The organism is Advenella alkanexedens (genome assembly GCF_019132845.1).
Classification (GTDB): domain Bacteria; phylum Pseudomonadota; class Gammaproteobacteria; order Burkholderiales; family Burkholderiaceae_B; genus Advenella; species Advenella alkanexedens.
Genome location: NZ_JAHSPR010000006.1, coordinates 115,344 through 159,742, shown reverse-complemented (window position 1 = coordinate 159,742; position 44,399 = coordinate 115,344). Strand labels below are relative to the sequence as shown.

At 51.3% G+C, this 44,399-nt stretch carries 40 protein-coding genes, 1 pseudogene and 2 riboswitches (1 of these 43 only partly in view); of the genes and pseudogenes, 20 read left to right on the top strand and 21 right to left on the bottom strand.

Annotation, left to right across the window (positions count from 1 at the left end; all coding sequences use genetic code 11):
* Positions 1-274 precede the first annotated feature (274 nt).
* Both KU392_RS09770 and KU392_RS09765 read right to left on the bottom strand, forming a co-directional pair.
* Entirely contained in the window at positions 275-1,909 is a 1,635-nt protein-coding gene (locus tag KU392_RS09770) for a rhodanese-like domain-containing protein (RefSeq protein WP_169293694.1), read from the bottom strand.
* 44 nt (positions 1,910-1,953) lie between these two features.
* On the bottom strand, positions 1,954-2,541 hold the full coding sequence (locus tag KU392_RS09765; protein ID WP_169293695.1) for a cysteine dioxygenase family protein: 588 nt from the start codon (positions 2,539-2,541) through the stop codon (positions 1,954-1,956).
* Between the two features lie 144 nt (positions 2,542-2,685).
* Between KU392_RS09765 and KU392_RS09760 the strand changes: the two genes are divergently transcribed.
* Positions 2,686-3,543, top strand: a complete 858-nt coding sequence (locus tag KU392_RS09760; RefSeq protein WP_169293696.1) for a LysR substrate-binding domain-containing protein — start codon at positions 2,686-2,688, stop codon at positions 3,541-3,543.
* A 69-nt stretch (positions 3,544-3,612) separates the two neighbouring features.
* Here KU392_RS09760 and KU392_RS09755 read toward each other — a convergent pair whose 3' ends face one another.
* From KU392_RS09755 to folB, 7 genes are all read right to left on the bottom strand, one after another.
* Positions 3,613-4,737, bottom strand: a complete 1,125-nt coding sequence (locus KU392_RS09755; protein ID WP_169293697.1) for an ABC transporter permease — start codon at positions 4,735-4,737, stop codon at positions 3,613-3,615.
* 2 nt (positions 4,738-4,739) lie between these two features.
* Positions 4,740-7,484, bottom strand: a complete 2,745-nt coding sequence (gene rbbA, locus KU392_RS09750; protein ID WP_217735182.1) for a ribosome-associated ATPase/putative transporter RbbA — start codon at positions 7,482-7,484, stop codon at positions 4,740-4,742.
* 7 nt (positions 7,485-7,491) lie between these two features.
* Complete coding sequence (locus KU392_RS09745) at positions 7,492-8,565, bottom strand: HlyD family secretion protein (protein WP_217735181.1); 1,074 nt, start codon at positions 8,563-8,565, stop codon at positions 7,492-7,494.
* 90 nt (positions 8,566-8,655) lie between these two features.
* On the bottom strand, positions 8,656-8,826 hold the full coding sequence (locus tag KU392_RS09740; RefSeq protein WP_169293700.1) for a hypothetical protein: 171 nt from the start codon (positions 8,824-8,826) through the stop codon (positions 8,656-8,658).
* Between the two features lie 246 nt (positions 8,827-9,072).
* A complete protein-coding gene (gene queF / locus KU392_RS09735) occupies positions 9,073-9,903 on the bottom strand; it encodes an NADPH-dependent 7-cyano-7-deazaguanine reductase QueF (protein ID WP_169293701.1) in 831 nt (276 codons plus the stop codon).
* Between the two features lie 13 nt (positions 9,904-9,916).
* Positions 9,917-10,864 carry a tRNA 2-thiocytidine(32) synthetase TtcA gene (gene ttcA / locus KU392_RS09730; protein WP_217735180.1) on the bottom strand — a complete coding sequence of 316 codons (948 nt, stop codon included), beginning with the start codon at positions 10,862-10,864 and terminating at the stop codon, positions 9,917-9,919.
* Positions 10,865-10,866: 2 nt separating this feature from the next.
* Entirely contained in the window at positions 10,867-11,226 is a 360-nt protein-coding gene (gene folB, locus KU392_RS09725) for a dihydroneopterin aldolase (protein WP_169293703.1), read from the bottom strand.
* A 157-nt stretch (positions 11,227-11,383) separates the two neighbouring features.
* On the opposite strand from folB, the gene KU392_RS09720 reads away from it, so the two are divergent.
* Positions 11,384-12,346, top strand: a complete 963-nt coding sequence (locus KU392_RS09720; protein WP_217735179.1) for an NAD(P)/FAD-dependent oxidoreductase — start codon at positions 11,384-11,386, stop codon at positions 12,344-12,346.
* On the opposite strand, the gene KU392_RS09715 is transcribed toward KU392_RS09720, so the two are convergent.
* Together KU392_RS09715 and KU392_RS09710 are read right to left on the bottom strand one after the other, a co-directional pair.
* Positions 12,343-13,221, bottom strand: coding sequence for an ABC transporter substrate-binding protein (locus KU392_RS09715; RefSeq protein ID WP_169293705.1), 879 nt, complete (start codon positions 13,219-13,221; stop codon positions 12,343-12,345). The genes KU392_RS09720 and KU392_RS09715 overlap by 4 nt on opposite strands.
* A 75-nt stretch (positions 13,222-13,296) precedes the next feature.
* Positions 13,297-15,180 carry a TonB-dependent receptor domain-containing protein gene (locus tag KU392_RS09710; RefSeq protein WP_169293706.1) on the bottom strand — a complete coding sequence of 628 codons (1,884 nt, stop codon included), beginning with the start codon at positions 15,178-15,180 and terminating at the stop codon, positions 13,297-13,299.
* Positions 15,181-15,224: 44 nt separating this feature from the next.
* Positions 15,225-15,407: riboswitch (cobalamin riboswitch) on the bottom strand.
* Between the two features lie 61 nt (positions 15,408-15,468).
* On the opposite strand from KU392_RS09710, the gene metH reads away from it, so the two are divergent.
* The 3 genes from metH (at position 15,469) to KU392_RS09695 (ending at position 20,979) form a co-directional block, all read left to right on the top strand.
* Positions 15,469-19,248, top strand: a complete 3,780-nt coding sequence (gene metH, locus KU392_RS09705; RefSeq protein WP_217735178.1) for a methionine synthase — start codon at positions 15,469-15,471, stop codon at positions 19,246-19,248.
* 8 nt (positions 19,249-19,256) lie between these two features.
* A complete protein-coding gene (locus KU392_RS09700) occupies positions 19,257-20,054 on the top strand; it encodes a helix-turn-helix transcriptional regulator (protein WP_169293708.1) in 798 nt (265 codons plus the stop codon).
* 286 nt (positions 20,055-20,340) lie between these two features.
* Positions 20,341-20,979 (top strand): YiaD family glycine zipper/OmpA-like lipoprotein, encoded by a 639-nt coding sequence (locus KU392_RS09695; RefSeq protein WP_169293709.1) that lies wholly within the window; start codon positions 20,341-20,343, stop codon positions 20,977-20,979.
* Between the two features lie 86 nt (positions 20,980-21,065).
* On the opposite strand, the gene KU392_RS09690 is transcribed toward KU392_RS09695, so the two are convergent.
* Positions 21,066-22,586 carry a CoA-acylating methylmalonate-semialdehyde dehydrogenase gene (locus tag KU392_RS09690; protein ID WP_217735177.1) on the bottom strand — a complete coding sequence of 507 codons (1,521 nt, stop codon included), beginning with the start codon at positions 22,584-22,586 and terminating at the stop codon, positions 21,066-21,068.
* A gap of 112 nt (positions 22,587-22,698) precedes the next feature.
* Between KU392_RS09690 and KU392_RS09685 the strand changes: the two genes are divergently transcribed.
* Both KU392_RS09685 and clcA read left to right on the top strand, forming a co-directional pair.
* Entirely contained in the window at positions 22,699-23,631 is a 933-nt protein-coding gene (locus KU392_RS09685; RefSeq protein WP_169293712.1) for a LysR family transcriptional regulator, read from the top strand.
* A 90-nt stretch (positions 23,632-23,721) separates the two neighbouring features.
* On the top strand, positions 23,722-25,059 hold the full coding sequence (clcA, locus tag KU392_RS09680; RefSeq protein WP_217735176.1) for a H(+)/Cl(-) exchange transporter ClcA: 1,338 nt from the start codon (positions 23,722-23,724) through the stop codon (positions 25,057-25,059).
* Between the two features lie 25 nt (positions 25,060-25,084).
* Here the strand turns inward: clcA and KU392_RS09675 are convergent, their stop codons facing one another.
* Both KU392_RS09675 and KU392_RS09670 read right to left on the bottom strand, forming a co-directional pair.
* Positions 25,085-25,861 carry an NRDE family protein gene (locus KU392_RS09675; protein WP_169293714.1) on the bottom strand — a complete coding sequence of 259 codons (777 nt, stop codon included), beginning with the start codon at positions 25,859-25,861 and terminating at the stop codon, positions 25,085-25,087.
* Positions 25,862-25,880: 19 nt separating this feature from the next.
* Positions 25,881-27,572: a SulP family inorganic anion transporter gene (locus KU392_RS09670; RefSeq protein ID WP_246587421.1), complete on the bottom strand. Its 1,692-nt coding sequence runs from the start codon at positions 27,570-27,572 to the stop codon at positions 25,881-25,883.
* A gap of 237 nt (positions 27,573-27,809) precedes the next feature.
* On the opposite strand from KU392_RS09670, the gene KU392_RS09665 reads away from it, so the two are divergent.
* The 6 genes from KU392_RS09665 (at position 27,810) to tenA (ending at position 33,451) form a co-directional block, all read left to right on the top strand.
* Positions 27,810-28,748 carry a phosphate acetyltransferase gene (locus tag KU392_RS09665; RefSeq protein WP_169293717.1) on the top strand — a complete coding sequence of 313 codons (939 nt, stop codon included), beginning with the start codon at positions 27,810-27,812 and terminating at the stop codon, positions 28,746-28,748.
* A 17-nt stretch (positions 28,749-28,765) separates the two neighbouring features.
* Positions 28,766-29,962 (top strand): acetate/propionate family kinase, encoded by a 1,197-nt coding sequence (locus KU392_RS09660; protein WP_217735174.1) that lies wholly within the window; start codon positions 28,766-28,768, stop codon positions 29,960-29,962.
* A 36-nt stretch (positions 29,963-29,998) separates the two neighbouring features.
* A riboswitch (TPP riboswitch) is annotated at positions 29,999-30,099 on the top strand.
* 100 nt (positions 30,100-30,199) lie between these two features.
* Positions 30,200-30,949: an ABC transporter ATP-binding protein gene (locus tag KU392_RS09655; RefSeq protein ID WP_217735173.1), complete on the top strand. Its 750-nt coding sequence runs from the start codon at positions 30,200-30,202 to the stop codon at positions 30,947-30,949.
* On the top strand, positions 30,946-31,698 hold the full coding sequence (locus KU392_RS09650) for an ABC transporter permease (RefSeq protein ID WP_217735172.1): 753 nt from the start codon (positions 30,946-30,948) through the stop codon (positions 31,696-31,698). Before KU392_RS09655 ends, KU392_RS09650 begins: the two co-directional genes overlap by 4 nt.
* A gap of 64 nt (positions 31,699-31,762) precedes the next feature.
* A complete protein-coding gene (locus KU392_RS09645; protein ID WP_169293725.1) occupies positions 31,763-32,719 on the top strand; it encodes an ABC transporter substrate-binding protein in 957 nt (318 codons plus the stop codon).
* Positions 32,720-32,788: 69 nt separating this feature from the next.
* The gene (gene tenA / locus KU392_RS09640; protein WP_217735171.1) at positions 32,789-33,451 is read left to right on the top strand and encodes a thiaminase II; all 663 of its coding nucleotides are present in this window, start codon (positions 32,789-32,791) and stop codon (positions 33,449-33,451) included.
* Between the two features lie 123 nt (positions 33,452-33,574).
* Here the strand turns inward: tenA and KU392_RS09635 are convergent, their stop codons facing one another.
* The gene (locus KU392_RS09635; RefSeq protein WP_217735170.1) at positions 33,575-33,736 is read right to left on the bottom strand and encodes a hypothetical protein; all 162 of its coding nucleotides are present in this window, start codon (positions 33,734-33,736) and stop codon (positions 33,575-33,577) included.
* A 599-nt stretch (positions 33,737-34,335) separates the two neighbouring features.
* On the opposite strand from KU392_RS09635, the gene KU392_RS09630 reads away from it, so the two are divergent.
* The 4 genes and pseudogenes from KU392_RS09630 to KU392_RS09615 form a co-directional block, all read left to right on the top strand.
* Entirely contained in the window at positions 34,336-34,998 is a 663-nt protein-coding gene (locus KU392_RS09630) for a CDP-alcohol phosphatidyltransferase family protein (RefSeq protein ID WP_217735169.1), read from the top strand.
* Complete coding sequence (locus KU392_RS09625) at positions 34,995-35,606, top strand: lysophospholipid acyltransferase family protein (RefSeq protein ID WP_217735168.1); 612 nt, start codon at positions 34,995-34,997, stop codon at positions 35,604-35,606. Before KU392_RS09630 ends, KU392_RS09625 begins: the two co-directional genes overlap by 4 nt.
* Before the next feature lie 23 nt (positions 35,607-35,629).
* Positions 35,630-36,589 (top strand): phosphatidate cytidylyltransferase, encoded by a 960-nt coding sequence (locus KU392_RS09620; RefSeq protein WP_246587413.1) that lies wholly within the window; start codon positions 35,630-35,632, stop codon positions 36,587-36,589.
* Positions 36,590-36,837: 248 nt separating this feature from the next.
* A pseudogene (locus KU392_RS09615) lies at positions 36,838-37,254 on the top strand (RNA-guided endonuclease InsQ/TnpB family protein); the annotation flags it as partial.
* 97 nt (positions 37,255-37,351) lie between these two features.
* Here the strand turns inward: KU392_RS09615 and panD are convergent.
* Both panD and KU392_RS09605 read right to left on the bottom strand, forming a co-directional pair.
* Positions 37,352-37,735 (bottom strand): aspartate 1-decarboxylase, encoded by a 384-nt coding sequence (gene panD / locus KU392_RS09610; RefSeq protein WP_217735167.1) that lies wholly within the window; start codon positions 37,733-37,735, stop codon positions 37,352-37,354.
* A gap of 316 nt (positions 37,736-38,051) precedes the next feature.
* Positions 38,052-38,765: a TerC family protein gene (locus tag KU392_RS09605; RefSeq protein WP_169293733.1), complete on the bottom strand. Its 714-nt coding sequence runs from the start codon at positions 38,763-38,765 to the stop codon at positions 38,052-38,054.
* Between the two features lie 431 nt (positions 38,766-39,196).
* On the opposite strand from KU392_RS09605, the gene KU392_RS09600 reads away from it, so the two are divergent.
* Together KU392_RS09600 and thiM are read left to right on the top strand one after the other, a co-directional pair.
* Positions 39,197-39,796 (top strand): class I SAM-dependent methyltransferase, encoded by a 600-nt coding sequence (locus KU392_RS09600; RefSeq protein WP_217735166.1) that lies wholly within the window; start codon positions 39,197-39,199, stop codon positions 39,794-39,796.
* Positions 39,797-39,891: 95 nt separating this feature from the next.
* A complete protein-coding gene (gene thiM, locus KU392_RS09595) occupies positions 39,892-40,725 on the top strand; it encodes a hydroxyethylthiazole kinase (protein ID WP_169293735.1) in 834 nt (277 codons plus the stop codon).
* Between the two features lie 64 nt (positions 40,726-40,789).
* Here the strand turns inward: thiM and KU392_RS09590 are convergent, their stop codons facing one another.
* Both KU392_RS09590 and KU392_RS09585 read right to left on the bottom strand, forming a co-directional pair.
* Positions 40,790-41,272 (bottom strand): redoxin domain-containing protein, encoded by a 483-nt coding sequence (locus tag KU392_RS09590; protein WP_169293736.1) that lies wholly within the window; start codon positions 41,270-41,272, stop codon positions 40,790-40,792.
* A gap of 13 nt (positions 41,273-41,285) precedes the next feature.
* A complete protein-coding gene (locus tag KU392_RS09585; RefSeq protein ID WP_169293737.1) occupies positions 41,286-41,942 on the bottom strand; it encodes a protoglobin domain-containing protein in 657 nt (218 codons plus the stop codon).
* 83 nt (positions 41,943-42,025) lie between these two features.
* On the opposite strand from KU392_RS09585, the gene KU392_RS09580 reads away from it, so the two are divergent.
* Positions 42,026-42,955 carry an AraC family transcriptional regulator gene (locus KU392_RS09580; RefSeq protein WP_217735165.1) on the top strand — a complete coding sequence of 310 codons (930 nt, stop codon included), beginning with the start codon at positions 42,026-42,028 and terminating at the stop codon, positions 42,953-42,955.
* Between the two features lie 14 nt (positions 42,956-42,969).
* On the opposite strand, the gene KU392_RS09575 is transcribed toward KU392_RS09580, so the two are convergent.
* Positions 42,970-43,596, bottom strand: a complete 627-nt coding sequence (locus tag KU392_RS09575) for a P-loop nucleotide/nucleoside kinase family protein (RefSeq protein WP_217735164.1) — start codon at positions 43,594-43,596, stop codon at positions 42,970-42,972.
* Between the two features lie 111 nt (positions 43,597-43,707).
* A protein-coding gene (locus tag KU392_RS09570) for a class I SAM-dependent methyltransferase (RefSeq protein WP_217735163.1) crosses the window boundary here: on the bottom strand, positions 43,708-44,399 show its 3' portion. It continues 610 nt past the right edge of the window; the window shows 692 of its 1,302 coding nt (coding positions 611-1,302); its start codon lies off the right edge, out of view — the gene reads right to left on this strand; it ends in the stop codon at positions 43,708-43,710.

Genomic DNA, 44,399 nt, shown 5'->3' with positions numbered 1-44,399 from the left:
CCCGAACAGGACAGTGAAACGCCTTCGCGCCGATGATAGTGGATGGACATCCGTGAAAGTAGGTCATCGTCAGGCTCTTTATTACGAAAAACCCCTTCAGCACTACTGAAGGGGTTTTTTTATTGCCCGCTCGATTCGTGGGCCGCTTTGCTGCCATGGAGCGCGTCAAAGGATAGGCCCATGCGTTACCACGGAGCATGGGAACGAGGAGGAAGGCGCTAATGGCAGGCATAAAAATTGTGGAGGGGTGGCAGGCAAAGCCTGACGGGGTGGTTTACCCCACCGTAACTTTGAAGGTTTGCTGTTTGCTGTTTGCTGGCAATGATAATAAACGAAAAGTATCTCTTTCTTCTTCATCAATTTGCAATACAAGATTGGTTTCCCATTCCAGATATTTTCTGGCAGCCTCTTTGTTGCCGTGATGTCTGTCATGTACAAAAAACAGGAAATCAATACATTCCGCATCGGGTGGGTTGTTGCTTTGTTTTTCCAGGCTTAGGCCAGCCACCTCAAAAACAGAAGGGTCAAATATTGTCTGCTGAATATTCTGATACCCTGCATTGACCATATCAGTGGCCAATAATGCCGTTATATCATCGCCCGTACCCAGTAACAGGACAGGCGTTTGTTTATCAAGCGGAACATGTTTGAACAAGGTGGGACGAATGACCCACTGCGCTTGCTTTAAATGAACAGAACGGAACTGCATACTGGATCTGCTGTCCAGGATACTTGCTTGAGGATACTGTTTGATGAAGTTAATGGTTTCCTGGGGAGAAAGTGTTTGGGGATGTACCAAGGCAAGGGCTTCATCCATTGGTACCGCTAATGTTGCCAATTTATCGGTTTCTGGCAATAGATAGACCTCCCAGCCCAGCTGTTTGAGCCAGCTGGCGATAACAGGTGCCCTGACCTGGTCAAAATCGGCTAAAACGATGCGGGCCTTCCTGACGCCAATATATTCGTCGGTTGCCTGAATCAACTGCCCTCCTGGGGCATGCCGTATAGCGGATGATAACCGGCTTTCCTCAAATTCCTGGGCGGTACGCACATCAAACAGGTATGTTGTGCGATTTGTTTCTTCTTGCCAGATTTTTAATTGCTGGCATGAAATGCTTTGTAGCTCGAATTGTTGGATCAGATGATGTGCGCTTTGTCTGGCTTCGGCAAGTAATTCCGGGTTGATTTTTTCCGGATAAAGCCTGTTTGACTGGTGCTCCAGTTCATAGCCTGACAAATACCACCCCTGGGTGCCGTTTTCAAGTGCATAAATGGGGTTGGGAATGCCAAGATTGATCAGGGTCTGGGCACCGATAATGCTGCGTGTACGCCCCGCACAATTGATGATGATGGTTGTTGAGGGATCAGGGGCGATTTGACGGGCGCGCAGGGCAAGCTCTCCGTTAGGACAGCAGATGGATCCCGGTATGTTCATTTTCCGGTATTCCGGTATGGGTCGGCCATCCAGGATTACCAGGCTTGCCGGTGCGGATTGTATCCGTTCATGCAATTGCCTGGCGCTGATATGCGGCGTTTGGTAAATGTGTTCTGCCAGTTCTCCAAACGTTTTACTGGGTAAATTGACCCCGGCAAAGGTGGCGTATCCAGCTGCTTGCCAAGCCTGGATGCCTCCTTGCAGGATATGAACATGCGTATAGCCCAGTCGTTGTAAAGCCCTGGCAGCAGCCTTCACGACTGCTTCACCGGTATGGTCTGCGTAAATAACAATACGCGTGTTTTTACGAGGGACAAGTCTCCCGACGCGAAGTTCAAGCACACTATAGGGTAAAGAAACAGCAAAGAAAAGGTGGTTCTCGCCGTATTGGCCGTGTTCACGGATATCCAGTACGGCGATTTCATGTTCATCATGAATCCAGCTTTTCAGCAGTTTGGCATCGATTGTTTTCATTGTTTAAATAGCGGTGAGGCTGGACGTGAATGGAGCTGTCGGGTTCAGTTGCCCTGACGGGTTTTGACACCGATATCCATGATTTTGCAGGTATTGTTTTCCACATCAAAGGCCAGTCTTTCGGTAAGTGTTTCCAGTGCCTTGCCATACATATGCAGGTGGCGGATCTGGCTGTCTTCAATGCGAACGGCATGAATGTCGTCAGGCATTAAGGCGATTCCTTCACCGGGACCTATGCTTTTAATGGCAGTTTGAACGAGCGTTGCTTTTCCGCTAATGCTGCCATCATCGGTACGGTCGTACAAATAGTTGCTTTCGGTGCCTTCTACGGCAGCAATACAGGCCCACGTTGTATGGTTATGCGGCACGATTTTTTTGCCAGGCTTCATCACATTTAGATACAGGGCAAAGCTGTTGTCAGGTTCTGAATGAATTAAATAGCGGGCTTGCAACTCTTCGCCTTCGGGTGCGGGATAGTCTGCTTCTGACCACCAGTCTTTATGGGCGGCCAGTTTGATCAGGCCTTCACGCACGGATTCCAGGCCTTGACGATTGGGTTCCGGTGTTGTTTGCTGTTTGGCCAGTGTGATAAAAGCGTTGATGGCATTTTGTTTGCCATTGTTGTTGTTCATGAGCGGTTCTCCTGTGATTTTTATAAAGTATAGTAATTTCCCCGTACATTGACTAATTAAAATTCTTGGTTAATATATTAGCTATCCTAATGGATACAATCCTGTATTTTCTTTTATTAATGATTTTTCATATTACTATTCCCTATGAATAACCTGGATCTGGGTTTATTGCGCACGCTGGTTACTGTCGAAAAAACTAATACATTTTCCGGTGCGGCAGCCGTATTGTTCAAGACACAATCGGCCATCAGCCAGCAAATGCAAAGACTGGAATCCCAGATCGGGTATCCGTTATTTGAGAAACGGGGCAGGCACCGGGAACTGACGGCTCAAGGCAAACAACTGGCCATGTATGCGCGGCGTTTACTGGCGATCAATGATGAGGTCTTGCGCACACTGGGGCAGCAGCAAGTGGAAGGGCATATCCGTTTTGGCGCGACCTTTGATGTGGCGGATACGATTTTGCCAATCGTGCTTACCCATATAGCGCGTCATGCACCTAAAGTGAAGCTGGATATCCAGGTTGACCGCAGTCCCGCCTTGATGGACTTGCTGGCCTCCGGTGATATAGACATGACCATTTCCACACGCGATGCACCGGGATTGAGCAGTTTTGTGGTGCGTACCTCTCCAACGGTGTGGATATGCGCGGCGGATTTTCCTTTTAGCCGGGGCGCTACTTTGCCTTTGATTCTGGCGGATGAACCCAGTATTTTCCGGCGACTTGCATTAACTGCACTTGCGCAAAGCCAGACGCAATGGCGTATTAACTATCTGGCCCCCTCTTTGGCGGGGATCAAGGCGGCTGTTCGGGCCGGGTTGGGTGTAACGGCCCGCAGTGTCGAGTTTCTGGGGCCTGATATGAGGGTTTTGGCCGAGTCGGAGGGTTTGCCGGCATTACCTTTGGTGACGTACCGTTTGTTGACGCGCAAAGACACGATCAATCCATTGGTTTTGCATATTTTTGAAATGTTGCGGACCCAGTTTGAAAATACAGTCTGAGTCCGGTCGCGTTGTGGCGGGTCTGAACAAGTCATCTGCCACCGTCATCAGGTCAAGGGCAAGATAACTTCAGGACATTTGGCTAAGCATTTTCCGGAAATGGTTAAGCGAGAACAGGAACAGGACCAGACCAATAATAAACAATGACAGGAATTGGGGCCATACGACCTGAAAGTCTGCACCACGATAAAGAATGGCCTGACCCAGTGAGACAAAGTGCGTGGTAGGCGCCAGTAGCATGATGTCCTGGACAAACTGCGGCATGCTTTCCCGGGGTGTACTGGCACCTGAAAGCATTTGTAAGGGCAGCAGTACCAGCACCATTAATAGCCCGAACTGCGGCATATTGCGAGAGAGTGTGGCCATGAATATGCCCATTGAGGTGGTGGCAAACAGGTGCAGGGAGGCACCGGCAAGAAACAGCAGGATTGAGCCCTCAATGGGGACGCTGAGCCAGTCCTGGACAACGATCTGAAGTGAAAAGGCGGATGCGACCAGTACAACCAGGCCCATTGACCAGATTTTGGAGAGCATGATTTCGGCTGGTGTCACAGGCATGACCAGAAGGTGTTCGATGGTGCCATGTTCACGTTCACGGATAAGTGCGGCACCGGTCAGGATGATGGAAAGCATGGTGATGCTGTTGATGATTTCCATTAAAGAACCAAACCAGGAGCGCTCAAGCGTTGGATTAAAACGCATCCGTATGGCCAAATCAACCATGGGAGTTTCAGTGGCTTTATAGCCTTGGACAAATTCGTTGACTTCGCTGTTGACAATTTGCTGGATATAACTGCTCCCGGTAAAGGCTTGTGACATTCGGGTGGCATCCACATTCAACTGGATTTCCGGTTGTTTACCGGCCAGCACGTCTTTTTGGAAATCAGGGGGGATATTAAGGGCGAAGGTAAACCGGCCTTCATCCATGCCAGAGTCCATTTCATTGATGGAGATCATTTCTGGGTGCGTAAACCGCGGCGGGAAAAAGGCACTGACAATGCGGCCAGACAAGGGGGAGCGGTCCTCATCAACAATGGCTATCGGTGCACCATGCAGGGTTTCCGGCATGGCTGTGGCTGCGGTGTAAACTGAAACGGTAAAGGTGTAGATAATCAGGAATAGCATGATCGGGTCTCTGATGAGACTCCAGAACTCCTTGATACCCAGCCGATAAATATTTTTAAAATTGGCCATGCTCAGGTGTCCTGTTTCTTTAGCAAGATAATGGACAGCAGTAGAATCACGATGGCACCGGCCAGCATGGGCCAGTAATACGTGATCAGATCCTGGAAGCCGAGTGCCTTGTTAAAGATCCCCCGGCTGATCATGAGAAAATAGGTGGTTGGGAAAATGTTGCCAATGAATGCGGCAAACCCTTCCAGGGCAGAAACCGGATTCAGCAGTCCCGAAAACTGGATGGCAGGCAGTAAGGTGCCGACCATGGTGAAGAACATGGCGGCAATCTGGCTTTTCGTGAATGTGGAGGCAAACAGGCCCACGCCGGTTGCGAACAGGACATACAGGAAAGCGGCCAGCAAAAGCGCCAGGAAATTACCCTTGATGGGGACATCGAAAACAGTAATGGCCAGAAAAGCCATGAGCAGGAAGTTCATCATGCCCAGAATAATGTAAGGAACCTGTTTGCCCAGCAGGAATTCACTGCGGGTAACGGGTGTTACGTAAAGATTGATAATTGATCCCAGTTCTTTTTCTCTTACCACCGAGAGGGCGGAAAGCATGGCCGGAATCATGAGCAGCAAGAGGGGAATAACGGCCGGTACCATGGCAGGCAGGCTTTTTACATCGGGGTTATAGCGGAAACGGGTTTGGATGGAGGCCGGTACTGTACTGGCGGGGTCGATGCCCAGTCGCTCGGTAGCCATGGTAGACAACCAGCCCTGATGCATGCCAAGCACATAACCTTGAACGGTTTCCGCCCGCTGCGGATTGGCGCCATCTATCCAGGCGCCAATCTGTACGTTTTTCCCCTGTTTGAGATCACGGGCGAAACCAGGTGGAATTTCCAGGGCCAGCACCACTTCGTTACTGCGCATGCGCCGGTCAAGATCGGCATAGTCCTTGATGGGCGGCTTTTCAATGAAGTAACGAGAACCTGCCAGGTTCAACGTATAGTTTTGGCTTAGGGTGGTTTGGTCACGGTCCAGGACGGCAAAGGTCAGATCCTCGACATCCATGCTGATGCCATAACCCATAATGAACATGAGGATGGCAGTACCAAGCAGGGCAAGGGTTCTGCGCACGGGATCACGTTGCAACTGAAGGGTTTCCAGCAGGGTATAGCTGAAGGCCCTTGAAAAACTGAAGCCATTTGTTCTGGTTGGTTCCGGGTTGGTGGTCTGGGCCGGTGTTTCGGGTTCTGGTGCAGGGGACGGGCTTTTGCCTGTTTCGGTCTCACGAACCGCATCTTCCAGGTAAGCAATAAATGCGTCTTCCAGCGTCTGGGTGCCGCGTTGGCGCACCAGTTCTGCCGGTGTACCGCTAACCAGAACCTTGCCCGCATGCATGAAAGAGATCCGGTCGCATCGTTCGGCCTCATTCATGAAGTGGGTGGAAATAAAAATAGTGACCCCGTCCTTGCGGGCCAGGTCTATCATGAGTTGCCAGAAAAGGTCCCGTGCAACGGGATCCACGCCCGAGGTAGGTTCATCAAGGATCAATAATTCGGGGCCGTGAACCACAGCAACGGCCAGCGACAGGCGCTGACGTACCCCCATGGGCAGGTTGTCTGGCAGTGCATCAATGGCATCGCCCAGATCAAAGCGCTGAATCATGGCCTCAACACGTGCCGGGATTTGTGCCTCGGGAACCTTGAACAAGCGGGCATGCAACACCAGGTTTTGTTTTACCGTGAGTTCCGTGTAAAGGGAAAATGCCTGCGACATATAGCCGACCCGACGTCGGGTGTCGATATCCTTGGGGTTGACTTCTTGTCCAAACAGCCATGCCTTGCCTTCAGAGGCCTCAAGCAGGCCGGTGAGCATTTTCATGGTGGTTGACTTGCCACAGCCGTTGGAACCCAGGAAGCCAAAAATTTCACCCTGCCTGATGCGGAAATTGACATGGTCAACCGCCACAAAATCGCCAAAGCGCATGGTTAAGTCTTGCGCTTCAATGGCAATATTCGCATTGTCATTATTGAAGGGTGGAATGACGATGTCATGATGTTCGGCCCGTTTTTCTTCGGGAAGCAGTTTGATGAAAGCTTGCTCAAGAGAACGGGAGTCGGTTTTTTCATGCAATTCATGGGGCGTACCGGTGGCCAGTACCTTGCCATCGTCCATGGCAATCAGCCAGTCGAAGCGATCGGCCTCTTCCATATAGGCGGTGGCAACAATCACACTCATTTGCGGCCGGTTTTGCCGGATGCGATTGATGAGGTCCCAGAATTGTTTGCGGGCAAGTGGGTCCACACCGGTCGTGGGCTCGTCAAGAATCAATAAATTGGGGTCGTGAATGAGCGCACAGCATAAACCCAGTTTTTGTTTCATGCCTCCGGAAAGTTTGCCGGCCGGCCGGGATAAAAACGGATACAGGCCGGTGCTGCGGGTAAGGTCATCAATTCGCCTGCGTCGTTCTTGCTCATTGTGACCGAACAGGCGGGCGAAAAACTGCAGGTTTTCTTCAATGGAAAGGGTGGGATAGAGGTTTTTGCCCAGTCCCTGCGGCATGTAGGCGATATGGGGACAGACTTGGGTGCGGTGTGCCGCTTCGGCCATGCTGCCCTGTAATACCTCAACACGGCCTGACTGAATGGCGCGGGCACCGGCAATCAGGGATAAAAGACTGGATTTGCCCACTCCATCGGGGCCAATCAGTCCCACCATGATGCCTGCGGGGATATCCAGGCAGATATTGTCCAGGGCCAGCTTTTTGCCATAACGCAGGCTGACCGATTGCAGTCTGGCGACCGGTGCGTTCATGACGGGTTTACTCCGGCAGCTTGATAGTTAAGTGCTCTGGCCATTCCTTGTTGGCGTCAAGCTTTATCCAAGCCATACCTGGCAGGCCGGTCTTGACCTGTTCAAGATGCTTTTGCAGCAGCTCGGGTGAAATGCGCGCCTTGACACGGAACATGAGTTTTTGGCGCTCACTGGCCGTTTCAACGGTTTTGGGCGTGAATTGGGCCGAGCTGGCAACAAAAGAAACCTTGGCTGGTATGACATATTCGGATGCCGCATCCAGGACAATATGCACATCAGTATCCAGGGCAATGCGGCCAGCCACGGTTTCAGGCAGGAAGAAGGTCATGTAGACATCGTTAAGGTCGATGACATTCAGGATTTTGCCACCGCCACCAACCACTTCACCCGGCTGGGCAATACGAAATTGAACGCGTCCGTCGCGCGGGGATTTCAGGATGCTGTCATCAATATCGGCCTGAATGCGCTTGATGGCCGCTTCTGCCGCAATAACGGCTGATTCTGCCCCGCTTACCTGTGCTTTGGCTGCCTTGATAGCGGCCTGTGCCGCATTGACCTGGGCTTTGGCGGCATTCAGACCGGCTTCGGTACTGCGAGCAGCGGCACGGTCATCGTCAAGGGTTTGTTTGGGGGTGGCACCACGGGCAGCCAGGGTTTCGGTTCTGCTCAGGCGTTGTTTGGCCAGGGTAAATTCGCTTTCCCGCTGTGCCATGAGTGCCTGACTGGCAAGCAATTCGCTTTCTCGGGCATCGACCTGGACCTTGGCGATATTGACATTATTCAGTGCCTGCTGGTGTTCTGCCTGTGCCTGTTCAAGCTGGGCTTTCAGGACATCTATTTGCATATGGGCAAGGGGTTGATCTGCCTTGATAAAGTCACCTTCATTGACAAGTATGTCCTGGATGCGTCCGGCAAGCTTGCTGGAAATATCCAGTTCGGTGGCTTCTATGCGGCCATTGCTGCTGATAAAACCATCGAGCTGGTTGTTGGACTCGGCCTGTTTCCAGTAATAGACACCAATCGCAATGGCAGCCAGGATAATGATGATGAGGAGGAACGGTTTTTTGTTTGATGCGCTCATGTGGTACTCTGATGGCAGGAAAACCCGGGTTGCCACTATAAAACCAGACAGGCCCGGAAGTATGATGACAGGTGATTTATGCGCTTTGCTTTAATAACCGAAAACTTCGATGGCTTTCCGAAGGATAACGAAAATCATGATAATCAGCCCCAGTCCCATGACCACAATGCCGGGATTATGGTCTTTCAGTCCGATACCGATAAAAACGATAATAATGCCGATGACAAAAACAAGGTGTAAAGGTACATCACTGAAATCCATGGTGAATCCTATTTTGAATGACCGTTATGGGGGCTGTGGTCAGCTGTTGATCACTGCCCGACCCCATTTTTATCCCTTAAGTATATCAAATGCCCATCTGGCAATTATTAAAAAAAATTTCAAGGCTAAAAAGAAACAAAAAGTAAATATCGGTTTGCGCAGACTTTGGCGCAGAGGCAAGCTGGCAAGTCAAAGAACAGCGTGACCGAGATACGCCAGCCATTTGGCCAGCGTACTTACTGTTTTTTATTGGCGGGCCTGGCGGGAGGGAGGGAGGTCATGGATGGGTGATGTGCTGCGCCAGGGGTTGATATCCAGCCCGCCCCGACGGGTATAGCGTGCATAAACAAACAGTTTGGCGGGTTGGCAGTGTTTCATGATGTCGCAGAAAATCTGTTCCACACATTGTTCATGAAAACCGTCATGATTGCGGTAAGAAATAATGTATTCCAGCAGGCTGGCATGGTTGATGGCAGGACCTTCATAACTGATTTGCAGACTGCCCCAGTCGGGCTGCCGGGTAACAGGGCAGTTGGATTTCAGCAGGTTGGAAACCAGGGTTTCATGCACGATGGTGTCGGTATCGCATTGCAACAGGCTGGCATCGGGTTCATATTTTTCGGGAGTGACATCCAGTTCGTCAATTAGTATCCCGTCCAGGTTTTCTATGGTTTGTTGAGAAAAATCGGTGGGCTCGATAAGCTGGATTGAAACCGGTGCTCCGCTGGCCACGGACAAGTCTGTCTGCAGGCAGGCCAACAGGTTTTCGCTTGTGTTCAGCCGGGTCTGGTTGAATGAATTCAAATAAAGTTTAAAAGATTTTGATTCAATGATGTTGGGGGCGGCCGCATCAAAACTGAAGCGGGCCATGGCCACCTGCGGCTTGCCCTTTGGATTAAGCCAGGAAAGCTCATAGGCATTCCAGATGTCGGCCCCGTACCAGGCAGGGTGTGGCTGCAAGGACAGTTGAGATCGGCCAATGGTGCGGGCAATGGGGAAAAGGAGGGACGGATCGTATTGATCCGGGTATTGCGTTTCTTTTCCCAAAGGGGCCTGATTAAGTTCACGGTTGATCATGGCAGGCGAACAATTAAGATTGAGGTTGCATGAAAATGGTTTTATGGCGCGAGACCGACTGGATTGGGTCATCAGGCAATTCGGTTGCGGGCTCAAGATCCGGGAAAATTTCCGCATCAAAGGCCTTGTCGCCGTTTTCATCGGCCAGTCCGCTTGGCTTGAGACCAACAAAATCAAACAGCTGGCGGTCCATTAAATGCGAGGGTGCCACCGCAGACAGGGATTTGAAGATATTCCATACTTTTTTGGGGCTTTCTTTTTCCCAGGCACGGATCATCCGGTTGATTTCCTGGCGTTTCAGGTTTTCCTGGGAACCGCACAGATTACATGGAATGATGGGGAATTGCTTCATCTCGGCATAGGCAATCAGGTCTTTTTCCGCAATATAGGCAAGTGGCCTGATAACCGTATGCCTGCCATCGTCTGACACCAGTTTGGGGGGCATGGTTTTAAGTTTTGCCGCATAAAACAGGTTCAGGAAGAAGGTGGCCAGAATATCGTCCCGATGGTGACCCAAGGCAATTTTTGTTGCACCCAGTTCATCGGCAACACGATATAAAATACCGCGCCGCAGGCGTGAACAAAGTGAGCAGGTTGTTTTTCCTTCAGGAATAAGACGTTTGACGATGGAATAGGTATCCTGATTTTCAATATGAAAGGGAACACCTATCTTTGTCAGGTATTCGGGCAAAATATGTTCGGGAAAGCCGGGCTGTTTCTGGTCCAGGTTGACGGCCACAATGTCGAACTTGACCGGTGCGCGCTTTTGCAAGGTCATGAGAATATCCAGCATGCCGTATGAGTCTTTGCCTCCTGAAAGGCAAACCATGACTTTGTCGCCATCTTCAATCATGTTGTAATCAACAATAGCGGTACCGGCTTCACGGATAACACGTTTGCTCAGCTTATTGTTTTCAATGCGGATTTTTTCGGCCGCAGCGCTACGATGCTCGTTACTCATGTTTATCGTCCAGTAACAACTTCAATGCCAACCGCATCACAATCGGCGAAAGCCATGGGTTTGCTGATCCTGAGCCTGACTTTTTGAACCTCGGGGAAATCTTTCAGCAAACGATTGGCAATCATTTCGCCCAGTGACTCCACCAGGTGCACGTGGGCACGGGTACATTCTTCAATAATGGCTTCCCGCAGCTTGCGATAGTCAAGAACACTGCTGATATCGTTGTCATTCAGTTGTCTGGGTACATGAATGTCTATTTCTGCATCAATATGCAGGGGCTGGGTGGCACGCAGCTCATGTTCAAGAATGCCAATGCGGGCATCAAGGGCAAGACGGGAGAAGAATATACGACGAGTTGACATAGAATTAAGGTTAATATGTAGAGACAAAGAAGAAAGCGTTTTCTTTGCAATTTATCAAGGGCTTAATTGTAGTGGTTATCTCATTTGAAGAGGCTGCAATAAGGTTTTCAAGGTAAAGAAAATCATTGATTTTTCATGGAAAAAAGGATTTGGCTGCATGCAACCGGTTGTTTATGATGCGATTGTGATTGGTGCAGGCCCGGCAGGTGCTTCATGTGCTGTCTGGCTTGCCCATTTGGGCTTTTCTCCGTTAATTCTTGATGCCTCTGAACAGGTTGGGGGGCTGACGGCGCATAACCCCTTTGAGGATGCCTGGAATGTCACCGCTCCTGGCCTGACCGGCGAAGAAGTGGCGGTGCAGATCAAGCGCAGTCTGGATGGCGCCAGGGTCCCTGTGCTTTTGAAAATGCGGGTCGACAGGGTAGAGATCATTGATGCCCCTGATCAGATTAATGCCTTGCTCAAAAAGGAGGGCAAGCACGATAAGCCGGTCTGTCCAAGACTGTTTCGCGTGTTCTTTGACGGGCATTCCCTGGTGTCGCGTTTTGTGGTGGTGGCCAGTGGCGTTACCTCCCGCTTTCCGCAAGAGCTGGCCAATCAAAAATATGACCATGTCCTGGTGGGGCCTGGCAGGCACATTTCCAACTATGAGTTTGCCAACAAGCGGGTGGCCGTCTTGGGAGGCGGTGATAACGCTTTTGAAAACGCCATTTTTGCACAAAAAAGAGGAGCTTTGTCGGTGGATATTTATGCCCGTCATATCCGGGCGCAAAGACAATGGTTTGAATCCCTGTCACGAAAGCGGATTCATACCGGTGAGTATGTGTTTGATCCGCTGACCCGAACCGTTAACGGACACAGGTATGATGTGGTGATGGTTTTTTATGGCTGGCAGGCTCAGCTCAATGGCCTGGAAAGCCTGGGTCTTTCGTGCAGTGAAAAAGGCTATGTCAACACCCATGTGCATACTGCAGAAACCAATGTGTCCGGGGTGTATGCCATTGGTGAAGTCGCCAACCGGCACCATCCCTGCATTATCACCTCCATGGCTGATGGGGTGGTGGCGGCCAAGGCCATCCAGTACAGGCTGGAACAGGAAGGGCTTGAACTGGTGAGTTAGGGCTGCAGACGGGAGCGGGCCTGGTCGATGGCCTGGCAAAGTCCGGGCAGGGCACGAATCAGGCGATCTGTCGGACGAAATAAAATATCCGGATGTTGGGTAACGATTGCCTGACGGGCAAATGAAAACCCTTTGTCATTGAAAAAGTCCCGTATTTCGTCGGCTGTTTTTTCATGTGAAGCGCCAGCCAGTATCAGTTTGGGTTGGCGTTGCATAATGCTTTCCAGGCTGACAATAGGCGAAGGGCTGTTCAGGTCGTTAAAAATATTGTAGGCACCACATAACTGCAACATTTCATTCTGGATAGGGCCACCCCCCAGCGTGTATAGCGGGGAATTGCCCAGAAAAATGAAAACGGGTACCGGGGTACGGGCGCTGTACTCATCGCGGGTTTGTTGGATGATGGCTTCCAGCTCATGGGCCTGGTGGCGGGTTTGTTCCAGCGTTCCGGTCAGCCCGGCAATTTGTAACAGGTCTGCCGTAATATCCGCCAGTTTTATTGGTTGAAGAGACAGTATCGGCACCATGCGTTCAGTCTGTTTGAGTCCTGTCACGGGCAGGCCACCTGAAGACCAGGTCACAATCAGGTCGGGTTTCAGGCTTAGCAATAATTCGGCATTTGGACGCAGGCCGTCGCCCACGTTAGTCATGTTTTTGACTTCAGGGGGATAGTTGCTGCTTTTGGCAACCCCAATCAGCTGTTTGCCTGCCCCGGCCGCAAATATCAGTTCCGTGGCATGGGGCGACAGGCTGATAATGCGTTTTGCCGTTTCGTGCACGGGGGCGCTTAAGGTGCCTGCCTGGGCAGGCAGGCAGGCATTCAATGAACCGGCAAGAAGGCAGAGCCCGGCAAACAGCTTATGATGAAGCTTCATGTTGATGATCCCGAGATTCCTGGTTGCAGACAGCTTACTGGTTTGGTAAAAGCCATAACAACCACGGAAGGCCTGTTACATGCGCCAGGCAAGGTTTAGAAATACATTCGAGCCTTGGCTATTGTAGCCGTAGGCGGTATTGTATTTTTTGTCTGTCACATTATTCCAGTAGACCTGGCCCTGCAGGTTTTTGTTGAACTGATAGCTTGCATGCAGGTTAAGCAGGCCGTAACTGCCCAGTTTTCTGGCGGCGGTGTTGTCCTTGTCATCATAGCGCTTGCCAACAAATTGATAGCTGGCACCCAGTTCGGCATTGTCCAGTTTATGGCTGACCGAGAGACGATAAACCTGTTTGGCCCGGCGGACCAGGGTTTTGCCGTTGGTGTCGTCCTTGGGGTTCAGGAAGTCGGCACCGGCACTGAACAGGGTATTGCCAAACTGGTGGGAGGCCTCCAGCGACAGGCCGCGAATGGTGGCTTTGTCGGTATTTTCAGCAGTGCAGTTGAACAGGGCATCGCACACATAAGGATTGATCAAGTCCCTGAATTTGTTCTGGAACACCACCAGGCTTAATTGGGTGTCTTCTGCCTGATAGCGCAGGCTGGCTTCGATGTTTTTGGATTTTTCCGGTTTCAGATTGGGGTTGCCCTGATAACCCCAGCTTAATGGATAATACAGGTCGGTAAAGGTGGGGGCCCGAAAACCGGTGCTGGCCGCCATACCCAATTTGAGCGAGTCGCTTAAATCGTAGTCATAAGCCAGACTGCCGGTGGTTTTACTGCCAATGCCGGATATATTGTCATGGCGGACACTGGCCTGTACGTGGTGACGGTTAAAATCACTCCGGTAGATCAGGGCCGCTGCATTAGTGTCACGGTGCTGGCGGCTTAACAGGGAAGAACCGGTTGCGCGTTCGTCAAGGTGTTCCAGCACCAGGGACAGTGTGTTGTTCTGATCTAGCGTAAGGTTGTTTTGCCAGCTGTACTGACGCTGGATGGTACCTATTTCCGTGCGGCCGGAAGCGTCATTGGAGGTTTGTAAGTCATGGTTGCTTTTACTGTAGCCAAAAGCCAGGATGCTTTCCCAATTGTCGGTTATTTGATTGGTGCTGCCAAGGGTATAGGCCTGCTGGCGGGTAATGTCATAGGTATTTTGGTAGTATTCACCGGAATCAAAATCACCATGGTTGTAACCATTCAGGAAGGTCAGGTCGAACCGCTGTCCCGGGTTCCATTCATAACCCAGGGAACCGCTCAGGCTGGTTTGGATGTAGCCATCATCGTCCGCGTTGTAAACATAGGGGCCGGCATCAGGGTTGGTGGCATTAAAGCCATCGCTGGAGGCATAGCTGGCAGCCAGGCTGTAGTTCCAGTTGTTGTGTGCCCCTGAAAAACCAAAGCCGGTCTTGAAAGTGCTGTCCGAGCCAACCCCGAAATTGCCAAAGGCGCTGAACGGGCGGTCTTGCCCGTCGGACTTGGTAATAATGTTAATCACACCCCCCATGGCGCTGGAACCATACAGGCTGCTGGCCGGGCCGCGGATAATTTCGATGCGTTCAATCGTCGAAGGGTCTACGGCTGCCCAGTTGGTGCTGCCACTGTTGGTATCGCTAATGCGCATGCCATTGACCAGCACCAGGGATTGTGCCGGACTGGCCCCACGCACAAATATTCCTGAGATGGTTTGCGGGCCGCCCTGGCTATATAGCTGGATGCCAGGCTGGCGAGCCAAAATGGTGGGCAGGGATTCTGCCCCGGCATTTTTCAGGCTGACACCGGAAATAACGCTCACGTCACCCATGACCTTATCCAGCGGCTGTGCCATGCGGGCAGGGGTGGCAACAATGGTGTCCAGGGTGGTGACATTGGGAGCAGGGGTGGAGGGAGTTTGGGCAAAAAGCAACGAAGGTGCGAAACAGGCAGCCAGTGCCAGCGCACGAGGGTGGAACGTAAAATACATATAAATGGCCTTCACAATATGTGCGACCCCGCACATAGGAATTAGGGAATGTTTATTGTTTGGCTGGTGTCGGGCTTGTTGCTGGCAGTTGAATACCGGGCAGCTTACCGTTGCGGGGGCAGCACAGACTGAACAGGACGGTGTGGAAAAGGACCGGCTGTTTTCTGTTTCCCATTTAACTTTCACCGCTCGAATGAGCTGAAAGCACCTTGCAATAAGGGTAATATTGTAACACAGCCATAATATTTAGTACACTAGGGCCACGACAATTCTATTTTCAGGTTCAACGTGTCTTATCCTAAACTTCCATATCCGCTTTCCGCCTATACAAAGGGTGCCGAATTTGTACGCCAGCTGGGTTCCGGCCGCATTCTTGTCCTAGATGGCGCAATGGGGACCATGATCCAGCAATATAAACTCACCGAGTCTGATTTTCGCGGTGAACGTTTTGCAGAGCATGGCAAGGATGTGAAGGGCAATAACGAGCTGTTGTCATTGGTGCGCCCCGATCTTATCGTGGATATTCATCGCCAATATCTGGCCGCCGGCGCTGATGTGATTGAAACCAATACCTTTGGCGCCACAGCGGTTGCCCAAGGGGATTATGATCTGGCCGGTCTGGCCTACGAACTGAACCTGGAATCGGCCAAACTGGCGCGCCAGGCCTGTGATGAATTCAGCACGGCCGAACATCCCCGTTTTGTGGCCGGTGCCCTGGGCCCGCAGCCCAAAACGGCCTCCATTTCCCCTGATGTGAATGATCCAGGGGCACGCAATATTACTTTCGAAGAGTTGGCCAAGGCCTACACCGAGCAATTGAACGGCCTGCTTGACGGTGATATTGATATTGTCCTGATTGAAACCATTTTCGACACCCTGAATGCCAAGGCGGCCATTTTTGCGGTGGAAAGCGTCTTTGAAGCGCGTGGTGTGCGCCTGCCCGTCATGATTTCCGGTACCGTCACCGATGCTTCCGGGCGTATTCTTTCGGGGCAAACCGTCGAAGCGTTCTGGAACTCCATCCGCCATGCCCGTCCCGTTACCATCGGTTTGAACTGTGCGCTGGGGGCAGCCCTCATGCGCCCTTATGTGGCCGAGCTGTCAAAAATCTGTGATACCTATACCTGTGTGTATCCCAATGCCGGCCTGCCCAATCCCATGAGTGACACGGGTTTTGATGAAACCCCTGAAGACACATCTTCTTTGCTGGCAGAGTTTGCCCAAGCCGGTTTTGTGAATATGGTGGGTGGTTGTTGCGGCACTACGCCCGGGCATATCCAGGCCATTGTGCAAAGCGTCAAGAACCTGCCGGCCCGTGAGGTACCAGAGGTGCCGGTAAAAACCCGCCTGTCCGGCCTTGAGGCCCTGAATATTGATGACGAATCCCTGTTCGTGAACGTTGGCGAGCGTACCAACGTGACAGGCAGCAAGGCATTTTTGCGCCTGATCCGTGAAGAAAAATTCGATGAGGCGCTCTCGGTGGCCCGTCAGCAGGTGGAAAACGGGGCGCAAATTATTGACATCAATATGGATGAAGCCATGTTGGATTCCAAAGCCAATATGCGCCGCTTCCTGAATCTGATTGCTTCAGAACCGGATATTGCCCGGGTGCCCATCATGATTGACAGCTCCAAATGGGAAGTGATTGAAGAAGGCCTGAAATGTGTGCAGGGCAAGCCGGTGGTGAACTCAATCTCCATGAAAGAAGGCGAGCAAGCGTTCCTGGAACATGCACGCCTGTGCCGTAAATACGGTGCAGCTGTTGTGGTGATGGCTTTTGACGAGCAGGGTCAGGCCGATACCCTGCAACGGCGCAAGGAGATTTGTGGCAAAGCTTATCGTTTGCTGACTGAGGAAGTGGATTTCCCGCCTGAAGACATTATTTTTGACCCCAATGTTTTTGCTGTTGCCACCGGACTGGATGAGCATAATCACTATGGTGTCGATTTTATTGAGTCCGTCAAGTGGATTCATGAGAACCTGCCGCATGCCCGGACGTCGGGCGGTATTTCCAACGTGAGTTTTTCGTTCCGTGGCAATGAAGCCATGCGTGAAGCCATTCATACCGTCTTCCTTTATTACGCCATTAATGAAGGGCTGACCATGGGGATTGTGAATGCCGGCATGCTGGGTGTTTATGCCGACCTTGACCCTAAAATCAAGGATCTGGTTGAAGACGTGATCCTTGACCGTGACCCGCCTTTGGGCAAAACCGATCCGGCCGATGAGCGCACGCCGACTGAAAGGTTGGTCGAGTTTGCTGAAACCGTTAAAGGTGAAGGCGGGGCCAAAAAACAGGAAGACTTGACATGGCGTGAGCAGGAGGTTGAAAAACGCCTTGCCCATTCCCTGGTGCATGGCATTACTTCGTTTATTATTGAAGATACCGAAGAAATCCGCCAGCAAATTGCCGCGCGTGGCGGCCGTCCCATCGAGGTGATTGAAGGCCCGCTAATGGATGGCATGAATATTGTGGGCGACCTGTTTGGTGCCGGCAAGATGTTTCTGCCCCAGGTGGTCAAGTCGGCCCGGGTCATGAAGCAGGCCGTGGCTCATTTGGTGCCTTACATTGAAGAAGAAAAGCGGCAGATTGAAGCCCAAGGCGGTGATGTGCGTGCCAAAGGGAAAATGGTGATTGCAACGGTAAAAGGCGATGTGCACGATATCGGCAAAAACATTGTGGCCGTGGTCATGCAGTGCAATAACTTTGAAGTCGTGAACATGGGCGTGATGGTGCCTTGTGCCGAGATTTTGGCCAAAGCCAAGGAAGAAAAGGCAGACATCATTGGCCTGTCAGGCTTGATTACCCCCAGCCTTGAAGAAATGGCTTATGTGGCCTCTGAAATGCAGCGTGACCCGTATTTTCGCGAGAATAATATTCCCCTCATGATTGGCGGTGCCACCACCAGCCGGGTACATACCGCTGTCAAGATCGCGCCCCATTATGATGGTCCGGTTGTTTACACGGCCGATGCCAGCCGGGCGGTTGGTGTCGCCACACAGCTGGTTTCCGATCAGGCCGAGGCTTTTATTCGTGAAACGGCCGAGGAGTACGAAAAAGTGCGTGAGCGGCATGCCAATCGCAAGTCCACGCCGATTATTCCTCTGGAGGAAGCCCGCAAGGCCAAGCCTCAGATTGACTGGGCCAACTATACGCCGCCCAAACCCAAATTCATTGGTCGTCGTACGTTCAAGCAGTATGATTTAAGTGAAATAGAAAAATTCATAGACTGGACACCGTTTTTCCAGACCTGGGGATTGTTTGGTCAGTTCCCGGCCATTCTGGAAGACAAGGTGGTGGGTGAACAGGCCAGAAAACTGTATGAAGATGGCAAAGCCATGCTGAAAAAAGTCATTGAAGGCCGCTGGTTGACGGCCAGCGGCGTGGTGGCTTTTTATCCGGCCAATACGGTCAATCACGAAGATATTGAAGTTTATAAAGACGAGTCCCGCAGCGAAGTCCTGTTTACCTGGCGTAACCTGCGCCAGCAAACCGCCAAACGCGAAGGGGTGGATAATAAATGTCTGGCCGACTACATTGCCCCTAAAGAAAGTGGCGTCAAAGACTACATCGGCTTTTTCGCCGTTACCGGCGGTCTGGGTATCGAAGCCCATGAAAAGCGCTTCGAGCAGGAAATGGATGATTATTCCAGCATTATGCTCAAGGCACTGGGAGATCGCCTGGCAGAGGGCCTGGCCGAATGCCTGCATGCACGGGTACGCAAGGATTTGTGGGGTTATGTACCCGATGAGGTGCTTGATAATGAGGCGGTGATTGCTGAAAAATACCAAGGGATTCGCCCGGCACCGGGCTATCCGGCTTGCCCCGAGCATACCGTCAAACGGGCCATGTTTGATGTTCTGCAACCCGAGGAAATTGGCATGCAGCTTACCGAAAGCCTGGCCATGTACCCCGCCTCCAGTGTTTCCGGTTTCTATTTGAGCCATCCGCAGTCTTCCTACTTTAACGTCGGTAATATCGGAGAGGACCAGTTGCAGGACTATGTTCAGCGTAGCGGGCTTGATGAAGAGGAAGTTCGCAAGGCTTTAATGAGCAGTCTTGGGTAAGTCGGGCCATGGGTATCAAGTCAGGGGGATCGGCACATAAACAGGTGTTGGGCGAATTTGTGCGCAATGCCCGATCCAGGGTAACCCCCCAAATGGCCGGGCTCAGCCACGGCCAGCGTCGCCGGACCCCGGGCTTGCGTCGTGAAGAGGTGGCGCAGTTATGTGACATTAGCGTCACCTGGTATACCTGGATCGAACAGGGCCGCGATGTGTCCGTTTCCAGTACGGTATGGTCCCGTTTGGCCGATGTCCTGCATATGAACAAGGCGGAACGGGCGTACCTGTTCGAGTTGGCGGAAATGACCGATCCGGATCATGGCAAGTCCCAGTATGGGAGTCTTCCCTCTTCCTTGCAGGCCTGTGTCAATAACTGCACCGGACCGGCCTATATCCTTGATCGTTGCTGGAATATCCTGTTTTTCAATCAGGCACTGGACACGGTTTTCAATCATTGGCCCAGTCGCCAGCAAGCGCCCAATTTGCTCAGGTTCATTTTTCAAAATCCCGAGGCGCCCAAAGTGGTGGTCAATTGGGAGCAGCGGGCACGCCGCTCGGTGGCCGAGTTCAGGGCCGACATTGGGGCTCATCTTGATGAGCAGGATATCAGCCAGATTATTGAAGAGTTGCTGGCTTCCAGTGAACTGTTCCAGCATTGGTGGTCAAGACAGGCGGTCGTGGAGCGTGAAGGGGGAATACGCGAATTCATGCATCCGGAAAAGGGATATCTGGAGTTTGAGCAGATCACTTTCCGCTTGGCCACTCACCTTGACTATAAGCTGGTGATGTTATTGGTAAGACCCGATTGACTACACGATTGAATTTTCTACAAAACATTGCGGATTGTTATTAAAATATAAGAAATGTCAATCCTTAATGATATAAAAAAACATTTTAAACCAATGGCATAGCTGATGATTTGGGTTTTCTGGCCACAAAAAAGGAGATCTTGCTAGTACTTGTGTCTGACGTAGTATGTTAGTATTCCAGCGGAAAGCATCTTCATTTAATATATGGTTTGTTTAACCATCTATTATTTTGACCATACTTGCCGTGGTTCATCATCAAGAACACAGATTCTAATAGGAGAAGTACATGAATTATCGTTTAACTCGTCTTGCCGGTGTTCTGGTCGCCGGGTCCATTTTGGCCGGTTGCGCAACACAAGGTGGTAATACCGCTGCCGGTGGCGGTATCGGTGCGGTAGTGGGGGCAGGCCTGGGTGCGTTGATTGGTGACAGTTCTAAAGCGGCCGGTATCGGTGCTGGTATTGGTGCGGTCACTGGTGCGATTGTTGGTTATAACTGGGATCGTATTGTTGGCAAGGTTGACCAGGCCGGTGGCAAGCAATTGGGTGTTTCAACTACCCAAATGCCTGATGGCAGCCTGAAAGTCAATATTCCCGAGGGTGCCACTTTCGATATCAGCCAGGCCACGCTTAAACCAGCCATTTATCCTGTCCTGAATGCACTGGGCACATCCATGGTTGAAGATCCTTCGTTGCGTCTGAAAGCCGTGGGTCATACCGACAGTACCGGTTCGGCCGCCTTTAACCAGACCCTGTCTGTTAACCGTGCCTCAAGTGTGGTCAACTACCTGGTTTCCCAAGGGGTTCCCGCCAGTCATATGACTGCAGAAGGCCGTGGTCCCAATGACCCTATAGCCAGCAACAGCACGGCAAGCGGACGTGCCATGAACCGTCGCGTAGAGCTTTATTTGTATGCCGTTCGCTAACGTGCGCTTGTAAGGCTGGCGTTGTTGTCCAGGCTTTATAAAAGACCCTTGTTGCATGATGCGCAAGGGTCTTTTTTGTGTCTTTTTTATTTGGCTGTTGGCATGGCAAATTCTGCACCTTTGCTCATGCTTTCAGGCCAGCGCTGCATGATGGATTTTTGGCGGGTGTAAAAACGTACGCCTTCTTCGCCGTAGGCATGCGTATCGCCAAAGAGGCTTCTTTTCCAGCCGCCAAATCCGTGCCAGGCCATGGGGACCGGAATGGGAACGTTAATGCCCACCATGCCAACCAGAATGCGGCGGGCAAATTCGCGTGCGGTATGGCCATCACTGGTAAAGCACGATACGCCATTGCCAAATTCATGGTTGTTGATCAGTTCAATCGCCTCACCCAGATCGGCAACCCTGACGCAGGACAGGACAGGACCAAATATTTCCTCTTTGTAAATACGCATCTCGGGTGTGACGTGGTCAAACAGGGTGCCACCGGTGAAAAAGCCGTTTTCGTGTCCTGGTACAGTATAACCGCGGCCATCAACAACCAGGCTGGCCCCTTCCTGGACGCCTGACTCAATATAGGATTCGATTTTTTCCAGTGACTGGCGTGTAACGATGGGGCCCATTTCGGCTTCCAGGTTCATGCCGTCCATGATTTTCAGGTTGCGGGTGCGTTCTGCCAGCATTGGAATCAGTTTATCTCCCACATCGCCCACCAGCAAGGCCACGGAAATGGCCATGCAGCGTTCACCGGCAGAGCCGTAACCGGCACCTACCAGAGCGTCAACGGCAAGCTCCAGATTGGCATCGGGCATGACAATCAGATGGTTTTTGGCACCGCCCAGGGCCTGCACCCGTTTTCCGAAATGGGCAGCGCGTTCACTGATATAGTGGGCAATTGGGGTAGAACCAACAAAACTGATGGCAGAGACATCCGGGTGTTCCAGCAAGGCATCAACAGCCGGTTTGCCTCCTTGCACCACGTTGAAAACACCATCAGGCAGCCCGGCCTGCTTCAACAGGTCGGCCATGAACAGGGAAGCACTGGGGTCCCGCTCACTGGGTTTGAGAATAAAAGTATTGCCTGCAGCGATGGCAATCGGAAACATCCAGCAGGGAACCATGACCGGGAAATTGAAGGGCGTAATGCCGGCGACCACGCCCAAAGGCTGACGCATGGTCCAGTTGTCAATGTCGGTGGATACCTGATCGGTGTAATCGCCCTTGAGTAATTGGGGAATGCCGCAGGCAAATTCGATAATATCAATGCCTCTGGCCACTTCGCCCTGGGCATCGGTAAAGACTTTGCCATGCTCGGCGGTAATGATGGCGGCCAGAGTATCGGTATGCGCCTGCATCAGCCCCAGGAATTTGTTGATAATGCGAGCCCGGCGGATGGGTGGGGTATTGGCCCAGCTTTTGGCTGCGGCTTTGGCGGCTGCTACAGCATCGTTGATTTCCTGTGCGCCTGATAGCACCACATGACGGGTGATTTCACCCGTGGCGGGGTTGTAGACTGGCTGTTTTTCTGTTTGGGAAGGTGTGGTTCTTGCGCCATTAATATAATTGACAATATCCTCACTGCAGGCATAAGCCGGGACTGGATTCATAATGCTGTTCTCCTGTTTTGAAATGATGTTTTAAAGCAGTATAGAGAGCAGCCTTGTGATGATCAATACTTGAAAACTGGATTTATTGTTCATAATATTGGACAATCCCTAAATGGATATCCGAAAAATAGAACCCCTTTGGTCACACATTTACTGGCTTGGCATTCTTGATGATACGGGCAGTTATACGGCAGCGGCACAGCGGTTGGGCGTTAGCAAGGCGGCCATGAGCCAGCGCATCCAGGAGCTTGAAAAAGCGCTGGGCATCATGTTGGTGCAGCGTACTACCCGTAGCGTGCGTTTAACCGAGGCCGGGCAGGCCATGGTGGCCTTAACGCGTCCTGCTTTTGCCGAGATAGAAACCGGTTGTGAAAAAATCCAGGAATTGGCCGAACAGCCAAAGGGGGTCATCAGGGTAACTGCACCGGTTGCACTGGCCCGTCAGCAGATCGTGCCGCGTTTGGCTGATTTCATGCGGATTTACCCTGAAATCAAGATCGAAATCGAGCTGTCCGATCATATCAGCACGCTTGCGCAAGAGGGGTTTGATCTGGCCATCAGGCATACTTCGGCTGTTCCCGAAACCTATGTGGCATGGGTTTTGTGTCAAACCCAAACCCTGCTTCTGGCAAGTCCCGAATATATACAGAATCATGGCATGCCATCACATCCGTCAGATTTGAAGAAGCATAACTGTCTGACTTATTTGCGCTCGGGCTCCCGGCCTACCTGGCATTTTGAGCGCAGGAAAGGTGTTGGGGAAAGAGTTAGTGTACCGGTTAATGGTTCTTTTTCTGCCAATAATAGTGAAACGCTGCGGGAACTGCTTTTGGCACATCAGGGGATCGCTGCCATTCCTGATTTTTCGGTAGCAGCAGAACTGAAAAAAGGCACCTTGGTCCCGGTCCTGTCACCATGGAAACCGGTCAGTGTCTTTGGGGAAAGCATTTTCGCCCTTCGCCCCTATAGCCCGCATGTGCCCAATATTATCCGGCTGTTTGTCAGTTATCTGAAAGTCGCTTTTGAAAATGAAAGCTTTATTTAGATATCAATTCAATAATCAAGTCGGGTATGATTGTGCTATTCGAAAAGGCTGTTTAATTAAAATTTCAATCAGTTGAGTTGGTTTAAGTGTATGAATAATCGTCCCACATCAATAGTAGAGTCAAACGATAATGACGATAATGGCCATAACAAAGCGTGGCTGTATTATTTTATTGCTGCGGTGGTTGGCTTGCTAACCGGTGTGCTGGGGTCTTTTTTTCATCAGGTCATTGATCATTCGCTGGCCTGGTCCCGCCATTTGCCTGAATTCTTGGGGTTGGAAGGGATAGGGCTTTATCTTTTCCTGTCCTTGTTTTCGGCTGCCATGTTTTGCCTGGCGGTGACGTTGGTGCGTTTTGTGGCACCCGAGGCCAGCGGCTCGGGTGTGCAGGAAATTGAAGGTGCCATGGCAGGTCTGCGCAATATACGGTGGCAACGTGTGTTACCGGTAAAATTCATTGGCGGTACGCTGGCTTTGGGAGCGGGTTTGATTGGCGGTCGTGAAGGCCCAACCATTCATATGGGTGCCTCCATTGCCAAAGCGCTTGGATCGTGGTTTTCATTTGGTCAGAGGGATACGCGCGCGCTTTGGGGAGCCGGTGGGGCTGCCGGTTTGACAGCGGCCTTTAATGCCCCTATGGCATCCGTTCTGTTTATTCTGGAAGAGGCACGTAATGTCTTCCCCCATAGCGGGCGAACTTATAGCGCCGCCATTATTGCGTGCGGTGTGAGCGCGATTGCCACTGTGGCAATTTCAGGCTCGACACCGTTTATGGCTTTGTCATCAACGGCCATGCCCCTGTCCTTTTTACCCGTGTTTGTTGTGTTGGGGGTGGTATTTGGGGCGATGGGAGTGGTGTTTAACCGTATGGTTTTGGCAGCTCTTGATCTGTCCTTGCATATTGGTTTGCGTTTTTCTCCTTATTTAATCCCGGCTTTACTGGGTCTTGTCATTGGGCCCATGCTGGTGATTTTTCCTGAAGCGACTGGCGGTGGCGAGTCCCTGGCGGTTGCTATTGTCAATAATCCGATGCCGATTGGTTTATTGGGATTGGTCATTCTGGTACGGTTTTTTGGTACGGCCGCCAGTTATTCTACCGGGGCTCCCGCAGGTATTTTTGCGCCAATTCTGGCCTTGGCCACGGCAAGCAGTGTGTTTTTAGCCGAATTGTTGAGTCTGCTCATGCCCTTGCCGCCTGGCACAATCGTGGCATTTGCCGCAGCCGGTATGGCGGGTTTATTTGCCGGTACCGTACGTGCACCACTGGTGGGTATGGTGTTGGTGGCTGAGCTTACCGGCTCTTATGTACTGGTGATTCCGGTTTTACTGACAGCCATCATGGCCAATATCGTGGCCGATGCCCTGGGGGGGCGTCCTATTTATGAAGTACTGCTAGAACGTACCTTACGACTGGAAAAGAAAGCATGATTGGCCTGGTTGCAGCGCTGTTGCCTTAGGTTTGAATGAAAAAATCAAATTTATTCTGGCTGACGGCTTCACCCATGGGGTTGTAAGTCATTTCGCTAAACAGGGCCTGGCCACTTTTATGTACGGCAATAATGGTTGAACAGCGGGTGCCATAGTCGGGGCTGACAATAAACGGGCTGCTGAGCAGTCGTTCGCGCTCCAGCGATAACCCGGTATTGGGTAAATCGTTGTCGGCAGCGCGGGTATTGTCACGCAAAATATCAAAAATTTCGGGTAATTGGTCGGGTAGAAAATCAAGCTCAATGCTGTCCAGCGCCTTGCGCAGCCGTTCGGCCTTGGGCCATGGTGTGTCCATTAAATGGTTGGACAGGACATGACTGCCCGGCTGCAGTTCGGCCGGTTCGATCTGGTGGCTGCGATTGCTGATATACATGCTTTTCTGTGGGTTGCCCACGACCAGGTTGAAAGCATTGTATTGTGCTGCCCGGCTCAAAATGTTGCTTGCATATTCCACGGATGGCGTATTGGTTTGCAGAAATTCACTTACCAGATGACCACGGCTTGGTGCCCCGGGGACGATAGTGTTGACATCGCGGTAATTGGTCAGCAGGGCAAAACGGCCGTTGGTATTGATGCCCAGCCAGGTTCCGCCCGCTTCGCTGTCGATTCCGGCAATAATGGCCGGATTGCTGTGCCATCGAGCGGCTGCCAATGCCTTGCGCTGGTGAAATTCGTCCCGGTTGGCTGCAATGAACAAGGGCCATTCGGGATGCTTTCTGATAGATAAATAGGCAATGCACATAAAATATTTCCAGTGGTTATCAGACTTTATCTTCCCAGTCTATCCATTCAACAATGTAGGCGTTTAAATAGCCATTGACGGCCTGGCCGATCGTCGGGAAAAAACGCTCATTGCCAAAACGTGCCGACAGGCCGAATTTGCGCAACTTGTCCCTGACCGGGTCTTTCATTTCAGCAAAGCACAGTTCAATGCCGGCCGCCTTGAGCTGCTCGTCCAGTTCAATCAGCATGTCGGCAGAGGTGACATCAACACTGGTAACCGGTTCTGAGGTAATAACAACGCGTTGAACCGGGTGCTGGGACTTGGCAATGGTATCCAGGACGCAGTGATGGAAAAGTTCGGCATTGGCAAAAAACAGTGGTGCATCCCAGCGGAACAGGACCAGGCCCGGGATGAGGCGGGCCGTCGGGTGGCGGCTGATGTCGTGATAACCCTTGAGATGGTCAACCCGGCCAAGAATGGCGTAATGCGGCCGCCAGCCGTTCCATAAGTATTCCAGGATGGCGATGGCGACAGCTATGCCGATACCCGGTAAAACGCCGAATACCGCAACACCGGCAAAGCAAACCATAGAGAGCCAGAACTCCCATGGTTGAATGCGGTAAATGCGCTTGAGATCTTTAAACTCGAAAATACTGATTATTGACGTGATCACAACAGCGGCCAGGGTTGGAGCAGGCAGAAAATACAGCAGATCAGGTGCCCAGAGCAGAAGTGAGCCTACGATGATGGCACCGGTTATGCAGGCCAATTGGGTTTTTGAGCCTGCGGCTTCAGAGACAGGCGTGCGCGAGGCGCTGCTGCTGATGGGGAAGCCTTGAAAAAAACCGGTGAACAAATTGGCAATTCCAAGCCCGAAGAACTCCTTGTTGGGGTTGATGTAACGATTGTATTTGGCGGCATAGGTGCGGGACAAAATACTGGTCTGGGAGCTGGATAACAGGGCAATTGCCCCAGCCCCCAAAAGCAGGGGTATCAGGTCATCATAGCTGATCACGGGAATCGTGAATGAGGGCAATCCTCCAGGCAAATTGCCCAGGATTGTCACGCCATGCCGGTCAAGCTCGAAGTACGCCACCACGATGGTTGCCAGGGTCAGGACCACCAAGGGGCCTGGAAAACGCCTGAAGCGTTTGATAATCAGCAGTAAAATCAGTGAAGCAAGACCGATGAGCAGTGAGAGCTTGTTGGTCTCGGTTTTGAGCAGCGACAGCCAAATCGCTTGCAGTTTGGCAAAAATATCGCTTGCGTCTGTTGAAATGCCTATTAAAGCGGGTGTCTGGCCAACCAGGACGGTCAGTGCGATCCCGTTCATGTAGCCATAACGAATTGGCTTGGAAATCAGTTCGGTAATAAACCCGAGTTTCAGAAGGCTGACCAGGATGATGATCAGTCCTGAAAAAATGGCCAAGGTACTGGCCAGTGTAATCAGCCGTTCGGGATTTCCTGCAGCCATAGGTACAATAATGGCAAAAATGATGCCTGCCAGGGCGGAGTCCGGGCCGATGACCATTAGGCGGCTGGGCCCGAAAATGGCGTAAACCAGCAGGGGAATAATCGTGGCATATAGGCCATAAATGCCGGGCAATCCGGCAGCCACTGAATAGCCAATGCCAATGGGGATCAGAACCGTGGTCAGTACGAGACCGGCCGCCAGGTCATGCCTGAGCCATTGCCTGCGATAGTTAAGCAGTGTGTACAGTCCGGGCATCCACGATAGCAGGCCAGTAGCGTCATCCTTGCGGGAAGGCAGGACGCCTGAGGATGGGGGTGACGGAATGGGGGCTTGATTGTGTTTTGCCATGTTCAATGTGAAAAATCAGTAGGTATATGCCTTAATCATTGGTATTGTAATGAAAATGTTTCATAATTAACTAAATTGTGTTTTGAAGTGTGATGTTGATGCCCGGCATGGTTAGTGTGCCAGGAAGCGTAAAGGAAATCTTGTATGAGTCAAAATGATCGTTTTCAGGCATTGGTCAATACGGCCATCGGCCTTGAAGAAAAGCATGTCTGTGTGGTTGTTCATCCCTGTGATGAAGTTTCATTGTCCAGTGCCGTACAGGCAGGCAAGTTAAATCTGTTTACGCCCGTTCTGGTGGGTCCCGAAGAGCGGATCCGTCAGGTTGCCCGGGAACATGATTTGGATATTGGCGGTTTGCAAATTATTAATACCGAACACAGCCATGCCTCGGCCGATGCCGCGGTTGCCGAGGTGCAGGCAGGCAGGGCAACACTGATGATGAAAGGCAGCCTGCATAGTGATGAGCTACTGCATTCGGTGCTGTGTTATAACGGTGGCTTGCGTACCGAACGCCGTATCAGCCATGTGTTTGTCATGGATGTCCCCCGTTACGACAAACTGCTTTTCATTACTGATGGCGCAATTAATATTTTTCCCACCCTGTGTGAAAAGGCCGATATTATCCGCAATGCCATTGACCTGCATCTGGCACTGGGTCTGGATACCCCACGGGTGGCGATTTTATCGGCTGTCGAACAAATCAATGAAAAAATGCAAAGCACGATTGATGCCGCCGCCCTGTGCAAAATGGCCGATCGCGGGCAAATCAAGGGCGGTATCCTGGATGGTCCGTTGGCCATGGATAATGCCATCAGCCCTGAAGCGGCCGCCATCAAGGGCATCCAGTCTCCGGTGGCCGGACATGCCCAGATTCTGGTGGTGCCCGATCTGGAAGCCGGCAATATGCTGGTCAAGAACTTAACGTTTTTGTCAGGTGCCGATGCGGCCGGTATCGTGCTGGGTGCGCGGGTACCTATTATCCTGACCAGCCGGGCTGACAGCGAGCGAACCCGTTTGGCTTCTTGTGCGGTTGCGGCGGTGTATGCTGACAGCCTGGTTAAAAACAGGGCCATTGGCAAATAAAAAGGCGGGTTGAATATATGCAAGATACAATTTTAGTCATGAATGCGGGAAGTTCAAGTTTGAAGTTCCATGTTTATGAAACCGATGGCATGAATACGCTTGAGTTTTCTTTTGGCGGGCAGGTGTCGGGCATTGGGGGCAGGCAGCCGTCTTTCAAGGTTAAGGACAGGCATCAAAAAGTGCTGGTGGAACAGGCCTTGCTGCCGGAACAGGCACAAAACCTGCAGCTTTCCCAGCGGGTGGTTGGCGATTGGCTGGGTACGGTCATAACCAAAGAACCCTTGGCCGTGGGGCACCGTATCGTGCATGGCGGGCCTGATTACGATCACAGTGTCATGGTTGATGATGAGGTGCTGAAAAAGCTGGATGCCCTGGTATCGCTGGCTCCCTTGCACCAGCGCAACAACCTTGAGCCGGTTCATGTCATTTTCGAAAACTGGCCGCATATCAGGCAGGTGGCATGCTTTGATACCGCTTTTCACCGCTCCAAGCCCGAGGTGGCAGACCGTTTTGCCTTGCCGCAGTTTTATTATAAAGAAGGCATTCGCCGCTACGGCTTTCATGGTTTGTCTTACGATTACATTGCCGGGAAAATGCGGCAGGACTACCCGGATGTGGTGGCCGGCAGGGTGGTGGTGGCCCATCTGGGCTCGGGTGCATCGGCCTGCGCCATGGTAGATGGCCGCAGTCAGGAGTCAACCATGGGCTTTACCGCATTGGATGGTTTGCCCATGAGTACCCGCTGCGGGCAGATGGATGCAGGGGTGGTATTGTGGATGCTGGAGCAGGGTATGACCCATGATGAAATCCAGCACCTGCTGTATAAAGAGTCAGGCCTGAAGGGGCTTTCAGGCATCAGCTCAGATATACGGGATTTGCAGGACAACCCTGATCCGCGTGCCAGGCTGGCCCTGTCCTATTTTACTTACCATATTGCCAAAGGCATTACCGGATTGCTGACTGCCATCCAGGGGCTGGACGCGCTGGTGTTTACTGCCGGCATTGGGGAAAACAGCGCGCTGGTTCGTCGTGATGTATGCCAGCATTTGGCCTGGCTGGGGGTCAGCATTGACCCGGTTCTTAATGAAAGCAACCAGGCCTGCATCAGTACCCCTGAAAGCAAAATTGGCGTTTATATTATTCCCACCAATGAAGAGCGGGTGATTGCGCAGCAAACCCTGGCCCTGATTCGCGACCCATACTGTGTAACGTGAGATTGGACAGTTTCCTTATAATACGCTAGACTGCCAAGCATCTTGTCGGGGTGCCTTGTTAATGATGGCAAGGCTGAGAAAACACCCGTGAACCTGATCCAGTTCGTACTGGCGGAGGAAATAAGATGCCGGCTACAGACCTGTTCGGGCCGGTGTGGCCTTTATCTTCTTCTTTTGTCCCGTGCGCATTGATCAGAACAATTATTAATTGCCATACAAAAGGAGTCCCTTCCATTCATGTCACCCGGAATCAGCCTGCACGATATTGGCCTGGGCTATGCAGGCAAACCGCTGTTCAGCCAATTGAATGCGCATTTCAAGGGGGCTTGCTGGCATAGTATTCTGGGTCGTTCGGGCGTGGGCAAAAGCAGCCTGCTGCAAAGCATTGCCGGCCTATTAAGCGGCACGGCACTGAGCGGTCATATTAATGCCAGTGATGGACAACCCTTGCAGGGCAGGGTGGCCTGGATGGGTCAGCGCGATGCCTTGTTGCCCTGGCTCACGGTACAGCAAAATGTGTTGCTGGGTGCACGCTTGCGCAAGCAGGTGTCAGTGCCAGATCAGGTGCGTGCCAAGGCCATGCTTGAACGGGTTGGCCTGGGTGCCATGGCACAAAGCATGCCCGAGCATTTATCGGGAGGCCAGCGCCAGCGTGTGGCACTGGCCCGGACCTTGATGGAAGACAAGCCCGTGGTGTTAATGGATGAACCTTTCTCGGCGCTGGATGCAATTACCCGGCTTCAATTGCAAGACCTTGCGGCTACCCTGTTGCAGGGTAAAACCGTGCTGTTGATTACCCATGATCCGCTTGAGGCTTTACGTTTAAGCGGGCAGGTCTGGGTCATGACAGAACGGCCGGTGGTATTGAAAATGATGTTTGCCATTGATACACCGGCACCGCGTGGCCTGGATAATGCGCAAATTTTATCCTGGCAGGGGCAATTACTGGCTTATCTGCAAAAAGACCAGGAGACACCGGTACCATGAATATTCACAAAACTTCACCCGGCTTGCGCCTGTTGCTGATTATCGCCGGTTTGCTGGCTTTGTGGCAGGCCATTGTATGGCTGAGCAACGCGCCGCATTTTATTTTGCCGGGCCCGCTTCGGGTCTTGAATGCCCTGTGGGAACAGCGCTCCCTGATTGGCGAGCATGCTTTGGTAACCATGGCGGAAATCATCATGGGCATGGGGCTGGGCTGCCTGCTGGGCTTTGCCAGTGCCATGCTGTTGCAATGGTCCCGTTCATTCAGGACATGGTTATTGCCGGTGCTTATTGTCAGCCAGGCCATTCCCGTTTTTGCCCTTGCACCCATTTTAATGATCTGGTTGGGCTATGGCATGGCCTCCAAAGTGGTGATGGCTGCCCTGGTGATTTTTTTTCCGGTGACATCGGCCTGTTACGACGGCCTGCAGCGCACGTCCCGTGACTGGCTGCAATTGGCGCAAACCATGGGGGCCAGTCCCGCGCAGGTATTGTGGCAAATCCGTTTGCCAGCCGCCCTGCCGTCATTGGCATCGGGCCTGCGGGTGGCCGCAACAGTTGCGCCCATCGGAGCGGTCATTGGCGAATGGGTGGGCTCCAGCAGTGGCCTGGGTTATCTCATGCTGCATGCCAATGCCCGCATGCAGGTCGATACCGTGTTTGCTTCGCTGATTGTGCTGGCCTGTTTGGCATTATTGCTGTATTTCAGTGTGGATTACCTATTACGGAAATTGATTTACTGGACGACATAATTTATTTTGGTTTTCATCAATGGTTGGAAAGATTAATGAGCAAGATCAGGGAGATCAGGAAAATATGAAAAATTCAATTGCAGGAAAAAAATGGCTGGCCGCATGTGCCTTAAGCCTGCTGGTCAGTGCGCAGGCATTGGCTGAAGATAAGGTCACGTTATTGCTGGACTGGTTTGTGAACCCCGACCATGCACCCATCGTGATTGCTGAAAAGAAGGGTTATTTTGCCGAACAGGGTCTGGAAGTTGATATCCAGGAACCGGCAGACCCATCCATGCCCCCCAAGCTGGTGGCGGCTGGCAAGGCGGATATGGCGGTTACTTACCAGCCCCAGTTGCATATGCAAATTGATGAAGGTCTGCCCCTGACACGAGTGGCCACACTGATTGCCACGCCCCTGAATACCCTGGTGACCCTTAAAAGCAGCAATATCAACTCGATTGCCGACCTGAAAGGCAAGAAAGTGGGGTTTTCAGTAGGGGGCTTTGAGGACATTCTGTTAAAAGTCATGCTCAAGGAAAAAGGCCTGACTTTTGATGATGTGGAACTGGTCAATGTGAACTGGTCACTGTCTCCCTCTTTGATTACCGGCAAGGTGGATGCCGTGGTGGGCGCGTTCCGGAATTTCGAGCTGAACCAGCTTGATATTGAAAATCATCCCGGTCATGCGTTTTATGTCGAAGAAGAGGGTGTTCCTGCTTACGATGAGTTGATTATGGTGGTTAACAACAAAGATCGTGACCATGAAAAATACCGCCGTTTTAATGTGGCTTTGGAAAAAGCGGTGCAGTATATCGTGAACCATCCTGATGAGGCCTGGACGGTTTTCAAAGACTATAAGTCAAAGGAATTGGATAATGAACTTAACCGCCGGGCCTGGAAAGATACCTTGCCCCGTTTTGCCTTGCAGCCTGGCGCACTTGGCCAGCGGCGTTATGAGACCTTTGCCCGCTTCATGCAAGAGCAGGGCCTGATTAAAAACCAGGTGCCTACGCTGGCTGATTATGCGATTGAGCCCTGACGGTTTTGATTTTTTATAGTCTTGCTTGGTAATAAACTTTATTTTGTTAGATAACGGGAGTTTTTGGAAATGTCTTTTTTTGAGCAGTTAAAGCAATCTTGTGCCCAAGACTGGCAAGCCTATACCCGGCATGAGTTTGTGCGCCAGCTGGGGGCGGGAACCTTGCCGGCTGAAAGTTTCAGGCATTACCTTAAACAGGACTACCTGTTCCTGATCCAGTTTACCCGTGCCTGGGCGCTGGCCGTATACAAAAGCGACAACTTTGCAGACATGCGTTACGGGCAGGCGGGCATTAACGCCCTGCTTGACCTGGAAATAGGGCTGCATATTGATTATTGCCGGCAGTGGGGCATTAGTGAAGAACAGTTGCTGCAGGAAAAAGAATCCTCGGCCTGTGTGGCGTATACGCGCTTTGTGCTGGATCGTGGCTTAAGTGGCGACCTGGCTGAATTGCATGCGGCATTGGCCCCTTGCATGATGGGCTACGCCGAAATTGGTACCTGGCTGATGCAGCAGCCGTTTACCAAACTGGAAGGCAACCCTTACCGTAACTGGATAGAGATGTATGCAGGACAGGCGTTTCAGGATGCCATTAAAACGGAAAAAGAAGTGTTGGAGCGTTTATGTGCCGACTTGCCTGATGTCTGGTTGGATCGGGTTAAAAAAACCTTTGGCACGGCAACCCGCATGGAGGTCGCTTTTTGGGACATGGGCTTAAAGTGTTTGGTGTAAGTGTGCCTGAACGTACGGATAGGTGAGTCAAACCCACAAAAGCAAAGAGGCATGCCAATGCATGCCTCTTTTATTTGACAGTCACAGGTGGCCTTGGGTGGCACACCTGATGTTAAGTTCAGGTTAATTCAGGGTTTTTGATTTGGACAGGCGATTGGATGCCAGAAAAGGCATGCCATTATTGACGCGCTGGTAACTGTGCTGGGTATTTTTTTCAGCGTTGTTTTTGCTTTCGTTTGCGTTGTGAGTAGAAAATTCCTCACGAAGTCTGGTTAATAGTTTCATATTTTTTCTCTTTATAAAAATAATTGTTGATAATGCTTTGGTGTGAGCAAACGTCTCGGATTTGCTCTCGATTTTTTACTGCAAAACAGGGCAGCGCTTATAGAGTAACCTGTTTTTATTGCAGTTTTATGATTGCCGGTTTTTTTTGCAAGCTCGAATGGAGAGATTGCCGGTTTTTAATATAGTTATATAACAAATCGCCATAAGTGCTTGGTTTTATTGACTTATTATTTGGCGATTTAGCCAAGTATATCTCATTTTTGAAAATCAAGCAAGTTATTTTGAATAATGGCTTAGGTTATTGATTTTTAATGATTTTATGACTTTTTTAAAAACACTGCCAGGGTGTGTTTTAAACGGTTTTCTCTCATGAGGGAGGGGTGAATCATCGTCAAGTTCCGTTCCGGGCGTAGATGTTTCCCCAGAGGGTTATCACGCACGGATTGTTTTTTCCCGGCGGGAGATTAAACAGGGATGGGGCGTTGATAATGTGAGAATTTTTTCGGGTTTGTGCAAAGATATCATGCTATTGCTCTATTTGGCAGTTGCTTTAACGATTGCTTGGGATGATAATTTTTAAAACTATTATGGGTTAAGTCATGGATAAACATTCATCATTACAAGCCGATGCGGCAGAAAACCGCCGGCCTATTGCCAGTCGTCACAACCGTCTGGTCATTGGCCTTGTCTCTTTTCTGGCCAGGAAGTCGTTTCCCACACCTAACCAGATTTCCTGCCTCAGCATTTTATTTGCCGCCATCGGTGCCCTGGCTTTACTTTTTTGGCCGGGTATATACGGATTGGTCTTATGCGCAGTGGGCATACAGCTACGGTTAATGTGCAATTTGTTGGACGGAATGGTGGCGCTTGAAGGGGGTAAAAAAACAGCAACCGGGGAAATATTCAATGAATTCCCCGACCGGGTCGCTGATACCTTACTGATTGTGTCTCTGGGCTATGCCATCCATATTTCATGGTTAGGCTGGTTGGGCGCCTTGCTGTCAGCCTTAACGGCTTATATCCGTGTTTTTGGTGGCAGCCTGGGTTTACCGCAAAGTTTTCGCGGTCCCATGGCCAAACAGCACAGAATGGCTGTCTTGACTGCAGCCTGTCTGTTGGGGGCCATTGAATATCACTTTTGGTCTACACAATACTGCCTGATACTGGCCAGCGGTGTTATTGCCGTGGGCTCGTTCATTACCTGCTATACCCGCACCAAAGATATCGCCGCTGAACTGGAAAATCGCAGGAGCCAGGCATGATATCTTCTTTGCTTTCATTCACCACCCGTTTTCTGATTGGCGCTTTGCCACGCTGGCAGGCAAGCCAGCCGCAAAACCGGCAGCGTATATATTTTGCCAACCACACCAGTCACCTGGACACCCTGGCCATCTGGTCTTCCTTACCGGCTGAATTACGTAAAACCACGCGTCCGGTAGCCGCCCGTGACTATTGGGACAAAGCTGGTGCTCGACGGCATATTGCCACGCAGGGCTTAAATGTCGTGTTTATTTCCCGTGATAAACAGTCGGGCGACCCTTTGGCACCTTTATACGAGGCACTGGAAAACGGCGATTCCCTGATTATCTTTCCGGAAGGTACTCGTCATTTTTTGCCTTTGCCGGCCCCGTTCAAGTCCGGGCTTTATTATTTGTCCCAAAAGTTCAAGACGGTGGAGCTGATTCCTGTTTATCTGGATAATACTCGGCGCTGTCTGCCAAAGGGAAGTCTGATTCCGGTTCCCCTGGCATGTACGGTTACATATGGCGCGGCACTTGAAGCCATAGAAAACGAAGGTAAAGCGGCCTTCCTGCAAAGAGCCAGGGAGGCGGTCATTGCCTTGGCGCCCACTGAAATAACAATGGACTGAACCCGGCATCAGGAGCAAGTAAATTGGACAGTTTCATTTCAACCGTAATTACCCAGGCCCCCATTAAATTCTGGTGGATTTTGGCTGGGCTTATTTTGTTACTCGTCGTGGCCAGTAGTATCGGGCAATACCTGGCCCGGAAAAACAATACTGAAGTCATACGCAATTTGAATGACCGGATCAGGGCATGGTGGATCATGGTTGCTGTCCTGGTTGGCTGCTTTGTTATTGGAAAAGTGGCCACCCTGGTGCTGTATGCCTTGCTGTCATTTTTCGCGCTGCGTGAGTTCATTACCCTGACGCCCACCCGCAAAGGTGATCACTGGGCGTTGTGTATCTGTTTTTATATTGCCATTCCCCTGCAATACTGGCTGATTGGTGCAGACTGGTACGGGCTTTTTGTGATGTGTTTACCCGTTTATGGTTTTTTGCTGTTGCCGGCCGTTACGGCCTTGTCCGGTGACACCGATGCCTTTATTTCCCGTGTTGCCAAAATCCAGTGGGGGCTGATGCTGACGGTTTATTGCTTAAGCTATGCACCGGCCTTAATGCTTTTGCCGATTCCCGGTTATGAGGGGCAAAATCTGCTATTGTTAATGTACCTTTTGCTGGTGGTTCAATTAAGTGATATTTTCCAATACATTGTTGGCAAACTGTTTGGTAAAACCAGAGTTGCACCCAATGTCAGCCCTTCAAAAACCGTTGAAGGTCTTATGGGAGGCGGGTTTTTGGCCATTGCGGCCGGTACCGCGTTGTGGTGGATAACACCGTTCACCCTCTTGCAGGCCGCGTTCCTGTCATTCATTATTGTGGCCTGCGGTTTTCTGGGCGGCCTTTCCCTGTCTGCCATTAAAAGAAGTATAGGTACCAAAGACTGGGGTTATCTGATTTCAGGGCATGGGGGGGTGCTTGACAGGCTGGATTCCGTTGTGTTTGCCGCACCGGTTTTCTTTCACTTGACCCGTTTCGCTTTTGTTCCCTGAAAAACTTAAATATTATAAAATAAATAGCCTTTTTAATTTAAGTTTGGATAATCTGTACAGCCGTCTTGCAGGATAAAAAACGGACATGATGTCCGGCTAAAGAGGTTGTGGGTAGTTCATCAGGCGTGCATGGGAAAATAAAAAGGGTTTTGATATTTGATCGGAATGCGCGACAAACCTCGTCCAAGTGATTTGGTTGCGCTGCAACCTTTAGGCGAAGCCGCCGAACAGGGCAGGCCGAAGAACATTACCGTGTCCAGCAAGGGCGGCTGGCTCGTTATCAACGAGCCATGTCGCGTAAAACGAAATTCAGCAACAACTGGAAGAAGGCAAAAACCAAAGTCACGAAGTGCCACCAGAAGATCGGCAATATCCGTCGCGGGAAGTGCGGAAGCGCCGGGGCGCAACGTCAAGGCCAAGTCGGGCCTCAACCAGTCGATTCTCGATCAGGGCTGGTTCGAGTTCCGCCGGCAGACAATCGCCAGACGCAAGCCCGCTTTGCCTGCATCGAGTGTGGATTTGAGGAAAACGCCGATTTGGTCGGCGCGATCAATATCTTAGCGGCAGGGCATGCCGTGTTGGCCTGTGGAGGAAGGGTGCAGTCAGACCGTCCAGCGAAGCAGGAATCCGCCGAAGCGACTAGACAGGGGGTCGCCCTTGTTTAGCGCCGTAGGAATCGCCCTCCTTCAGGTGGGCGAGGATGTCAAGTGCAACTGGCCAGGCAATGCAATGCAGTGTGTTCCCAGGCCATGAAAAACAAAACTACATAATGGTGGCTTCGGGTTCAGCCCCGATAATTTCCTTGATGCGGTTGTTTTTACCCATGATGGCCACTTTGGGTTGATGGGTTTCGGCTTCCTTGGCATCAACATAAACATAAGACATGATAATGACAATATCGCCTTTCTGAACCAGGCGGGCTGCCGCACCATTAAGGCAAATCACGCCACTGCCCCGCTTGCCGGGGATAATATAGGTTTCAAGACGGGCACCGTTATTGTTATTGACAATATGCACCTTTTCATTGGCCAGCATGCCAACGGCGTCCAGGATGTCCTGGTCGATGGTTACAGAGCCGACATAGTCCAAATTCGCCTCGGTCACTTGAGCGCGGTGAATTTTGCTATTCATCATCATTCGAAACATTTGTTTGTTACCTTTATACAAAACACAATACTGCGGTATTTGTTGAAAAATATAGATGCATGGTGCCCCCTGTGGAGGGAAAATCTTAATGATAATGAGGGGAGGGGGAGTGCAAATATAAATTGGACAGGGCTAATTATATGATTTGCTGAGCAATTTTTTGGGTCTGTCAGGCATAATGGCAGAAAATTTTCAGTTAAATTGCGTCAGCTTAAAAAAAACGGGCAAATGAAATTTTCACTTGCCCGGTTTTTATGTTTGACTGTTTGCCTAAAGGCCGGGGGCTGGCTGACTGCCGCCAGACCGGCCTGTTAACTTAAGCTTCGGCGTTGGCACTTGATTTGAGTTTGCGGCTGGCAAAAAATTTGCCCAGCGCAACGATAGTGACTGCACCAATCACTTCAGCAGTCAGTTTCAGCATGCCTGAAGGCTCGCCAATTCTTTCCACGATGAAAATATCGGTCAACAGCATGCCACCGGCAATCCAGCCCAGTAACGCAGCGCCAAAGGTAACGACCCATGGGAATTTGTCGATCAGTTTCAAGACGATCGTGCTGCCCCAGATAATGATAGGTACACTGACGACCAGACCGAAGATGACCAGGCCAATCTGATGGTCGGGGTTGGCGGTTTGGGCGGCACCGGCAATGGCGATAACGTTATCCAGACTCATCACGAAGTCAGCCACGATAATGGTTTTGACGGCAGACATAATCGACGTGCTGCCTTCGATATTGCCATGGGCATCGTCTTCGGGAATCAGCAACTTAACGCCAACCCATACCAGTAACAGGGCACCGACAATTTTCAGGAAAGGAATGCTGAGCAAGGTCAGGGCGAAGGCAATCAGGACAACCCGCAGGCCGATTGCGCCAGCGGTACCCCATAAAATACCTTGCATGCGCTGTTTTTTAGGAAGGTTGCGACAGGCCAGGGCGATAACCACGGCATTGTCGCCACCAAGCAGAATATCAATCAGAATAATCTGAAAGACGGCTGCCCAGCTGAGTGTTTGTAAAAATTCAAGCATCAGTTACCCTTTGAAATAACAGAAATTGGAAAGAGAAACGGATCTGGCTTGAGTCTTTTTGAGCGGTTTCCTTATGAATAAAAGGGGAATGTACCGGACAAAAAAAACAAAAAGGCCTGATCCATCAGGACACAGGCCATCTTAAATAGAGAAGACGTACCTTGCCCGTAATGGCAAGGTCTTGCTTGCAACATTTGGCATGTTGCCCGGGCACCGGACGCTTGCGTTATAGACAAACAATCGAAATGACGATGCGGCGGAAGAAAGCTACTCCCCTTGATTTGCGTAATTATATGGGAAGCTTGAGCGAAGTCAAGAAGTAATTGCATAAATCATGGTAAACCCCGTGTCGTTATTAATGAATGTTGCTGAATGGTGAACGCGAAATACATGTTACGATAATTGGCAGTTTAATTGGATCGGGAGTTTGCATGTGGAATGAGCGTTTTTCAGGTGAAGAGTACGTATACGGTACTGAACCCAATGATTTCCTGAAAGAGAACAGGGATTTGTTCAATACGCTGGCAATGCCTCAAAAGATTTTATGTCTTGGCGAGGGGGAAGGGCGCAATGCGGTTTTTCTGGCCCAACAGGGCAATCAGGTCTGGGCACTGGATTATGCGCAGGCCGGCCTTGATAAAACCCGCCAGCTGGCTGCCCTGAAGCAGACCCGGGTACACACGATTCATGCCGATCTCACGACTCATGAGTTACCCGAGGCTGAATATGATGCGGTTATCATGGTTTTTTGTCATTTGCCTTCGGCAAACCGGCCTTTTCTGTATGAGCAAATCCGTAAAACACTCAAGCCTGAAGGCGTTCTGCTGGCTGAACTGTATACGCCTGAGCAGCTTGAGTACCGAACCGGTGGCCCTGGTAATGTAGACATGCTGGTAAGCAAAGAAGAGCTGGAACAGGCGTTTGCGTCATATTCACTTCTTGTCAGCAAGGAGTGTGTACGGGACATTCATGAAGGTAAGCTTCATACCGGCAAGGGAGCCGTGGTTCAGTTTATTGCCCGCAAGACGTAAACCGGGTTGTATGGATATTGACGGATATTTTTTGTACAGTAGTAAAATAAGGCTTGTATTAAACAGGCCTTATTTTGTGCGTATCCGGAGAAAAAATGCGGCATCAGCTGAAAACCGACATTGGAACTTTACTGGACAAGGTCCGTGCCAGTACCCCACTGGTTCATCATATTACCAATTATGTGACGGTGAATGACTGCGCCAACATGACCCTGGCCATCGGGGCTTCGCCGGTCATGGCGGACAGCATTCATGAAGTCAGGGATATGGTGTCAATTGCCGCTGCCCTGGTCATTAATACGGGCACCTTGAATGAGGCAACGGTGGCTGCCATGCACGCCGCCGCCAAACAGGCCAATGCAAAAGGAATCCCGCTGGTCCTGGATCCGGTGGGGGCGGGGGCCACGCCCTACCGGACAGAAACGGTACGTCAATTGTTGCAGCAGGCCCGCTTTTCTGTCATTCGCGGCAATCTGTCAGAAATACGGGTATTGGCCGGACTGGATGAAAAAACCCGGGGGGTTGATGCTACGGCGGTGTTTGACGGTAATGCGCTTCAACAGGAAACACGGATATTTATTGAAAATACCGCCCGTAAACTGAACACAACGCTTGCGGTGACGGGGGCGGTTGATATTGTTTCTGATGGCAAGCGTACCTGTTTTATAGAAAATGGCCGGCCTGAAATGGCGCGGGTAACCGGGACGGGCTGCATGTGCAGTTCCCTTGTGGGGGCTTTTCTGTCAGTGACCGACGATGCCTTTTTTGCTGCGCTGGCAGGGGTGTTGTGTATGGGTATCGCAGGTGAAATTGCCTACGGGAATTTGCAACCGCAGGAAGGCAATGCCAGCTATCGCAACCGGATCATTGATGCCGCCTATCATTTGACGGCCGCCCGGCTGGCCGGGCGGGCAAGACTGACAGGTTGATGGTTGTGGATAAACAGTCCGTGAATAACTTTAACCTGTTTAAACTATTAATTTCCCATAGCCATTAGTTTTCTATATTCTCGGCCAGCAAGCGTCCCAGCGTGGCTCCTAAAACCAGGTCATCAATCTGGCCGAAATGGTTTAGCCGGACATGCCCCTGTTTATCCAGGATAAGTAGGCTTGGGGTGCCTTGCAAGCCCCATTGCGCCATGGTTTGTGGAATCGGGTTGTGGGTAGAGGGGGCATCTACACCAATGGGAAAGCGCAGGCGGAATTCGTGAATGAAGGCTTCAAGGGCATGTGGCTGCATGGCCTCGTGATGTTCAAAAACCGTGTGCAGGCCAATCACTTTCAAGCCTTCGGCAGCCAGGGCCTGGTGTACTTTTGCCGCTTGTGGAATGGCATGCAGCACGCAACCCGGGCATAGCATCTGGAAGGTGTGAATCATCACGACATGACCGCGCAGGTCGGCCAGTTGCAGTGGTTGCGGTGTATTGAACCACTGCGATACATGCCATTCCTGGATTGGAAAATAACTTTTGTTCATACCGTTGCCCTGTTCAGAAAGCGCCTTCCCTGATGTAGGGCTGGCTCCAGAGGATGACCTGCAATAAAACCGCCTTGACCCAGGCCGCATGCATTTTTTCAACTTCTTCGGCAGAGGCGCCCTTATTACCCAGGAATGGTTTAAGGGTGGTGGTAATGGGGATGGTTAACCCAACCAAATATCTAAAGTGTACCTGTGGAACGCTGCTGGCACCATCGGTTTTGTTTTTCTTGTGGTGGGTATGGCGCAGGCCGATTTCATATTGCCAGTTCAGCCAGTCCTGGTCAAACCGGGCGTCTGCCGTATCCAGAATCCATTGGGCAAAACGCTTGCGCACGGCGGCCAGATAGGCAGGGTCTGCCTGTCCGGTTTTGGCATCACTGAAATAAACCAGCAGCTCCGGGGTGGAGGCCACAAAACCGTACCAGACATCCAGAATGGCATCGGTCTGGTCAGCCAGGATCGCTTTGCTTTGCCGCAATGCCTGAATGTCTTCATCGCTAAAAAGCATGGTTTTTTGCAGTGCTGCCAGATCGCTCGCCGTGTAGGGGGCCTGGGCAAGTGTTGGCTGTCCATAGGCATAACCGGGAATTGCTTCTTGGGCGGCAGCTGTTGATGACTGAATGATGCCGGCGGTGGCACTAAGCAGAATGAATTGAAAGGGTTTCATGACGGTCTCCTGGCGTGTAATTTATACGGCGTTTGAATCACGGTTGCTTGTATGATGCGCCTTTGTTCTGGATAATAGGTGGCATGAAATCCAGAAAAGTTAACTTATCGTCCAGTTTGCAGCATCAGAGCCCAGCGCCTTCTGTTGATCGCCTGTCGGGATTGCTGGCGCACTTCAGGGTGCAGGCCAGCTTGTTCCATTCGGGTCTCTTGTGTGGCACCAATACGTTTGATGCGATACCCGGGAGAGCGTTTCTGCATGTCCTGCGCAGGGGAAGCATGCAGGTAAGGCATCCTGCCATGCAGGGGGTGGAGCCCGTATTGGCGCTGAATGAGCCGTCCTTGCTGCTGTATACGCGGCCCCTGGCTCATGTGTTTGTCAATCCGCCCGAAGAAGGGTCTGATTTCACTTGCGCCACTTTGGATTTTGATGGCGGAGAGCGAAATCCGTTTGTGGCTGCCTTACCGCCTGTAGTCTGGGTGCCCTTGCGGGAAGTGGCCGGTTTACAGCCTGCCCTTGATTTGCTGTTCGCTGAAACTGAAAAAATGCATTGTGGTTCCCGCTTGATTGCCAATCGTCTTTTTGAGGTGGTTTTGATCCAGTTGTTACGCTGGATCCTGGACCACCCCCATAAAGTAGGTGTTTCCCGTGGATTGATTCTGGGGTTGGCAGATGCCCGGTTGGCAAAAACACTGGTTGCCTTGCATCAGTCACCCGGCAAGCCTTGGTCACTGGCGTCTATGGCGCAAACGGCCGCCATGTCACGCAGCGCATTTGCCGCTGCTTTCAGGCAGGTGACTGGTATGACGCCCGCTGCTTATCTGGCCGATTGGCGGCTGACGCTGGCGTGCACCATGATCAGGGACAAGCGTCCGCTTAAGCTGATAGCGATGGAGCTGGAATTTTCCAGCGCTTCTTCTCTATCAAGGGCTTTTAGCCAGCGTTTTGGCATGTCGCCGCGCCAATGGGCTCAAATGCAGTCTGCCCCTGCTGTGTTTATGTCTGGGTATTAAGGGGTAAGGGCCAGTTATGTTTTTTGCATAACCGTGTCCCGGGGTGTCAGGTTGCCCGGCGGGTTTTGCAGCAAGGTTTCCAGTGTATTCAAAAGCGCATCGGGTGAAGCACTGGCATCAAGTACCGGTATTTTTCCCTGTTCAACCGCTGGCGGTTTTTTTAATGACTGAATATAGGCTTCCCAATTTTGCAGCTTCCAATGGTCACGCGGGTCTGCCCGCTGAATGATGCGTGCTTTACGAACCGGGTGGGGCAGGTCAAGCCAGACATGACGCAGGCTTGTATTGGCCGGCAGGCCCAAGGCTTGCGCGGAAAACAGGGCACCTGAAGCCAGTTCCCGGCTCCAGGGCCCGGGAAATACCACATTTAGGCCCAGTTCCAGTTGTTCTTTGCCAATCAGCAGGGTGCTTTTATATTGCAGGTCACGTATTTTTTCCTTGAAAAAAGGGCTGTCCCGGTCATTCGGGTCCTGGCCGAAAGCCTCCAGGAAAGGGCCAGTCCAGTATTCGCCGACGGTATCTTTGTCAAGAACGCACCATGTGCGTTGTTGTTGCAGCTGTCGCTGGATAAAACGAGTGGTCAGTACCGATTTTCCGGTACCGGCATGACCCAGAATGAAAAGCGCGCAAGGGGCAGACATGAGTCTCCTTTAAGCAAGACAGTGTAAATGTTCAATAATCCGGCAATTTGTACCGGTCAAAAGCAATTATAAGTCTTGCAGCTTGATGTGCTGATGAATTTGCCAATACGGCTAATGCTGGCTGGTCTGCGTCATGCTTGCCGTGCCGCATTCGGGCAATAGCCGCAAAGGCAGTTGTTGACTGTTCAACCAGGCTTGCAGGTTTGCCGCAGCAGGCGTTGGCTGCTGTTCAGGGCGGATGGGGTGGGCATAATCGGCCCACATTAACATGGCCAGGGCCTGTAGCAGCAGGCCCGGCTCTGCCTGGAATGGAGCCAGCTGGCGTAATGCCTGAAAGGACTGTGGGCCTTTTTTCAAGGCGGTCAGCAAGGGTGAAAATAAATCCGCAGGCCCGGGAATGATGCCAATCGGGGTTTTGAATTCAAGTGAACCCGGTGCAGGCATGTTGGGCAGTGCCTTGAAAACGGTTTTGTCCATCAGGTCGAGGTGTTTTTCAACATCCAGTGTCTGGGGGCTTGATTGAAAAACATCCTGCCGCTGGTGCTGGTTGCGAGCCATATCCTTGACGGTTTCCCGCAGTGCCTGGCCGGGCAGGTTTTTCAGGATTGGTTGGAGATTGCCAGGGATAGACAGGGTATCCATATTCTCAAAGCCATTGGCGCTGCCGATGAAGCTGACTCCTGTCTGGCTGATAATACGGTGCAGGTCGGCAGAATGTTGGGGGTGCCAGTAATCAGTCAGGAACTCGTGTGCCAGATAGGCAGGCAATTCTTTTTCAAGTGCTTGCAATTCTTTTTGGATTT

Coding starts and splice junctions, on each gene's coding strand:
- KU392_RS09690 (WP_217735177.1), bottom strand. CDS start 22,586: ATGAATCCAGTCCCGGCTTATGCCTGCAGTGAGGATATTGTCAATTAT.
- KU392_RS09675 (WP_169293714.1), bottom strand. CDS start 25,861: ATGTGCATTGCCTATTTATCTATCAGAAAGCATCCCGAATGGCCCTTG.
- KU392_RS09575 (WP_217735164.1), bottom strand. CDS start 43,596: ATGTCTGCCCCTTGCGCGCTTTTCATTCTGGGTCATGCCGGTACCGGA.
- queF (WP_169293701.1), bottom strand. CDS start 9,903: ATGATCAACCGTGAACTTAATCAGGCCCCTTTGGGAAAAGAAACGCAA.
- KU392_RS09740 (WP_169293700.1), bottom strand. CDS start 8,826: ATGGATTTCAGTGATGTACCTTTACACCTTGTTTTTGTCATCGGCATT.
- KU392_RS09745 (WP_217735181.1), bottom strand. CDS start 8,565: ATGAGCGCATCAAACAAAAAACCGTTCCTCCTCATCATCATTATCCTG.
- KU392_RS09665 (WP_169293717.1), top strand. CDS start 27,810: ATGAGTCAAAATGATCGTTTTCAGGCATTGGTCAATACGGCCATCGGC.
- KU392_RS09650 (WP_217735172.1), top strand. CDS start 30,946: ATGAATATTCACAAAACTTCACCCGGCTTGCGCCTGTTGCTGATTATC.
- KU392_RS09670 (WP_246587421.1), bottom strand. CDS start 27,572: ATGCCCGGACTGTACACACTGCTTAACTATCGCAGGCAATGGCTCAGG.
- KU392_RS09630 (WP_217735169.1), top strand. CDS start 34,336: ATGGATAAACATTCATCATTACAAGCCGATGCGGCAGAAAACCGCCGG.
- KU392_RS09635 (WP_217735170.1), bottom strand. CDS start 33,736: ATGAAACTATTAACCAGACTTCGTGAGGAATTTTCTACTCACAACGCA.
- KU392_RS09580 (WP_217735165.1), top strand. CDS start 42,026: ATGAAATCCAGAAAAGTTAACTTATCGTCCAGTTTGCAGCATCAGAGC.
- KU392_RS09600 (WP_217735166.1), top strand. CDS start 39,197: ATGTGGAATGAGCGTTTTTCAGGTGAAGAGTACGTATACGGTACTGAA.
- rbbA (WP_217735182.1), bottom strand. CDS start 7,484: ATGAACGCACCGGTCGCCAGACTGCAATCGGTCAGCCTGCGTTATGGC.
- KU392_RS09765 (WP_169293695.1), bottom strand. CDS start 2,541: ATGAACAACAACAATGGCAAACAAAATGCCATCAACGCTTTTATCACA.
- KU392_RS09625 (WP_217735168.1), top strand. CDS start 34,995: ATGATATCTTCTTTGCTTTCATTCACCACCCGTTTTCTGATTGGCGCT.
- KU392_RS09770 (WP_169293694.1), bottom strand. CDS start 1,909: ATGAAAACAATCGATGCCAAACTGCTGAAAAGCTGGATTCATGATGAA.
- KU392_RS09720 (WP_217735179.1), top strand. CDS start 11,384: ATGCAACCGGTTGTTTATGATGCGATTGTGATTGGTGCAGGCCCGGCA.
- KU392_RS09645 (WP_169293725.1), top strand. CDS start 31,763: ATGAAAAATTCAATTGCAGGAAAAAAATGGCTGGCCGCATGTGCCTTA.
- KU392_RS09660 (WP_217735174.1), top strand. CDS start 28,766: ATGCAAGATACAATTTTAGTCATGAATGCGGGAAGTTCAAGTTTGAAG.
- ttcA (WP_217735180.1), bottom strand. CDS start 10,864: ATGAGTAACGAGCATCGTAGCGCTGCGGCCGAAAAAATCCGCATTGAA.
- KU392_RS09655 (WP_217735173.1), top strand. CDS start 30,200: ATGTCACCCGGAATCAGCCTGCACGATATTGGCCTGGGCTATGCAGGC.
- KU392_RS09695 (WP_169293709.1), top strand. CDS start 20,341: ATGAATTATCGTTTAACTCGTCTTGCCGGTGTTCTGGTCGCCGGGTCC.
- panD (WP_217735167.1), bottom strand. CDS start 37,735: ATGTTTCGAATGATGATGAATAGCAAAATTCACCGCGCTCAAGTGACC.
- KU392_RS09755 (WP_169293697.1), bottom strand. CDS start 4,737: ATGGCCAATTTTAAAAATATTTATCGGCTGGGTATCAAGGAGTTCTGG.
- KU392_RS09685 (WP_169293712.1), top strand. CDS start 22,699: ATGGATATCCGAAAAATAGAACCCCTTTGGTCACACATTTACTGGCTT.
- KU392_RS09700 (WP_169293708.1), top strand. CDS start 19,257: ATGGGTATCAAGTCAGGGGGATCGGCACATAAACAGGTGTTGGGCGAA.
- clcA (WP_217735176.1), top strand. CDS start 23,722: ATGAATAATCGTCCCACATCAATAGTAGAGTCAAACGATAATGACGAT.
- KU392_RS09605 (WP_169293733.1), bottom strand. CDS start 38,765: ATGCTTGAATTTTTACAAACACTCAGCTGGGCAGCCGTCTTTCAGATT.
- tenA (WP_217735171.1), top strand. CDS start 32,789: ATGTCTTTTTTTGAGCAGTTAAAGCAATCTTGTGCCCAAGACTGGCAA.
- folB (WP_169293703.1), bottom strand. CDS start 11,226: ATGTCAACTCGTCGTATATTCTTCTCCCGTCTTGCCCTTGATGCCCGC.
- thiM (WP_169293735.1), top strand. CDS start 39,892: ATGCGGCATCAGCTGAAAACCGACATTGGAACTTTACTGGACAAGGTC.
- KU392_RS09715 (WP_169293705.1), bottom strand. CDS start 13,221: ATGAAGCTTCATCATAAGCTGTTTGCCGGGCTCTGCCTTCTTGCCGGT.
- KU392_RS09760 (WP_169293696.1), top strand. CDS start 2,686: ATGAATAACCTGGATCTGGGTTTATTGCGCACGCTGGTTACTGTCGAA.
- KU392_RS09590 (WP_169293736.1), bottom strand. CDS start 41,272: ATGAACAAAAGTTATTTTCCAATCCAGGAATGGCATGTATCGCAGTGG.
- KU392_RS09710 (WP_169293706.1), bottom strand. CDS start 15,180: ATGTATTTTACGTTCCACCCTCGTGCGCTGGCACTGGCTGCCTGTTTC.
- KU392_RS09585 (WP_169293737.1), bottom strand. CDS start 41,942: ATGAAACCCTTTCAATTCATTCTGCTTAGTGCCACCGCCGGCATCATT.